The following is a 54,250-nucleotide window of genomic DNA, read 5'->3' as shown; positions in this document are numbered from 1 at the left end:
TCGATGGCGGTCTTGATCGCTTGGTCGAAGGCCACGGTGTCCTGCAGCGCTTTCTTGGCGGTGGTTTCATGCAGCGCGTGGTCGATGCGGCCGCCTTCCACCATCAGGAAGAAGCCTTGTTTGTCCTTGCGGTCCGCCAGCATGGAGATGGCCTTGGCGGTCATCTCGGCCAAGCTGGGTTCCTTGGAGGCGTCGCGGTCCAGGTCGTAGCTCATGTGGCTGCTGGTGAACAGGCCCACGGCGCGGGTGGTCTTGGCCGGGTCCAGCGCGTTGAAGCCGGTTTTGTCCGCGGCGTAGCCATAACCCTTGGCTTTCAGCTCCGCCACCAGGTCGCGGCCATCGGCGCGCTTGCCGCCGGCGGCCTTGGGCAGGAAGAACTGGCGGCCGCCGCCGAACACCACGTCCACGCCATCTTGCAGCTTGGCGTTGTACAGCGCGCCGCCCGGCACCAGTTGGGCGGCGATGTCGGATTCGGCGTCGCGGTGGCAGACATGGGAGTAAGTGGCGGCCGGGGTGGCGTGGGTGACGCGGGTGGTGGTGACCACGCCGGTGGCCTTGCCGCCGGCCTTGGCCAGTTCCAGCAGGGTGCTGACCGGCTGGCCGTTGCCAGTGCCGCAGTTGGAGGTGAAGTCCGCGGTGGGGGACTTGGCCTGGGTGTCGGTGGACATGGAGATGACTTCGTTGTTCATCTTCACGCCGGTCATGTAGGCGGACATGGACGGCGCGCTGTCGGTGACTTGGGCGTCGTTGGAGAAGGTCTTGACGAAGCCGCTTTCCGGCAGCGTGTCCATGGTCAGCTCGCCGTCCTCGCCCACGGAGTAGATGCGGGCGGCGGTGGTGGTGTTGATGCCCATGCCGTCGCCCAGGAAGAAGATCACGTTCTTGGCCACGGCGGGGCGGTTGCCTTGGTTGTTGTTGGCGGAGCCGCTGGCGGGACCGCCGTTGCTGCCGCAGGCGGCCAGGCCGATGGCGGCCGTCACGGCCAGGGTCAGGCTGAGGATGCGCATGGTGTATATGTTCCGGGCATGAAAAAAACCGGGCCAGCATAGTGCGCGCATGTTGCGGACAGGAGAGGTTTTGATGAAGCTTTTGTTGCGCGGTCAACCGGACGGGCGGCTCGGGCGTTGCCGGGCGCGCGGCCGGCTCGATGCCGCCGCTTGGAATAAAACCATATAAGCATAAGCAAACATGCCACTACAGCCGCGCCGGGTTTTGTATTAAAATACGGCTTCCGCGTTGTTTGCCGCCCTTCATCCGTCATTTCCAGCTTTCATGCTCCACGCCCGCTCGCCGTGTCTCGCGCCGCGCATCGGCGTCATTGACTGTTTCCGGGGGGCCGCGCCGCCATATTGAATGTTGCGTCCTGGAGTTATTGAATGAGTTTCGCCACCCTATTGCTGTACATCGTCGCGGTCAGCGCGGTGATGATCACCCCCGGCCCGTCCATGCTGTTGGCGCTGAACAACGGCGCCAGCCACGGCATGCGCATCGCCAGTTACGGCTTTGCCGGCGCGGTGTTGTCGGATCTGCTGCTGATCGCCGCCGTCGGTTGTGGCCTGGGCGCCTTGCTGCAGGCGTCGGAGCAATTGTTTTCCATCGTGAAATGGGGCGGCGCCGCCTATCTGGTTTACCTGGCCTGGATGATGTGGCGCGCGCCCACTCAGGCGCTGGCGGCCAGCGAGCAGGGCGGCGAGGCCAGCGGCCGCGGCGCTTTCTTGCGTTCCCTGGTGGTGGGCCTGTCCAATCCCAAGGGCCTGCTGTTCTTCACCGCCTTCTTGCCGCAGTTCATCCGCCAGGAGCAGCCGGTGGTCACGCAGTACATGATCCTGGCCGTGGTCACCGCCTGCGTGGATTGCACCATGATGTTCATCTACGCCTACGGCGGCCGCCACGCGATGCGCAGTTTTTCCGCCCGGGTGATGTCTTGGATCAACCGCAGCTGCGCCGGCATGCTGGCGGTGCTGGCCATCGGTCTCAGCCTGTACCGTCGCAGCGATATGAGTTGAGCCGCGCCGGCTCGCCATGAAAAATCCCGCCAAGCCTGGCGGGATTTTTTTTGGGGCCGCGCAAGGCGGCTTCACACTGGGAAGAATGGCGAGCCGGCGCTCAGGAGCACAGCGGCAGCAGGCGCTGATAGGCGGCGTTGATCTCCTTGCTCTTGCGTTCGGCCAGTTCGCGCAACTCCTGGCCCAGCGTGCTGACCTTGTCCGGGTGGTATTCCGCCATCCGCGCGCGGTAGGCGGCTTTCAAGGCTTCCGCCGAGCAGGGCAGCGTGATTTGCAGCACCCGGCAGGCTTGTTCCAGCTCGGAGACGGGCTCCGCCACCGGCTCGGCCTCGGGCGCGGGGCGGCGCGGCTGTTGCCGCGCGTTCTTGCGCGCGCTCAGCAGGTAATCCACCAGCCAGAAGCCCAGCAGGCCGAAAACGATTAGGGTGATGAGTTTCATGGTTGCGGCTCCGCTTGCCTGGCTTCCGCCAGCGTGATGATCTGGTGTAGATGCGCGCGGGCATCGGCCGGTTCCGTGACTTCCAGCTGTTCGCGCGCCAGCGCGGCGATGTGGGCGGCGCTGTCCGCGTCCAGCCCGGCCTCCGGCGCCAGCAGATCAATCAGCGGCAGCGGGGCGAAGCCGGCCAGGCCCAGCTTGCGCGGCAGCTGGCTGGCGTAGGGCAGGCAGAGCAGGGCTTCCAGCATCAGCCGCAGCTGCGCGCCGTTGGGGCCCAGCCGCGCGCGGCGCAGCGCCAGCATGCCCAGCAGCGCGGCCGCCAGGTAGGCGAGATAGCCGGCCAGCAGCAAGAGCAGCCAATCCGCCGCGCCGGGGCGTAGCCACAGCGCCAGCGGCGCCGCGGCCACCGCGCAGGCCCAGCTCAGCGCCAGCCAGGGCGCGGTCCAGCGGTAGAAGCGGCGGTAGCGCTCCGCCTCCGCGCGCCAGCGCGCCAGGCTGCCGGGGGTGCTGGGCGCCCACAGGCTGAGCTTGGCGCAGGGGGAGGCGAAGCGCCACGGCGCGGCCAGCAGCGCGAAGCGGCCGCCCAGCCGCGCCCGCCACGAGGGCAGCCGCGCCTGGCAGCCGTGTCCGGCCAGATAGGCGATGCCTTCTCCGGCCGGCAGCAGTAGCAGCAGGTCCAGCAGGAAGAAGGCGAGGATGGCCAGGCAGAGGATTAGGGAGTAATCCATGCGCTCACTGCGTTTTTTTGCGCGACAGCAGCGACTTCAGCCCGGCGAAGGCGGCCAGCGCCAGGCCGGCGATCACTTTCCAGCCGGCGGCCAGGATGCCGACAAACCATTTCCAGGCGCCGCTTTTCACCGCCGCGGCCGCCGCGCCGCCGACGATCAGGCCGGTCAGGCCGTATTCGGCCACTTTGTCGCCTTCCTTGAATTCCGAGTATTTTTCGCCCGGCTTGAACTGGAACTGGTTCAACTGGGTTTTCAGGTCCGCCACCGCGCCGTCCAGCCGCGCCGGTTCCGTCACCAGGGTGACGGAGGCCACGCCGGTGCGGGACAGCACCTTGGTGGTGTAGTTGACCACGCGCTGGCCGCCGCTTTCGCTGATGGTGGCCCAGGACAGGCGTTTGGTGTCGGTCTCGTAATGCGGCGGGGTTTGCCAGCCCACCAGGTGCAGTTCTTGCCAGCCGCGCTTGCGGCGCTCTTCATTGGAGGCTTCGGTGCCTTCCTGCAATTGCTTCAGGATGGCGTCCGCGTCCAGCTTCTCGCCGTCCATCACGTGGCCGGTGCTGTCGTAGGACACCACGGCGAACCACGGTTCCAGCGATTGCGGGCCGAACAGCCAGGAATCGGTGACATTGGGGTTTTGCATCGCCTCCATCAGCCGGGTGGTGTCGTCCTGGTCCAACGACAGGTATTTGGGCGGCACTTCCCAGTTGGCGACATTGGCGATGTTTTGGGTGTAAGGACCCAGGTGCGGGTTCTTGACCGGGGAGTCCTTGTCGGCGGCGGCCTGTTGCGCGCCCACGGCGGCGGACGCGCTCAGGCAGGCGGCCACCAGGATTGTCTTGTATTGTATTTTCATGTCAAACCATCCAGTCGTTTTTGGTATTTATGCTTTTTGCAAAACCAGCTAGTTTCCCAAAAACCGTCCGGGTTTGGCAAATCCATGGGCGTGGTAATTATGGCGCCGTCCATCCGGGTCTGGACGACAAAAAGCCGCCCCGGGGGGCGGCAAGCATGCAATCGACAGATACAAAGGAGTTGGAAGCGCGCTTGGCGCTTCCCGAGGACCAGGCTAGTGTAGCTGGCCGATGTGACGCGCGCGTGACGGCGCGCGGCCTCCCTCCGCCTGGCTTGGGATCTTGTCGCGGAAGGGGCGTCAGCGCAGCGGCGAGGCGGCCGATGCCGGCGCCCGACGGCGCGCGGCGGGTTCGCCGGCGTCGCGGTACACCCGCACATAGTCCACCACCATTTCCTGCGGCCAGCGCGTGGACGCGTCCGGCGCGCCGGCCCAGTCGCCGCCCACCGCCAGGTTCAGCACGATGAAGGCCGGTTCTTGCAAGGCGCTCCAGCCGTCGCCGCCGTCGGTTTTCATCGTCACCGTCTGGTAGAGCCGGCCGTCGACGAAATAGCGGATCGCCGCCGGCGACCATTCCACGGCGAAATCGTGGAAGCGATCGTTGAACCAGCCCAGGTCCGGCGTGACGTAGGAGGCCGACGCCGTTTGCACCGTGCCGGCCGGCGCGCCGGGCTTGGGCCGGTGCGCGCTGCCCCAGATGGTGGCGTTTTCCGCGCCGGCCTCGCTGCCCACCATTTCCAGGATGTCGATTTCGCCGTAATGCGCGGGCTGATCCCATTGTTGGTTCAACATCCAGAACGCCGGAAACATGCCTTGGCCGTAAGGCAGCTTGATGCGCGCCTCGATCCGGCCGTAGCGCCAGGCGGCCTGGCTGCGCAGGCGCGCCGAGGTGTAGTCGCGGCCACCGTAGGCCTGCCGCCGCGCGGTGATATGCAGCGCGCCCTCGCGCACGGCCACATTGTCTCCGGCGGTGTAGTACTGCAGCTCATGCAAGCCCCATGGGCCGGGGCCGGATTCCAGCCGCCATTTGGCGGTGTCCAGCGCCGCGCCGTTGAATTCGTCCTGCCACGCCAGTTGCCAATTGGCCGCGGCCGCGCCACCGCTCAGCAGCGCCGTGATTGCGGCGGCTGCCGCCATCTTGCTTTTCATCGCTCATCTCGCCTGAGTTTGTCGAGCGCCCAGCATAGCTGGACGCGACAGCGGCGCAGTGCAACCGCGCTTGGCAGTTTTACCAAGCGCGGTCAGGTGCGTGGCCTAGAACGTGTTTACGATCTCGCGCGCTAAGAACCTGTTCAAAGTCTCGCGAGCAAGAGCGAGACAAGGCGAAAACGAGCGAAAAAACGGAATGTACAGGTGGTACATGAGCATTTTGAACTCGTTTTCAACGCCGTATCGCCGACGCGCAGCAGATCGTGAACAGGTTTTTAGGAGCAATTCGAGTTCAGGCTGGGATAGGCGGTATTCAGGATCCACTTGCCCTTGCTGTTCTTGGCATAGCGGAAAGACAGGTAAATGGGCTCTCCCGCGGGAAACGGGGTGGATTGGGTGCAGGCTCCGGCCGCGTTCACCTGCTTGCAGGTGCTGGGCCGCGCGCCGGGCCAGCCGTTGGGATAGAGCGTGCCCTCCGGCACGCAATCGGATTCCGCCGCCCGGGTGCCGCATACGGCCGGTTTGGGGCCCTTGGGACCGGGGTAGCTCTGCCAAGTGGTGAAGGCGGCCTTGAATTGATCCCAACTGTCGAACTGCGATTTGCCCGCTTGGGTGGGCTGGCCGCGGATGTGGATGCTGACATGGCCTTCCATCGCGGTGTTGTCCGTCATGGATTTGACGCTGGCGTTCACGTCCGCGGTGACGCGGCATTCCGCCGCCAGCGACGGCGTGGCCGAGAATAGGCAGAAAGCCAGGGCGGACAGTGCAAGCGGGCGATAGGGATCAAGCATGGATGGCTCCTGAAAGCGGCGGGAAACAGTCCCGAACCGGGTTTTTAAAAGCGGGCGGCTGGAAGTTATCGCGCCAACAGGGCATGGCGCGGCTTATCGTTGAAGATTAATGCAAGGAGCATGATTGGAGCCTGCGCTTTGGGACAGGCGAGGAGCAGGCGGGAGGCTATTGCCGGTTGCGGGCCCAGGCGGCGGAGGTTTCCTGAAAGAACGCGTCCATATGGTGTTGGCGCCAGATGGCGGCGGTGTCCTTGGCGAACAGGCCGGTGCGCAGCGCCTGGCGCAGCTTGCTCAATACCGGCGGCGGGGTGTCGGGATTGCAGGCCAGCCAGCGTTCGGCCGGCGTCAGCAGCAAGACCTTGCGCGGCGGCGGGCCGGCGTCCGGTTGCGGCGGCGTGTCGCTGACGAAGACCTCCAGCCGCTTGGCCGCCAGCATCTTGAAGCCCAACGCCGGTTTGGCGATGGGGATGTAGGGCAGTTGGGCGCTGCTGAGCAGGTCGCGCGCTTCGGCAATATCCACCGTGCCCAGCGTCCGGCCCCGGAAATCGCGCAGGCTGCGGAATGGCGCGGCATTGCCGGCGGCGGCGTAAGCCTGCAGCACCACCGGCGCGATGGCGGCCACATAGCTGAGGGTTTCCGCCTTGCCCTGATCAAAATTCACGTCCAGCGCGCAGGTGTTCTTTTCCGCCGCCGCCAGCAACAGCGCCCGTTTGGCCGGCGCCGTTTTCAGCGCCACCTCCAGCCCGGCCTTGCCCGCCAGGTAATGGAATGCTTCCGCGTAGGGGCCGGCCAGGCCATCGCGGGCCGGCAGCAGAAACGGCGGATGCGCGTCCGCCACCACCGTCAGCGCGGGCTGGGCCGGTGTCCAGCCGCAGGGCAGCGCCATCACCGCCGCCAGGCATGCGCGAGCGAGCGCCATGGTCAGGACTTCACCAGGTCCACCGGCGTGCGCACGATGCTCTGCATCTCGCTCTGCGTCAGCCGTTTGTTGAAGGACTCCAGGCCCAGCCGGATTGCCTGCTCCGCCTGCAGCGCCGGGTGCTGGTCCGCGGTGGCGTAGATGCGTTTGGCCGCCAGCAGCGCGGCCATTTCCGGGATATTGTCGTAGCCGCCGATCAAGACCTTGCCGTCGCGCTTCAGCTCGCTCAGCGCCTGCGCCGCGCCTATCGCCATATTGTCGTTGCCGCACAAGAGCGCGGCCAGGTCCGGCGTTTGCCGCAGCAGCGCCGTGGCGGCGGCGTGGCCCTTGTCCCGCTCCCAGTCGCCCCAGGCGATGCCGGCCAGGCTCATGCCGGCGTTGGCGATCGCCTCGCGGTAGCCGTCGCTGCGCGCCTTGGCGTTGATGGAGCCGGGCAGGCCCTCGATCACGCCCACCTTGCTGCGCGGTTTCAGCGCGCGCAGCACATAATCTCCCACCGCGCGCGCGCCGTTGAAATTGCTGGGGCCGACGAAGGGAATGTTGACGCCGTGGCCGGCCAGCGCGCGGTCGTCCAGCTTGTTGTCCAGATTGATCACCAGCATGCCGCTCTGTATCGCCTTGATCAGCGCCGGGATGATGGCGCGGGAATCCGCCGGCGTGATGATCAGGATCTGATCGCGGCGCGCGATGCTGGTTTCGATGATCTTGACCTGCCCGGCCACGTCGGATTCTTCCGGCACGCCGTCCAGGGTCAGCCGGTATTCGGCGCGGTGCTGGGCGTAATGTTTGCGCGCGCCGGCGGTCATCAATTCGAAAAACGGATTCTTCAGCGATTTCAGCACCATGGTGACGGCCGGCTGCGCCGCGGCCGCCGCCCGCCAGGGGACGGCCAGCAGAGCCAGGGATGCCAGTAGAAGTTCGCGCCGCCGCATAAATCCCTCCGCCTGATCAAGGCTGAATGGAAACCAGGCTTCATTGTGCTTTGACCGCCACGGCGGGTTCGCCACGGCGCATGGCTTCTTTATAGCGCACCGCGCGGCGAGGGCGGGTGGCCCGCCGGCTAGTTGGGGTTCAGCGCGTCGTTTAGATGGATTCCGCCGCAGAAATCGATAAACGCCTTGTGACGGGCGGTTTCTCTTTTCCGGCGCGGCCAGAGCACGCTGAGCTGGATGTCCCGGCTATTGAATTGCGGCAGGATGGGGGTCAGTCTCCGTTCCCGCAATTCCATGGCGATGGAGATGTCGGGAAGATAGGCGATGCCCAGCCCCTTGAGCGCAAAGTGTTTCCTGGCCTCCAGGCTATTGCAGACCAGCGAGGCCGGCAGTTTCATCTCGTCCTCGTCGCCAAGATGCCAGGCCTCCACTTTGCCGGTATTGGGCGAGCGGTAATGCAGGCATTTATGCCGCGATAAATCATCGATGCCGCGTGGAATGCCGTGCCGAGCCAGATAGGCGTCGGAGGCGACCATGATCCTGCGGAAGCTGCCCAGCGGCAGCGATTGGATCGCCTTGATCGCGCCGTCGCCGGCCGCGCCGGTTCTCAGCGCGAAATCGAAATCATCGTTGATGATGTCGACCAGTGTGTCCGAGTAATCCAATTCCAGCTCTATTTCCGGATAGAGCGAGTTGAATTGGGCAAAGTAATCCAGGAACACATCGCTGATGGGCGGCAGGCTGATGCGTATCTTGCCCTTGGCCTGGGTCATGCCGGCGCCAAGTTCATCTTGGATGCTGTCCAACTCTTGCAGCAGGCCCAAGGCCCGCTCCAGCAAGTGCTGGCCCTCGGCGGTGAGGGTGATGCTGCGGGTGGTGCGCTTGAACAGCGATACTTGCAGCCTGGCTTCCAGCCGGCTGATGCGCTTGCCGACGGCGGAGGCGGAGATCCCCATCCGCTGCCCCGTCATGACAAAGCTGCGCAGCTCCGCCACTTGAACGAACAGGGCCAGGTCCTGAATGGAACTGAGCATTTCCACGCCTTTCCGGACAAATCTGTCCATGCAATCTGGAGCGCAGGCTTACTTTATCGAAAGATGGCGCTGGCATTAGAGTTTGGCCTCGGACTTTAACACAGCCAATCCGCCGGCCGCGCGCCGGGGGCGAGCTGGCATTTTTGCGAGGAGGAACGCATGGTTGCGCGCACATTGAAACGGCCTGGCCTAGCTTGTTTGTATCTTTCATTGTTTTTGATGGGCGTGGCCGCCGCCGCGCCGCAGTGGATGCCGGAGCCGCGATGAATACGGGCAAATTGATGACTATGCCGCTGTTCGCGCTGGCGATTGCCGCCTTCGCCATCGGCACCGCCGAATTCGTGGTGATGGGGCTGTTGCCGGAAATCGCCAGCGATATGGCCATTTCTATTCCAGCCAGCGGCCATCTGGTGTCCGGTTACGCGCTGGGGGTGGTGATAGGCGGGCCGGTCATCGGCATCGCGCTCCGCGCCATGCGCGAAAAAACCGCCTTACTGGCGTTGATGCTGATGTTCGTGGTGGGCAATGCCGGCTGCCTGCTGGCCCCCGGTTTTGGCTGGCTGATGCTGGCGCGGGTGTTCACCGCGTTCAGCCATGCTTCTTTCATCGGCACCGCCGCGGTGTTGGCCTCGCGGCTGGCTCCGCCGGGCAAGGAGGCCCAGGCCATGGTGCTGATGCTCAGCGGCATGACCTTGGCCAATGTGCTGGGCGTGCCCTTGGGCTCCTTGCTGGGACAGTTGCAGGGCTGGCGCGCCGCCTTCCTGGCGGTCATGCTGCTGGGCCTGCTGGCCGCGGCCTTGATCGCCGGCTTCGTTCCGGCCGGACGGGCCAGCCCGTCGGCGCCCGCCGGCCACGGTTCGGACCTGCGCCGGCCGGTGATCTGGCTGGGTCTGGCCACCAGCGTGATGGCGTCGGCCAGCATGTTCGCCTTCTTCACCTATATCGTGCCGGTGCTGTTGCAAGTGACCCATGTGGAGGCCAAGGTGGCCACGGCGGCGCTCTTCGTCTGCGGCGTCGGCATCACCATAGGCGGCTTGCTGGGCGGACGCCTGGCCGACTGGAATCTGCCGAGGGCGCTGACGCTGACCCTGCCTTGCCTGATTGCGGTGCTGGTCGCGTTTTACTGGGCCAGCGCCAGCCTGTATCCGGCGCTGGCGTGCATGGTGTTGTGGGGCGGGCTGTCCTTCGCGGTGGGCATGATGCTGCAAGCGCTGATCATCAAGGTGGCCGGCAATGCCGCCGCCTATGCGTCCACCTTGAATATCGGCGCCTTCAATCTGGGCAATGCCATCGGTGCCTGGCTGGGGGGCAGGGTGCTGGAGATGGGCTGGGCCTTCAACGCCATCACACTGCTGGCCGCCGCTTTGGCCGCCGTGACCCTGGCCATGGTCGTTGCGGTGTTGCGGACGGCGCGCCGGGCTCCGTGGCCGCTGTTGGCTTGAGGATGGGCTTGCCGGTATGGGAGTGGCTGGATGCGGCAAGGACTTGAGTGTTTACCCTAAACCTTGCAAAATCTAGCACCCACTCTCTAACAATTAATATATTCCGCCGATGAACGCTTCCCTCCCTCTCGCGCTGCGCGCCTGCGTCGCGCTGTGCTTGTCATGGCCCGCCGTCGCGCCGGCCAAATCCTTGCCGGCTCAGTCCGCATCCACCGTTGTCGCCGACTATTTGCAACAGGCCAAGGCCAGCCAGCAGCCGGCCGAGCTGCTCAGCTCGGTGGTGGAGGACGGGGTGGAGGTGCGCATGTACCGGATGGTGTCGCAGCAATGGCCGGGGGCCGGCAGTGGCATCAACAGCAATGCGCCGCTGTGGGAGCAGCAGTACAAGCTGGTCCTGCCCTTGCAGCGCAAGCCGGGCGCGCCGGTGCTGCTGTATGTGAACGGCGGCAGCAATCACGCGCAGCCGCCCAAGTTGCCGGATCGCTTGCCGGCGGAGGCGCTGGCGCGCGATCTGGGCGTGCCGGTGGCCGAGCTGTATTTCGTGCCGAACCAGGATTTGCAATTGGACGAGCAGCCGGCCGGCCGCGAGGACGCGCTGGTGGCCTATACCTGGCGTAAAACGGTGGATCAGCCGCAGGCGGAGCGCTTCAGTTCCCTGCACTTGCCGATGACGCAGGCGGTGAGCGCGACGATGGACGCCTTGCAGCGCAGCTTGCCGGGCAGCGAGCGTTTCGTGCTGGCCGGCGCGTCCAAGCGCGGCTGGGCCACTTGGCTGGCCGGTCTGAACGATAAGCGGGTGAGCGCCATCGTGCCGGTGGTGGCGGATTTCTGGAATGTGCGCGTCAACTTCACCCATGTTTACAACAGCTACGGCCAGCAATGGCCGGTGGCGCTGCGCGATTACCAGCGCAACGGCATCACCGAGGATGTGCTGCAGGGCGGGCCTGGCCTGGACGCCTTGTTGCGCTTCGAGGATGTGATCCATTACCGCGTCGGGATGGCGCGTTTGAGCAAGTATATGATTTCCGCCTCTGGCGACGATTTCGCGGTGCCGGATTCCGCCTGGAGTTATCTGCCGGACTTCGCCGGCCCCACCCAGCTGCGCTATCTGCCCAATCAGTCGCATTATGTGAAGGGCGATCAGATCGGCCAGGCCTTGCGGCAGTTCATGCGCCGCTGGCTGGCCGGCAAGCCGATGCCGCGGGCGCAGGTGGACGCGGACCCGGCCAGCGGCCGTCTGCGCGTCAAGGTGACGGCGCGGGAGGCGGGCAAGGCCACGCTGTGGCTGGCGAGCAATCCCAAGAGCCGGGATTTCCGCTTCAATTCCGGTATTCGTTATCAGCCCAAGGCGATCGAGGGCCAGTGCCGCCGCGGCAGTTGCAGCTTCGAGTTCCGGCCGGATGCCGCGCAGCCGGGCTGGCAGGCTTATTTCATCGCGTTCGAAGGCCAGGACTTCGCCTGGAGCACGCCGCCCTTGGTGTGGCCGCACGCCTATCCCAACGGCGAGTCGGTGCCGTTTGGCGCGCCGCGTTTGCAACTGGGGCGCTGATGACGTTGTGCCGCGTTTGGAGCCCGTGTTTGCATCTCTTGGCTCTGTCCTGATCCAGAAGCCGGCGATGCCGGCTTTTTCGTTCTTGGCTTTAGCTGTGGATTTTTAAGTCCATATTGGACTTTTTTATTTTAATTTTGGATTTTTGAGTCTAAACTGGATTTGTTGATCCAATTCGAGTGCCGCCATGCTGTCCCGTTACCAGTCCATCGCCGACGCCATCGCCACCTTGTTCTACCCCTATGCCGAGGTAGTGCTGCATGACCTGGCCACCCAGTCCGTGGCCTATATCGCCAACAATTTCTCCAAGCGCGAGCTGGGCGACGATTCCGGCCTGGAAGAGCTGGAAAACACGCCGGACGCGACGGTGATCGGCCCTTACGAAAAACTGAATTGGGATGGCCGCAAGCTGCGCTCCATCAGCGTGGTGCTGCGCGACGACGCCGGCGCCGCGCTCGGAATGATGTGCGTGAACCTGGACATCTCGGTGTTCGAGGGCGCGCGGGCGGCACTGGACCTGTTCTTGTCCGGCAGCAAGCTGGTGGCGCAGCCGGCCTTGTTGTTCGAGGACGACTGGCAGGAACGCATCAACCGTTTCATCCACGGCTGGCTGCAACAGCGTCAGCTGAGCCTGTCCATCCTCAGCCGCGAGCACAAGCGCGAGCTGGTGCAGGCGCTGCTGCGCGAGGGCGCGTTTCGCGGCAAGAACGCCGCCGACTACGTGGCCAATGTGTTGGGCATGGGTCGCGCCACGGTTTTCAAGCATTTGAAAGAGCTGAAGGAGCAAGCATGACACTGGATTCCCTGTTCGAAGCCATCGCCGCCGCCCACCAGGCCATCCGCCCGCAGGCGCGGGTCACGCCGCTGGAGCACAGCTCGGCCTTGTCCGCCCTGACTGGCTGCGAGGTGTATCTGAAGTGCGAGCATCTGCAGCGCACCGGCTCTTTTAAATTCCGCGGCGCCAGCAACAAGCTGCGGCTGCTGGACCCGGCGGCGCGGCGGGGCGGGGTGATCGCCGCGTCCACCGGCAACCACGGCCAGGCGGTGGCCTTGGCCGGCGGGCTGCTGCAAGTGCCGGTGACGGTGTACGCGCCGGCGTCCGCCGCCGCGGTGAAGCTGGATGCGATCCGCGCGCTGGGCGCGGAGTTGAAGCTGGTGGATGGCGACGCGCTGGCGGCGGAACTGAGCGCCGGCGCGGCGGCGCGGCGGGCGGGATTGCCCTTCGTGTCGCCGTATAACGATCTGGAGGTGGTGTCCGGTCAGGGCACAGTGGGCATGGAGCTGGCCGAGCAGTGTCCGGAGCTGGACGCGGTCTTTGTCTCCGTGGGCGGCGGCGGCCTGATATCCGGCATCGGAACGGCCTTGCGGCGCCTGGCGCCCGGCGCGGAAATGGTGGGCTGCTGGCCATCGGCGGCGGCCACCATGCACGCCAGCCTGCAGGCCGGCCGCATCGTCGAGGTGGATGAGGGCGACACCCTGTCCGATGGCACCGCCGGCGGGGTGGAGCCCGGCGCGGTGACTTTCGAGCTGTGCCAGGCCCTGATCCGCCATTGCGCACTGGTCAGCGAGGCGGAGATCCGCGCGGCGCTGCGCTTGCTGGCCCAAAGCGAGCGCTGGATGCTGGAGGGCGCGGCGGGCGTGGCGCTGGCCGGCCTGTTGCAGCAGGCGCCGCGCTACCACGGCAAGAAGGTGGCGGTGGTGCTGTGTGGCCGCAACATCGTGCTGGATAAGTTTTTGAAGGCGGTGTCATGAAAATCTTCAACAAGGATGAAATCCTGGCGCGGCTGGATCTGGAGCGGGCGGAAGCGCTGCTGCGCCAGGGCTTCATCGCCTATTCCGCCGGGCGCGCGCAACTGCCGCCGGTGCAGCATTTCGCCTTTGCGGCGGCCAACGGCGATTGCTGCGTGAAATCCGGCCATGTGGAAGGCGACAGCCTGTTCGCGGTCAAGGTGTCCTCCGGTTTCTACGACAACCCCAAGCGCGGCCTGCCCAGCAATCAGGGCCTGGTGCTTTGCTTCTGCGCCCGAACCGGCGCGCCGCTGGCGCTGCTGCGGGACGAGGGCTGGCTCACCGCCTGGCGCACCGCGCTGGCCGGGCGGCTGGCGGCGCGGATTTTGGCGCCCAGCCGGGTGGAGGCGATAGGCATCGTCGGCACCGGCTTGCAGGCGCGGCTGCAATTGCGCGCCTTGCAGGCGGTGACGCCGTGCCGCGATGCATGGGTGTGGGGGCGTTCCGAGACCGAGCTGGCGGCCTTCGCCGCCGAGTTCGAGGCCGAGGGCTACCGTGTGCGGACCACGCTGGACGCGGAAGCGCTGGCGCGCGCCTGCCGGCTGATCGTCACCTGCACGCCGTCCAGCCGGCCCATTCTGCAAGCCGGCTGGCTGCGGCCCGGCAGCCATGTCACCGCGGTGGGCGCGGACGCCGCCGGCAAGCAGGAGCTGGCGCTGGAACTGGTGGCCGGCGCGGACCGCATCGTGGTGGATTCCGTCGCGCAGTGCGCGGCTTACGACGAGGTGTCGCATGCGTTGGCCGCCGGATTGCTGGAGCGCGAACGGCTGGCGGAACTGGGGCGGCTGCTGGCCGGCGAGCAGCCGGGCCGGCAAAGCGAGGACGAGATCACGCTGGCGGATCTGACCGGGCTGGCGGTGCAGGACGCGCAGATCGCCAAGTGCGTGCTGGAGGCCCAGGCCTGAAACGCTATTGACCGTCAATGGGTTCTCAGAACCTGTTCAAAGTCTGCTGCGCTTCAGCGATACGGCGTTAAAAACGAGCTCAAAATGCTCATGTACCACTTGTACATTCCGCTTTTTCGCTCGTTTTCGCCTTGTCTCGCCCTTGCTCGCGAGACTTTGAACAGGTTCTCAGGCCGCGTGTGGGAAGCCATGCACCGGCCGCAAGGGCGGCCGGGCGTGGCCGCCCTGTTTTTGCGCCGCCATCAGGAAGCGGGTGTAGTTTTCCTTGCCTACCTGACGGAAGTTGAATTTGACGGTGTCGGCGCTCAGCACGACGCCGTCCTTGGCCTGCAAGCGCGCGACGATGTCGGCGATCACATTGTCCGCCTGCTGACGCAGCGCGGAGCCGGCTTCTTTTTTCAGCATTTCGTTGAGGGTGACGATGGCGGGCGCGTCCGCCAGCCCCATGGCGGACAGGACGGCGGCGTGTTGGCCGAAGTGCCGCCAGACGATGGCTTGCGAGCCCAGCCGCAACACGAATTTGAACGGAAAGCCGGTGCGGATGGAGAGCAGCACCGGGTCGATGCACACCAATTGTTCGATGGAGTTGACGCCCTCGGCCGCCAGCGCGGCGGAAATATTGGCGGTCACGCCTTCCAGTTGGATCAACTGGTCGTTTTCCTGCGGCTGTTCCTTGGCGTTCAGGTTCAGCGCCACCAGCCGGCGCAGCAGTTTGAACAGGGTGTCCATCGGAAAGGCGCCTACTGCGAAGGCGGACACGGTTTGCGCGGCGGAGACGGTTTCGGCGGCGCCGGCGGCGCTGACGGCCGCGCCGATGGGGATGGCCAGCATCATGCGCAGCGCGTACCAGTACACGTCCGCCACATTGAGGCTGCGCTTGCGCACGCTCAGCACCATGTCGCTGACCACGAACAGATAGGCGCCGGCAATGGCGGCGCAGACGATCTGCGCGTCGAACGGCAGCGTCAGTTGGTCGTTGACGGCGAGCAGGTAGAGCACGCTCATGCACAGAGTGGCGATCAGCATCAGCAGCATCGGGGTGAGGAAGGCGGCGCGGCCGTAGTGCTCGCGGTAGATCTGCTCGAACAATTGCTCGGCGGCGGCTTCCACTTCTTCGTTCTCAGGCAACGGCCAGGTGCTCAGTTGCGGGTGCTTGTCGGTGCGCGGCTGCCAGAACTGGCGCAGGTAATAGACCAGCGCGCCGTTGTTGAGCCGGTTGCGGAATTCCTCGTAGCGGGCGCCCCAGCCTATGACCAGGAAGCGGATCATCGGCGCGGCCGCCAGCGCGGTGACCAGCAGGCCCAGCGCGAAATGACTGGTGTGCAGGGAGCGGGAGAAAGGCCGTTCCGTCAGCCACGGCAGCATCGCCAGCGCGGTGATGTCCAAGAGCAGCAGGCCCAGCCACAAGCCGTGATAGTTCAGGTTTCTCATGATGGCCTCGCTGATTGGCGGCGTGGCTACCATGTTAGTTCTCCAGCGTAAAATCGCACTCCGTACGAATAACTAGCCGCTTGGGCAGCGTCAACCTTATCGAAAGTCGTGTTGAATCATTGATGGCCGGCCCCTAGCATTTGCTTCGCATTTGATTGGCATGCCAATAGCGCGGCGGCTGTCCTCGCCCGAGGTTTTCCTTGCCGCCGCTTGCCATCCTCCAGCCGACGTTCACCAACGGGACCAGACATGCCGGACATCATCGATTTGAGAAGCGACACTCTGACGCGGGTCAGCAAGCGCGATGTGGAAGCGCTGGATTTCGCCAAGATCGGCGACGACTGTTACGGCGAAGACCGCTATGTGCGTGAACTGGAAGCCTACTGCGCCGAGCTGTTCGGCAAGGAGGCGGCCTTGTTCATGCCCTCCGGCACCATGAGCAATCAGGTGGGCCTGCGCTGTCTGGCGGCGCCCGGCGATGAGATCGTCACCGAGGTGGGCTATCACATCAGCTTCTTCGAATCCTCGGCGGTCAGCGCCAACAGCGGCCTGGTGCTGAATGCCTACCATAGCCGGAACGGCGTGCTCACCGCCGACGAAGCGCGCATCGCCATCCACGCCAAGGCGCGCTGGTCCAGCCTGTACGCGGTGCCCAAGGTGGTGGCGATAGAGAGCAGCATCAACAGCTACGGCGGCATCGCCTATCCGGTGGACGAGATGCTGCGCGTGCGCGCGCTGTGCGACGAAATGGGCCTCAGCCTGTATCTGGACGGCGCGCGAGTGCTCAATGCCTGCAGTCATCTGGATCTGTCGCCGGCGCGTTATGCGCGGCCGGCGGACATGTTGAACTTTTGCTTTTCCAAAGGCGTGGGCGCGCCGTTCGGCTCCATCCTGGCCGGGCCGGCCCACAAGATCGAGGCGGCCAAGGTCTTCCGCAAGTGGCAGGGCGGCAGCCTGCACCAGTCCGGGCTGATGGCCGGCGTGGCGCTGGACAAGATGCGGCACTGGCAGCAAGTGACGCAGCAAGACAATGACAATGCGGCCTGGCTGGGGCGCAGGCTGGGGGAGGCGGCGCGGCTCAAATACCCGGTGGAGACCAATATGGTGTTCATCGAGGCGGCGGACGCCAAGGCCGCGGCGGCGCGGCTGGCGGAGCGGGGCGTGTTGGCGCTGGCCTGGAAGCCGGACTTGCTGCGCTTCACTTGCAGCAGCCTGGTGACGCGGCGCGAGCTGGAGCGGGCAGCGGACATCATACGCGCCAGCCTGTGAGCGCCGGCCAGCCATTCCGGACAATTTCTCACGACAGAGCGGAGCGCCGCCCGCTTTTTCCCGGCGCGGCGGTCGCTTATCGTTGTGGGCTGTTTTGCAGCCAAAGGAAGCGATATGTCGAATGTGGAATGCAGCGTGCGGCCTGAGCGTGGTGGCCTTCACCAATACCTTGTATGAAGGCATGTCCGGGCGCTTCATTTCCGATCTGCGCGACGCGGTGTACGGCGTGGAGCCGCGCTTGCAATAATTCAACCAAAAATGTAAATTTCAACTTAATGTTGAAATATTGTGGCCGGACCGTGCGGTGACAGCCGTGATCCGGCCGCTGGTTTTTGGAAGGAAGCGCAGATGAGCGAACAACACCTTGCCGGCGGCGCCGATGCCGCCGCGCGCAAATACGTGGCGGTGATCCACAAGCGGCTGGAGCCGGGCCGGGCGATGAATGTGCTGGGCCATCTGGCGTTGGCGCTGGCCTGCCGGCTGCGGCGCGCGGACGCGGCGGCAAACCACGTGGATTATGTGGACGCCGACGGCGGCGTGCATCCGGCGATCTCGGCCGATCCCTTCATCGTGCTGCGCGCCGACAACTCCGCCAAGCTGGAACGGCTGCGCCAGGCCGCCGCCGAAGCCGGCGTGGCCTGCGTCGATTTCACCGACACCATGGCCGAGGGCGGCAGCGCCGAACAACTGCGCCGCACCGCGGCCACCCCGGCCGCCGCCTTGGAGTATTGGGGCGTGGCCTTGTGCGGCGACGAGGCCGAACTGGGCGCGCTGACGCGCAAGTTCAGCCTTTACCGTTGACGGGCGGGCGCATGGACGATCCGAAGCAGGCGGAAAAGCAGGCGGTGCTGCGCGCCTTGAGCGCCACGGTCAAGCTGGTGGGCGCCATGGTGGATGCGCACACCGAGGTGGTGCTGCATGATCTGGGCCGGCCGGAGCGCTCCATCATCGCCATCGAGAACGGCCATGTGTCCGGCCGTCAGGCCGGTGACGCCATCCTCGGCGGCCCGGCTGGCGACCGCGGCTTCGCCGCCATCGAACAGGCGATGCGTCAGGGCGGCGCGGAACCGGCGCTGGTGTCCGGCTACCATACCCTGAGCCGCGACGGCCGGCGGCTGCTGTCCGCCAGCGCCGTCTTCAAGACCGCCGCCGGCGAACCCTTCGCCGCGCTGTGCCTGAACAGCGACCGCAGCCAACTGGAAGCGGCGCTGGCCTGCCTGCAGGCGCTGGTGGGCCGCGCGCCGCCGCCGCAACGGACGGCGCCGGAGCCGCCGGCGATGGACGAAGCGATGCAGGACATCATCGCCCAGGCGCTGGAGCGCGGCGGCAAGCCGCTGGCGCGCATGAAAAAGGCGGACAAGAAACAGGCTGTGGCGCAGATGCTGGAGCAGGGCCTGTTCATCGTCAAAGGCGGGGTGGAGCGCGCGGCCGAGGCGCTGGGCGTCAGCCGCTACACCGTCTACAACTATCTGGACGAAATCCGCGGCGATGCGCGGGAGGACAAGGCATGAACATCCCTATCTATCAGGTGGACGCGTTCTGTGACGCGGTGTTCCACGGCAATCCGGCGGCGGTGTGCCCGTTGTCGGCCTGGCTGCCGGACGCCGCGCTGCAAGCCATCGCGATGGAAAACAATCTGTCCGAGACCGCCTTCCTGGTGGCGGATGGCGAGCGGATGGCGCTGCGCTGGTTCACCCCGACCACCGAGGTGGATTTGTGCGGCCACGCCACGCTGGCCAGTGCCTGGGTGTTGTTCCATCAGTTGGGCTGGCGCGGCGAGCGCATCGTCTTCCAGACCCGCAGCGGCGAATTGACGGCGCGGCGCGACGGCGAGCGCATCGAGCTGCGCTTCCCCGCGGTGACGCCGCGGCCCTGCGCCGAGCCGCCCGGCCTGCTGGCGGCGCTGGGCCTGGACACCGGCCAGGTGCTGGCCGCCGACGACTACATCGTGGTATTGGACGACGCTGCGCGGCTGGCGGCGCTGCGGCCGGACTTCCAGCGGCTGCGCGGCTTGCCCAAGCGCGGGGTGGCGGTGACCGCGCGCGGCGCGGATTGCGATTTCGTCAGCCGCTGGTTCGGCCCCGGCGTCGGCGTCGACGAAGACCCGGTCACCGGCTCGGCTCACTGCTGGCTGGCGCCGTACTGGGCCGGCGTACTGGGCAAGACCCGTTTGCAGGCGCGCCAGGGCGGCGCGCGCCGCGGCAGTCTGGAGTGCCGGCTGGAAGGCGGGGAAGTGGCTTTGCTGGGGCAGGCGCGGCTGTATCTGAAGGGCGAGATTTACGTTTAGAACGTGTTTACGATCTCGCGAGCTAAGGCGAGACAAGGCGAAAACGAGCGAAAAAGCGGAATGTACACGTGGTACATGAGCATTTTGAGCTTGTACTCACCGTGTAACGCTCCACGACGCGCAGCAGATCGTAAACAGGTTCTTAGGCGTGGAGCGGCGCTTCACACGGCGCTTTCCGCCGCCAATTGCTCATCGCACACCGCCTTGACGCAGGTGCGCAGCCATTGCTGCGCCGGGTCCGCGTCCAGCCGTGGATGCCAGATCATGGAAACGGTGATTTCCGCCACCGTCAGCGGCAGCGCGAAGCTGTGCAGTCCGGCGCGCAACTGGCCGGTGTGACGCTCCGGCACGGTGGCGATCAGATCGCTGGCGCGCGCCAGCGCCAGCGCGGTGGCGAAGCCGCCCACGGTGACCGCGACATTCCGTTGCCGCCCCTGGGCGCTCAGCGCCTCGTCCACCGGGCCGACCAATCCGCCGCGGCGGGCCACCATCACATGGCGGCCGGCGGCGTAGCGTTCGACGTCGATGGCGCCGGACATCAGCGGATGGCCGGCGCGCACCACGCCGACGAAGCGGTCGCGGAACAGCATGCGCACTCGCAACTCCGGCCCGGCTTCGTGGCCCACCACTCCGGTGTCCAGGTCCACCGCGCCGTCGCGCAGCGGCGCATTGTCCTTGTCGCGCTTGGGCAGAAAATGCAGATGCACGCCCGGCGCCTCGCCTTGCAGCCGCGCCAGCAGCCGTGGGCCGAAGTTCTCGGCGAAACCGTCGCTGCAGCGCAGGGTGAAGCTGCGCTGCAAACTGTCCAGCCGCAGCGTCCCGGCCGGGCGCAGCGCGTTTTCCGCGTCCAGCACCAGCGCGTGCACCCGCTCGCGCAGCTCCAGCGCGCGCGGCGTCGGCGCCAGGCCGCGGCCGGCGCGCACCAGCAGCGGGTCGCCGGTGAGCTCGCGCAGCCGCGCCAGCGCGCGGCTCATCGCCGAGGGGCTGAGCTGCAGGCGGCGCGCGGCGCGGACGACGCTGCCTTCGCTCAGCAGCGCGTCCAGGGTGATCAGCAGATTGAGGTCGGGCATGGGCATGGCCTCACCTTAGCACAACGATATATGGCGTCAAACGCAACTATTCAGTGCAAACCATGCGTCTTCCGCCTGCCATGGCGGCGGCGTAGCCTGTATCGGGTCCGCGTTGGCGGCTCCGGCGTTCGGGGCCGGACGCGGCGGGGAGTCGTCCTCATGCCTGTTCCCGCATCCTCTTCGTTTTCTTCCGCCGCCGCGCTGGCCAGCCTGGCCTTGGCTATCCTGCTGGCCTCGCTGGGCACCAGCATCGCCAATGTCGGCCTGCCCACCCTGGCCACGGCCTTCCAGGTGTCTTTCCGGCAAGCGCAATGGGTGGTGCTGGCCTATCTGCTGTTGATCACCCTGGCCAGCGTCAACGCTGGCCGGCTGGGCGATCAGTTCGGCCGCCGCCGCGCGCTGCTGGCCGGCATCGCCCTATTCACCGTGGCCTCGGTGGGCTGCGGCACGGCCGAGGCCTTCTGGGCATTGCTCGCCGGACGAGCGTTGCAAGGCGTCGGCGCCGCGCTGATGCTGGCCCTGGGCATGGCCTTTGTCGCGGATATCGCGCCGCGCGAGCAGGTGGGCCGGGCGATGGGGCTGTTGGGTTCCATGTCCGCCGTCGGCACCGCGCTGGGACCGTCGCTGGGCGGCGCGCTGATCGAGGCCCATGGTTGGCGCGCCATTTTCTGGGTCAAGCTGCCGCTGGGCGCGCTGGCTTTCGCGTTGGCCTGGCGCGCATTGCCGGCGGAGCGCGGCCCCAGGGCCGAGCGCGCCGGTTTCGACGCCGCCGGCAGCGCTTGGCTGGCGCTGACCCTGGCCGCCTACGCCTTGGCGCTGACCCTGAAGCAAGACCATTCGTCGGGGCATTTCGGCGCGCTCAACGCCGCCTTGTTGCTGGCGGCCGCCGTTGGCTGCTGGTTCTTTGTCCGGGCCGAATCCAAGGCCGCCGCGCCCTTGCTTGATCTAGCCCTGCTGCGTGATCCCGCGTTGGCCGTCGGTCTGCTCGGCAACGTCCTGGTGTCCACGGTGATGATGGCCACCCTGGTGGTGGGGCCGTTCTATCTGGCGCGGGGTTTAGGGCTGGACGCCGCCGGCGTCGGCCTGGCGATGTCGGCGGGGCCGCTGGTGGCGGCCTTGAGCGGGGTGCCGGCCGGGTGGCTGGTGGACCGCTGCGGCGCGGTTGCTGCGGCGCTGGCAGGTCTGGCCGGGATAGCGGCCGGCGCCTTGGCGCTCGCATTGCTGCCGGCGCGCCTGGGGCTGGCGGGCTATTTGCTGCCGCTGATCGCGATCACCGCCGCTTACGCCTTGTTCCAGGCCGCCAACAACACCCTGGTCCTGGGCGGCGCCGCGCCGCGCCAGCGCGGCCTGGTGTCCGGCCTGCTCAATCTGTCGCGCAATCTGGGCCTGATCAGCGGCGCGTCCTTGATGGGCGTGGTGTTCGTCGCGGCCAGCGGGGCCGCGGACATCGCCGCCGCCGCGCCGCCGCAAGTGGCCGCCGGCATGCGCGCCGCCTTTGGCCTGGCGGCGGCGCTGATGCTGTTCGCGCTGCTGCTGTCGGCGCGGGGACGCGGAAAAGCCGCGCCCTGCTGACGCCACGCTGTCAGCAGAGGGGGCGTAGCCTGTCCGTCATCCGCGGCGCAGCCCGCATTTCATGAAGAGAAGATAGCGATGACCTTGGCTCCCAAACCCAATCTGCAACTGCTGTATGTGACGGATATCCAGCGTTCCACCGCGCTGTATCGCCGTTTGTTCACCACAGATCCGGTATTCGCCAGCCCGCGCTATGTCGCCTTCAGCGCCGGCGGCGAGGCGCTGTTCGCCTTGTGGAGCGGCGGCGACGCGCCGCATGCCGATGTCCCGAGATTTGTCGAAACCGGTATCATGCTGGCATCCGACGCCGAGGTGGACCAGTTCTATCAGGCCTGGCGCGCCGACCCCGATCTGCGCATCGCGCAGCCGCCGAGCACCGAAGTCTACGGCCGCACCTTCCTGGCGCTGGACCCGGATGGGCATCGGATCCGGGTGTGCCAGCGGGACTGAGCGTTTGCGCCCCGCCTGCCGCGTGTTGGCGCTACGGCACTATCGCCGCGCGGTGGGCATGGAATGACACAAGGACAAGCATGCGAATACACATCATGGTCGCCGCACTGGCGGCGCTAAGCCTGCCCGCCGCGAGTTGGGCCAAGGCGCAGGTATACAAGGATTGGGCGGTGGCCTGCGACAACACCCGTCATTGCGAGGCCAACGGCACCCAGGGCGATGAGGGCGGCAATCCGGTCAGCCTGCTGCTCAAGCGCGATGGCGGCCCGAATGCGCCGCTGAGCGGAGAGTTGCTGGCGAATTCGGAGGAGGGCGGAATCGGCCCGCTGAGCCTGAGTGTGGGCGGTTTCAGTCTGCCGGGTCTGAAAGACGAGCAGACACTGTCCGCCGCGCAGATGGCCAAGTTGCTGCCGCGCATGCTGGACGCGGACGCGGCGGAGTTGAGCGATGGCAAGCAGCAATGGCGGCTGTCGCTGGCCGGCCTCAAGGCCGCGCTGCTGCGCATGGACGAAGCCCAGGGCCGGCTGGGCACGCCCGGCGCGCTGGTGAAGAAGGGGACGAAGCCGGAAGCCTCGGTGCCGCCGGCCTTGCCGGCGCCGCTGTTGCGGCCGGTGCCGACGGCGGCGCGGCCCGGCGATGATGCTCTGGCGGCGCCCATCCTGAAGGCGGTGCGCGAGCGTGACTGTTGGGAGCAGATGCCGGACGAGGAGCATCCGGCGGTGAGCGTGCACCGCTTGAGCGCCAAGCAAGTGCTGGTGCTGCGCGAATGTGGTCGCGGCGCTTACCAGAGCGGTTCCAGCGTGTGGATCGCCCAGGACAAGCCGCCGTATCAGCCGCGGCTGGCCCAACTGCCTGGCGGCGAGCCCGAATACCAGATGAACGCCGAGTTCGATCAAGGCGTGCTCAGCAGTTTTTCCAAGGGCCGCGGCTTCAACGATTGCAATGCCAGCAGCGCCTGGGCCTGGACCGGCAGCCGTTTCGAGCTGATGCATGACGCCGAGGCGCCGCAATGCAGCGGCATCCCCGGCGGCATCTCGCTGCGCAGCTGGGTGACGCGGCAGCAATAAGCGGGCGCGGTCCGCCCGCGCTTTGCAGCGAAGGCGGACCTGAGGTCCCGTCGTTGGCGTGGAGCCTGCTCGCTTATGTCGACTCGGGCTGATGCAGGCCAAAGCTCAGGCCGCCAGGCGCATGGCATTGCGCGAATTTGCCGAAGCCCGGCTCCTCCGCGATGCCGCCGTCGATTTGGCCGCCCAGGGCCCGCACGCGCTCAACGGCGGCCGCCAGGTCCGGCACCTGGAAGAAGAGATCGATCCGGGGCGCGGCATCCCCCCCGTGCAGGCCGGCTTTAATCGATCCGGCCTGAAACCAGCCGCCGCCGTCCGTGCCCATCGGGTGGAAGCTCCAGCCGAATAGCTCGGCGAAGAAAGCTCCGACAGGGGCCGCGTCTCCGGCGCCGATCTCGATATAGGAAACAGTTGATGCCATGGGAATCTCCTTAGGAGTTAAAAAGCCAATTGGCCTATTTCAACAGCCTAGGTGATTATAGGTCGGCTCAGGCCGGATCGATGGTTTCCAGTTCCACCCGCCACAGCGGCAGCGGGCGCTCGGCCTGCAGCCGCAGCGTCTCGCCGCGCCGGATCAGGGCAGCGTCCCAGGCCGCCAGCGGCAGCGGCCGTCCGTCCTGCCACAGCCGCGCGCCGTCTTCCAGCGTTAACAGCAGGGTCAGTTCAGCGCTGGAGCCCAATTCCAGCGCGCCATCCAGCATCAGCTTGTCCAGCCGCGAGCGGTAGCGGCCGCGCCGCGTCATCACGTTGAAATCGGTCAGCGGGCCGTCCAGCAGCCGGCTTTGCGCCGGGGTCTCGCCGGCGAAGGCCAGCGGCGCGCCGCCCGGCGTCAGCCGCAGCCTGTCCCTGCCTTCCAGTTGCAACTCCAGTCCCGCGCCTTGCAGGATCAGCAATTGCCGGTCCACGCCGTCGAAGCGCGAGAACGGCCCGTCGCTGGCGACGCTGGCCAGGCTGACGCGGTAGTCGAAATCGTCCAGGCCGGCGTCGGCCGGGGCGATCAATAGCTGGCGGGTGCTGCCGCCGCCATTTTTCCATGGGCTGGGCGGGCAGTCTTGCAGGCGGATGAGCGTCATGGCGGGCCTTAGTGCAGGTAGTTGATGATCCAGGCGTGGAAGGGAATCGCCACCAAGTCTATCAGCACCGCGCCGCACAGCGGGATGATCAGGAAGGCCTTGTACGAGGTGGCGCCGTGTTTCTGGCACACCGCGCTCATATTGGCCACCGCGTTGGGCGTGGCGCCCAGGCCGTGGCCCATCAGGCCGGCGCACATCACCGCCGCGTCGTAGTTCTTGCCCAGCAGGCGGAAGGCGATGAAGACGCTGATCGCCGTCAGCGCGATCACCTGCAAGGACAGCACGCCCAAGAGCGGCAGCGCCAGATCGTATAGCTCCCAGATCTTCAAGCTCATCATCGCCATGGTCAGGAACACGCCCAGCGAGATGTCGGCGATGGCGTCGATGGCGGCGCTATTGAGCCGGATCAGTCGCGCGCGGTCGTTCAGATTGCGGAACACGATGGCGGCGAACATGGCGCCGACATAGTCGGGCAGCACGAAGTCCCAATGTTGTTGCACCTGGCCGGCGATCAGCATGCCGGCGGTCATCAAGGCCAGCACCAGGCCCATGGACGCGATCAGCGAATCGCTGTTCACGGTGACGCTGGCCTCGTGATCGTGATAGGCGGGCGCCGGCGTTGTGCCGGCTTCGGCCTGGATCGGCAGCTGGTGACGGCGGATCAGCCAACTGGCCAGCGGCCCGCCCAGCACGCCGCCGGCGATCAGGCCGAAGGTGGCGGAGGCCAGCGCCACCGCGGTGGCGCCGCGGGTGCCCAGTTGCTCCGCCATCGGGCCGAAGGCCGCCGCCGCGCCGTGGCCGCCTTCCAGCGACACACCGCCCGCCATCACGCCCAGCGTAGGATCCAGTCCGAACATGGCCGCCGCGCCGGCGCCGAACACGTTCTGGAATACCGCCAGCGCCCAACAGATGCCCAGGTAGATCAACAGGGTGCTGCCGCCGGTGCGCAGCAGCGCCAGGCTGCCGCCTATGCCCACGGTGGTGAAGAAGGCCACCATGAACGGGGTTTGCAGCGTGGTGTCGAAGCTGATCGCGGCGACGCCGCTCTCGCGCAGCAGCAGGACGGCGATGGAGACGGCGAAGCCGCCTATCACTGGCGCGGGGATGCAGAAGCGCTCGAAGAAGCGCACATGACGCTTGAGCCGGTAGCCGGCCAGCAGGGCCAGCACCGCCAGCGCGGTGGTGGCGATCAAATCCAGTTTCCATTGCTGCATGGTTTCTCCTTTGCAAAAGTACGGCTTGCCGCTGTGTCGCGGCTTGTTCCGTTTGGCCTCGAGCCAGCGCGAGGCCTTGAACAGGTTCTCAGAGTGGTCGTGTCAGCCGGTGTATCAGCCGCGCCGCGGTCCGCGCGGTCAGTTGGTCCTGATCCAGCTCCGGGTTCAGTTCCGCGATATCGGCCAGCCGCAGCTTGCCGCTGGCGCGGAGGATGTCGATCAACGCTTCCAGCGTCGCCAGCGGCACGCCCAGCGCCGCCGGCGCGCTGACGCCGGGCGCTTGCGACGCCGGCAGCGCGTCCAGGTCCATGGTCAGGTACAGGCAATCGCAGGGTTCGATGAAGTCGCGCAGCCGCTGCAAGGGCTGTTCCAGCCGCCAGGGTTGCAGTTCCTCGTCGAACAGCATCTGCACGTCCAGTTGTCTGGCGGTGGCGAACAGCGCGGCGGTATTGGCGGTTTCCGCCACGCCGGCGCACAGATAGTGGAACGGCCAGCCGCGCCGCTTGCAGTCGGCGGCGATCTGGGCGAAGGGGGTGCCGGAGGAGGCGAGCGGACTTTGGCGCAGGTCCAGGTGGGCGTCGATATTGATGATGCCGACGCGCGGCGCGCGGCCGGCGGTTTCCAGGTGTCGGGCCAGGCCGAGGAAGCTGCCGTAAGCCACTTCGTGGCCGCCGCCGAGCACGATGGGAAACTGACCGTCGTCCAGCAGGCCGGCCACTTGCCGGCCCAGTTCGGCCTGGGCGGCTTCCAGTTCGTCGTCGCGGCAATGCACGTCGCCGGCGTCGTAGGCGGCTTGCGGCTGATGCCAGGCCAGATTGGCCAGCGCGCGGCGGATGGCGCGCGGCGCGGCCGCCGCGCCCGGGCGGCCCTGGTTGCGGCGCACGCCGGCGTCGCAGGCAAAGCCCAGCAGGGCGACGCCGGCGGCGACGCCGGGCTGCCATGGGCGGATGCGTTGATGCCAGCGACGTGCCAGTTCGCCCTCGGCGTCGATGCGGCCGCTCCAGGCCGCGGGAGGTGTGTGTAGCGTCATGCTTGGTCTTTCAGTTCGGGGCCGCTCAATCGCAGCCCAGGTAAGCGCTGATATTGCGCGCGGCCTGGCGGGTTTGCTCCACCAGCTGGGCGCGGCGTTGGGCGCGGCCGGAAGGCGCCATCAAGGTCAAGGCGCCCAGCAGTTTGCGCCGCCCCTGCAGCAGGGGGGCGCTGACGCCCCAGATGCCGGGATCGATGGCGCTGTCGCTGGTGGCGTAGCCCTGGCGGCGAACCTCGGCCAGGGTCTGGCGCAGGGCCTCGTGTTCCTGCGGCGGCAGCATGCTGTCCAGGGTGGCCTGGCTGTGCGCGGCCGGCATGAAGGCCAGCAAGGCCAGCGCCGACGCGCCGCGCGCCAGCGGCTGGCCCTTGCCGGCGGCGAAGGCGCAGCGCAGCGCCTGCTGGCTTTCCATCATCTCGATGCAGATCACCTGCTGACGGGTGGCCACCATCAAGGCCACGGTTTCATTGCTCAGCCGCGCCAGCCGCTGCATTTCCGGGCGCGCCTGCGCCGCCAGCGTGTTGTGCCGCTGAAAGCCCATCGCCAGTTGCAGGCCCAGCGGGCCGGCGTGGTAGGCGCCGTCCGCGCCCGCTTGCAGCAGGCCCCACTGGCTCAAGTGAGTCAGCTGGCGGTACAGCGTGGACGGCGGCAAGGCCAGCTGCTGCGCCATGTCCTTGGCGCTCAGCGGCTGAGGCGAGGCCGCCACCAGCTGCAGGGTTTGCAACAGGCGATCGGAAGAAGAGCTGAGAATGGGCATGTCCGGTCCTTATTAGGATTTTCTAACCTTATCTATTGCGACCGCCGCTAAAAAGCCCGGTTTCCCACCTGGCGGTAATTCATTGCCTATTTTTGTTTGCCATTCCCGCATTGCGGGAAAACGGGGCGCGGACACAGAAGGGCGGCTGGCGCGCGGCGGCGCGCATGGTTTACACTGCCAGCCTGCATCCACCATGGATAAAGAGAGGCCGTCTCCTCTTGGCGAGGCGGCGACGACGCGGAACACGCCGGCTTTGATACGGGTTCAAGGCCTACCCGCAAAACGAGAGAAAGGAGGTTATATGGTTCAGTTTGCGCGCCCAGAAATGTTGGCTCGCTTGTATGGCACATTTGCCGGCTCTTGCCCGAGTTCCATCGCGCTGCGATAACCGGGTCGGAGCAAAGCCACTCTTCACTTCGAGTTTCACTCGCCGAGTCTTTCCCGACTCCCACGTTGTCGCCAGCGCTCCTGTTGACAGGGACGATCACGTCCCGAAAAAACGAGAGCAAGAGCATGACAACCCTGATTTCCGCGCAATCCCTGCAACTGGACGCCGGCCACGGCCCGCTGTTCCAGGACCTTTCCTTTACCGTAAAACTAGGCGATCGCATCGGCCTGCTGGGCCATAACGGCTGCGGCAAGAGCAGCCTGCTCGACGTGCTGGCCGGCCAGCGCGAAGCCAATGCCGGCGCGGTGCAATACGCCGGCCTGTGCCGGCTGCAATATGTGGAGCAGCATCTGCCGCCGCAATTGGCCGCGGTGAGCGCGCGCGCGGCGCTGCTGGAGGCGGTGGACCGTCAGCCCGAGCAGCACTGGCGGGTGGACAGCCTGCTGGACGAACTGGAACTGTCGGCCGCGGCCGATACCCCGGTGGCCAGTCTCAGCGGCGGCCAGCACACCCGGCTGCTGCTGGGCCGCGCGGTGCTGCGCCAGCCCAATCTGCTGCTGCTGGACGAGCCCAGCAACCATCTGGACCTGCCGTCGCTGCTGTGGCTGGAGGATTTCCTGCGCCGCTGGCAGGGCGGTTTCATCCTGGTGTCTCATGATGCGCGGTTGCTGGACGCGGTGACCGCGCACAGCTGGATCCTGCGCGATCAGCGCCTGTACCGCTTCGAGCAGCCGTGCAGCCAGGCGCGGGCCGCGTTGGCGGAGGCCGATGCCGCCGCCCGCGCGCGCCATGCCGGCGAGCAGAAGGAGATAGACCGCCTGAACGCCAGCAGCAAGCGGCTGGCGATCTGGGGCCGCGAGCATGACAATGAAAAACTGCTGCGCCAGGCCAAGTCCATGCAAAGGCGGGTGGAGCGGCTGAAGGAGGAGCAAGCCTTCGTCAGCCGTGGCAGCCCGTGGCGCTTGCGGCTGCAAGGCCAGCCGCTGGCGGCGGACCGGCTGCAGGCTTTCGAAGGCTTGCAGGTACGCGCCGCGCCCGGCCTGCCGGCCTTGTTCGTGGCCGACGAGCTGAGCCTGCGCAGCGGCGACAAGGTGGCCTTGCTCGGCGCCAACGGCGCCGGCAAGTCCTCCTTGCTGCGCCAGTGCTGGCAGGACTGGCTGCAAGGCGAGGCCGGCGTGGGCTGGCGGCCGCACCCGGCGGCGCGCGTCGCGTATTACGATCAGTCGCTGCGCCGGCTGGACGACGCGGCCACGCTGCCGGACGCGCTGTATCCGTTCGCGCCGCTGAGCGATGTGGAGCGGCGCCAGGCGTTGATTTCCGCCGGCTTCGCCTATGCGCGCCACGGTCAGACCGTGGTCACCCTCAGCGGCGGCGAACGCGCGCGGCTGCTATTCCTGGCGCTGTCGCTGGCCAGCTACCACCTGCTGTGGCTGGACGAACCGACCAACCACCTGGACCTGGACGGCAAGCGCGAACTGGCCGAGGAACTGGCCGGCTTTGCCGGCGGCTTCCTGCTGGTGTCGCACGACCGCGAGCTGATCGAGCAATCGTGCAACCGCTTCTGGGTGGTCAGCGACGGCCGGCTGCGTGAGTGGCCGGACGCCGCCAGCGCCTACGCCCAGCTGTTCATTCCGCCAGCCGTCGCGGCGGTGGCCGATCAGCCGCCGGCGGCCGACGGCGCGTCCGCTCCAAGCGGCGCGGAGCGGCAGCTGGAGCGCTTGTACCAGCTGGAGGCGCTGCTGAGCGCCGACCTGGCGCGCAAACCCAAGCATCAAAAGCCGCAATTGCAGCGGGAATGGCGGCGTGAGATGGGGATGCTGGAGCAAGCGCTGGGCTTGTAAACCGGATGGGCGGCGGTTAAACGCCGCCCGTTCGTCGCGTGTTTCGCCGCTTTGTCCATCGCCTTGCGCGCTTCGTCGCAAGTCGCTGTCGGTGGTGTTTGGCGCTGACTACAGTGAGCAGCGTCAAGCACGACACATCACGAGGAGTTAGACATGGACCGGAAAAAACACGCGGAAGCCCTGGACGGACTGAACGGCGCCAAACACAAGATCGCCATTTACTGGCGGCTTTATGTAGACTGGCTGGCCGGCCTCGGCTGGGGGCGGCTGGCGCTGATCTCGCTGCTGGCCTTGGTTTTGAGCGGTGTGCTGGCCTTGAGCGGCGCGGTGGTTTTTTTGATACTGATGTCCTTCCTGGTGAAGGCTTGCGTCGCGTCGAAGCCGTCGCGGCCGGCGGCGCTGACCGAGCGGACCGAGGAAGAGATGAAGCAAGACCGGGGGGCGTATCATGGATAGGCAAAAACATGCGGAGGCGCTGGCGGGCATTGACCTCGTCAGCCACAAGGCTTCCATCTACTGGTGGTTGTTTTTCGACTGGCTGGCCGTCGTCGGCTGGGGGCGGCTGCTGCTGATCTGCTTCCTGGGCCTGATCATGGGCGGCATCATCGGGGTGCCGGTGCTGGCCTTCTTCCTGGGCGTGGCCGTCTGCATCGTCAAGATAGTGGCCGGCGGCAAGCGTCGGGCGGAACAGCGCGCCGACGCGGCGGTGGAGCGCAGCCAGCAGGCGGAGGAACTGGCCGAGGTGGAGGCCTTGCAACGCCAGCTGGCGGAGGCGCGGATGGGGGCGCTGCAAGCGCAGATCGAGCCGCACTTCCTGTTCAACACCTTGTCCTCGGTGTGCCAGTTGATGGAAACCGCGCCGGAGCGCGCCTTGCTGATGCAAAAGGCGCTGATCCGCTACCTGCGTTCCTCGCTGCCGGAGTGGCGGGAGTCCCCGGCGGAAACCAGCCTGGGCCAGCAGCTGGAGTTGTCGCGCGCTTATCTCGACATCATGCAACTGCGGATGGAAGACCGGCTGCGGGTGCGGCTGGAGGTGCCGGAGTCGCTGTTGGACGCGCGCTTTCCGGTGATGATGCTGCAAACCCTGGTGGAAAACGCGATCAAGCACGGCCTGGAGCCCAAGGCCGAGGGCGGCGAGATCCTCATCGACGCCAAGGTGCTGGCCGGCGAGCTTAGGGTGGCGGTCAGCGACAGCGGCGTCGGCTTTCCCGAGCAGCCGGGGCAGGGCATGGGCCTGAGCAATATCCGCGAGCGCCTGGCCATGCTGCATGGCGAACGCGCGCAACTGCTGCTGGAAGTGTTGCCGGCAGGCGGCACCCGCGCCACCATAGGCCTGCCGTTCGCGCTGGAGTGAGCGGCCGGCCTGGAAGAGGACTGCATTAATGAGCAAACTGAGCGCGGTGATCGCCGACGACGAGCGCCTGATGCGCGAGCAACTGCGCATGGCCTTGCAGCGGGTATGGCCGGAGTTGAGGATAGTGGCCGAGGCCCACGACGGCGCCGAGGCGGTGGAATTGGTGCGCGAACACCGGCCGGACCTGGCTTTCCTGGACATCACCATGCCGGTGCAGAACGGCATCGCCGCGGCGATGGAGATAGACGGCCTGTGCCCGGTGGTGTTCGTCACCGCTTACGATCAATACGCGATCAAGGCCTTCGAGGAAGGCGCGGTGGACTATCTGCTCAAGCCGGTGGAGGACGAGCGGCTGCTGCGTACGCGCCAGCGCTGGGAGCAGCGGCAGCTGACGCTGCCGTCGCATTGGCAGGCATCCTTGCAACAACTGAGCCGCCAATTGGCGCGGCCGGATTATCTGCGCTGGATCAAGGCCTCGGTAGGCAACAGCCTGCGCATGATCAGCACCGGTGAGGTGCTGTTCTTCCAGTCCGATGAAAAATACACCCGGGTGCAGACCGCCGCTTGCGAAGCCTTGATCCGCATGCCGATCAAGGAACTGTTGCAGACGCTGGACCCGGACGAATTCTGGCAGATCCACCGCTCCACCCTGGTGCGGGTGGACGCCATCGAACAGATCAAGCGCGATGACGGCCAGCGCGGCCTCATGCTGCAATTGCGCGGCTACCCCGAGCCGCTGGAAGTCAGCCGCAGCTACGCCCATCTGTTTCAGCGCATGTGAGCCAGCCGCCGCGGCCGGCATGAAAACTGCTTGATCCTGTCCCATGATCCATGGGGAGAACAAGATGATGCGCATCAGACTCGCGCCGGCGCTGGCGGCCGGCGATTATTCGCGCTTGAGCGCGCTGTTGGCCGATAGTGTGGCCGGCGGCGCCTCGGTGGGCTTTCTCGCGCCCTTGCCGATGGCGGAGGCCGCCGCCTACTGGGCGCAGGTGGACGCGCTGTTGGGGCCGGGATTGCAACTATGGCTGGCGGAAGAGGGCGAGGAACTGCTGGGCTGCGTGCAGCTGGCGCCTTGCCAGCGAGGCAACGGCCGCCACCGCGCCGAGGTGCAGAAGCTCTTGGTGCATTCCGCCCGCCGCGGCCGCGGCGTGGCGCGCCAATTGATGGCGGCGCTGGAAGATCATGCACATAAACAGGGCATCCGCCTGCTGGTGTTGGACACCGAGGCCGGTTCCGGCGCGGAGGAGGTTTACCGCAAGCTGGGTTGGCGCAAAAGCGGCGAGATTCCGGATTACGCCGCCAGCCCGGACGGCCGCCTGCATCCCACCGCCTATTACTTCAAACAGCTGTGATGTGTCCGACTTTATGAAACCTCTCTCGAGCGCCGCCGCGAGATAGTGATGCGGCACTCGCGATGCGTTTGCGCCTAGTCATGCTTTTGCTCGCGAGGTTTTGAACTGGCTTTTAGCGCGGGCTTATCGCCGCCAGCGCGTCGCGCACCGCGGCGAGCGCCAGCTCCGGCTCGGATAATTGGGGGAAATGGCCGCTGCCGGCGGTGACGACGCGGCAGCCGCGCGGCGACAGCGCCGCCAGCCGACGTTGGCCGGCGACGCGAGCGTCCAACTCCGCTTGGGACGTCAGCCAGGACAGCATCGGCGGCGCGGCGCACAGCAGGGTCAGCGGGATGTCCGGAAACGGCGGCGCCTCGGCGATCTGCTCCACGCTGCGGCTCAGCTGGCCGGTTTCGTTCAGGGTGTCCCTGTCCTGGGCCAGATCCAAGGCCCGACGAAGCCATTGGCTCAGTCGGCCTTGCCGCGCCTGGCGCGCGTCCATCTCCTCCGGCGCGCTGGCGTCCAGCCACACCACGGCGGCCACTTCGCCGGCGTAGCTGCGGGCGAACAGATTGGCGATCAAGCCGCCCAGCGCGTGGGCCACCAGCACATAGGGCGGAGCCAGGTCCGCCTTGAACAGCAGCGCGCGCAGGGTTTCCATCATCGCCGCGCCGGTCTGCGCCTCGCGCGCGCTACCGCTATTGCCTATGCCGCAGCGGTTGTAGGCGAACACGGTGCCGAGCGCGGCGAGCGCGGGCAGCATCTTGTACCAGCCTTCCAGCGGAGCGCCGGCATCGTTGATCAGCACGATGGGCGGCGCGCCGCTGCCGGCGAGCAGGTATTCCATCGGCACGCCGTCTATGGCGGCGCTGAGTTTGGGCGGCAGGGTGCTCATGGCGCAAGCGGGAGGCCGAAGGGCCTGAAAGTGGTCTATCTCCATGTTTTTGTAAGTAAAAAATTAATTCAGTTCCTGAATATCATGATGATGGTGCATTTTCTTGCGCAAACAACGGCCGGCTCAGGCTTGGTCCCAGCTCCTGCGCCAGGTAGTCCACCCAGGCGCTGACACGCGGCGCCAGCGCGCCTTGCTTGTAGAACACCGCCCAGATGGTCTGGCTCCACGGCAGGCTGACGGCGTCCAGCACCGGCAGCAAGCGGCCGCTCAGCAGATCTTCTGCGGTGAGCAGGTCGTTGAGACAGGCGATGCCGGCGCCGTGCAAGGCCAGGTGCAGCAGGGTTTCGCCGCTGGAGGCGGTCAGCGTCGGCTGGATCGCCAGCCCATTGCCGCCGCGGTGGCGCAGCGGCCATAGATTGAGCGTTTCCGGCGCGGTGAAGCCCAGCAGCCGGTGCCGCGCCAGCGCGTCCACGCTATCCGGCGCGCCGTGGCGGCTCAGATAGTCCGGCGCGGCCACCAGGCGGACGCGGCTGTCGCCCAGGCGGCGGGCATTGAGGCTGGAGTCCGCCAGCGCGCCCATGCCGACGCGGATGGCGACGTCGGCGCGTTCTTCTATCAGGTCGACGATGCCTTCCGCGCCGGTCAGCTCCAGCCGCACCTGTGGGTAGCGTTCCAGAAAGCCGGCCGTCAGCGGCGCGATCAGCCGGGTGAGGATGGGGGTGGCGGCGTTGACGCGCAGCAGGCCGCTGGGTTGGGCCAGGCTGGCGGCGAGTTGGGTCTCGGTGTCCCGTAGCTCGGCCAGGATATGGCGCGCGCGCTCCAGCAGCCAGCGGCCTTCGGCGGTCAGGTCCAGCCGGCGGGTGGTGCGGGTGATCAGCGCCACGCCCAGCTGTTTTTCCAGCCGGCTGACACTGCGGCTGATGCCGGACGGGGTCTGACCCAGGCGTTCCGCGGCGGCGGAGAAGGAGCCGGCGTCTATGACTGAGACAAACGCAATCAGCGCTTCCATTGGCAGCATTGTTGATTCCAAGTCAAAAGTTATTGTCAGTGAAGCGGATTTTTCCGCGGCTGGCAAGCGCGCAGAATGCGGCCCTATTCGCTGGGTCCGCGTGAGCGGGCCGATCCGGCTTTTCTTTGGGAGAACACCATGCCGCTTGCCTTATGGGCGCTGACCTTGAGCGCCTTCGCCATTGGCACCACCGAATTCGTCATCGTGGGCCTGATTCCCACCGTCGCCGCCAGCCTGGGGGTGTCGCTACCGTCCGCCGGTCTGCTGGTCAGTCTTTACGCCTTGGGCGTGGCGGTGGGCGCGCCGCTGTTGACCGCGCTGACCGGCCGCGTGCCGCGCAAGCCCCTGCTGCTGGGGCTGATGGCCTTGTTCACGCTGGGCAATCTGGTGGCCTGGCAGGCACCGGGCTACCAGGCGCTGATGGCGGCGCGGGTGCTGACCGGCCTGGCGCACGGGGTGTTCTTTTCCATAGGCTCCACCATCGCCACCGGCCTGGTCAGCAAGGACAAGGCGGCCAGCGCCATCGCGCTGATGTTCAGCGGTCTGACGGTGGCCTTGGTGACCGGGGTGCCACTGGGCACCTTCATCGGCCAGACCCTGGGCTGGCAGGCCACCTTCCTGGCGGTGTCGCTGCTGGGCGTGCTGGCCTTCATCGGCAGCCTGTTGTTGGTACCCAGGGATATTCCGCAGCCGCCGCCGGCCTCGCTGGCCGCGCAGCTGGCGGTGCTGAAGCGGCCGCGGCTATTGCTGGTCTACGCGATGACGGCCTTGGGCTACGGCGGTTCTTTCATCGCCTTCACCTATCTGGCGCCCATTCTGGAACAAGTCAGCGGTTTCGCGCCGTCGCGGGTGGGGCTGGTGATGCTGGTGTACGGCGTGTCGGTGGCGGTGGGCAATATCTGGGGCGGCCGGCTGGCGGACCGCAAGGGGCCGGTGCGCGCCTTGCAACTGATCTTCGGCTTGTTGGCGCTGGTATTGCTGGCGCTGAGCTTCACCGCGCCGTCGCCGGCGTGGGTGCTGGTCACGGTGCTGGCCTGGGGCGCGGTGGCTTTCGGCAATGTGGCCGGTCTGCAGCTCTATGTGGTGCGGCAGGCGGAACGCGACGCGCCGCAGGCGGTGAACGTGGCCTCCGGCCTGAACATCGCCGCCTTCAATGTCGGCATCGCCGGCGGCGCTTGGGCCGGCGGCTGGGTGGTGGCGGAGCTGGGTCTGTTGGCCACGCCGTGGATAGGCGCCTTGGTGGTGCTGGCGGCCCTGGGCTTGACCACCTGGTCCGGCGTGTTGGACCGCCGCGCGGCGCGCGCGCCGACCATGTGTTCGCAAGCGGTTTGACCGCCGGCGCAGGATGATGGCAATAAAGCGCCGCAGGGCGCGTAACTGAAAGGATGTTTAATCATGGATATGCCAAAAATAGGTTTGGGAACCTTCCGCCTGCAAGGGCAACAAGTGGTGGACTCGGTTTTGACCGGGCTGGAGTTGGGCTACCGCCACATCGACACCGCGCAGATTTACGGCAACGAGGCCGAGGTGGGGCAGGCGCTGCGCCAGAGCGGGTTGCCACGCGAGCAGGTGTTTCTCACCACCAAGATCTGGACCGAGAACCTGGGGCGGGAAAAATTGGCCGACAGCCTGCGCCGCAGCCTGGATCTGCTGGGCGTGGAGCAGGTGGACATGACGCTGATCCATTGGCCGTCGCCCGGCGACGAACTGCCGGTGGCGGAATATATGGAAGCGCTGGCCCTGGCCAAGCAGCAGGGGCTGACGCGGCGGATAGGCGTGTCCAATTTCACCATCGCCCATCTGCGCCAGGCGCTGGCGGCGGTGGGGCCGGGCGAGATCGCCAATCAGCAGGTGGAAGTGCATCCCTTTTTGCAGAACCGCAAGCTGCTGGCCTTCTGCCGCGAGCAGGGCGTGCCGGTCACCGCCTATATGCCTCTGGCCTACGGCAAGGTGATGGACGAGCCGCTATTGCGCGAAATCGCCGCGCGGCATCGGGCCAGTCCGGCGCAGCTGGCCTTGGCCTGGCTGTTGCAGCAGGAGGTGGCGGTGATCCCGTCGTCCACCCGGCGCGCCAATCTGGCAGCCAATCTGCAGGCGGCGGCGTTGCGCTTGAGCGAGGCGGAGATGGACGCCATCGCCGGCCTGGAGCGCGGCGAGCGGCTGGCCGCTCCGGAGTTCAGTCCGCGCTGGGATTAAGAGCCTGTTCAAAGTCTCGCGAGCAAGGGCGAGACAAGGCGAAAACGAGCGAAAAAGCGGAATGTACAAGTGGTACATGAGCATTTTGAGCTTGGTTTCAACGCCGTATCGCCGAAGCGCAGCAGACTTTGAACAGGTTCTAAGAGGCGGCAGGCGGCGGCCTGTAGCGCGGCGGCAACTTGCAGCGGGGTTTGCCGCCGGTCAAGGAAATCGGGTTTGAGCGGCACCTGTGGCTTGAGGGGGCTTTTCGGCCAGTGGTATGTTTGTGGTATTCCCGGCTCGGCCGCGCGCCGCGCCGTTTGATTCTCCATTTCTCCAGGTGGCGATGATGTCCAAACCCCGTGCCGTATATTTGCAGTCGGGCGGCCCGACTGCGGTGTTGAACGCTTCCGCGCAGGGCGCGATAGAAACCGCGCGCCAGCGCGGTCTGTCGATGTACGGCGCTTTCGACGGCCTCGCCGGCCTGCTGGACGGCCGGCTATGCGATATCGACGCGGTGTCGGATGAGGCCATCGCCCAGCTCGCCTTCATGCCGGGCGGCAGCTTTGGCGTCAGCCGGCGCATGATAGGCAGCTTCGCCGAGGCCGGCGATGACTGGCGGCGGTTGCGCGAGGTGCTGGCCCGGCACGACATCCATTATCTGCTGGTCAACGGCGGCAACGGTTCGCTGGGCTGCGCCGAGCGCTTGGCGGAGTTCGAGCGCCACATGGGTTATCCGCTCAAGGTGGTGGGCATTCCCAAGACCATAGACAACGATCTGGTGGGCACCGACAACAGCCCCGGCTACGGTTCTTCCGCCAAGTTCCTGGCCAGCGCGATGCGCGAGGTGGGCCTGGACATGACCAGCATGGGCTGGGGCCGGGTCTTCATCATGGAAACCATGGGCCGCCATACCGGCTGGCTGGCTGCGGCCTGCGCGGCGGCGGCGCGCAATGAGCGCGAAGCGCCGCATTTGTTGCTGCTGCCGGAGGTGGCATTCGACGCCGAGCGTTTCCTCGCCGCGGTGGACGACAGGCTGGCGCGTTTCGGCCAGTGCGCGATCGCGGTGGCGGAGGGCATCACTGACGCCGATGGCCGCTTCGTCGCCGAGGCCAAGAAGTCCGAGGTCTACGGCCATGAGCAACTGGGCGGCGCCGGCCACTGGATCGCTCAACTGCTGCTGCGCGAGCGCGGCATTTCCGCGCACGTGGCGCAGGTGGATTATCTGCAGCGCGCCGGCGGCCATCTGGGTTCCAGCATGGATGTGCGCCAGGCCTACATCATGGGCGAGCGGGCGGTGGAATGGCTGCTGGCCGGCAAGAGCGGCGTGATGGCCGGCATCAAGCGCATTCAGGACCATCCCTATTGCTGGGACGTGGTGGAGGTGCCGCTATCGGAGGTGGGCGATCAGGAGAAGCGCTTGCCGCCGGAATTCATCGGCGCGGACGGCTTCAGCGTGACGCCGGCCTTCCTCGACTATGTGCGCCCCTTGATGGAGGGCGAGCGGATTCCGCCGTTCAAGGATGGATTGCCGGATTATCGGCCCATCGCCTGGCCCAAGGTTTGAGGGCGGGAGACACTGGATGGAACAACCCGGCTGGCGCCGGGTTTTTTATTGCCCAGTTGCGTGGCGTTTTCAAACCCGGATTGAAAGAGTCTGCGCGCGGTCGGTCTGTTTGGTCTTGCGCGGCGTCTTCAGACTGACGGTTGGAGGCGTAGGCCAGCGCGCCGCCGCCGCATCATCATCCCAAGAGCCTGTTCAAAGTCTCGCGAGCCAGAGCGAGACAAGGCGAAAACGAGCGAGAAAGCGGAATGATCAAGCGGTACATGAGCATTTCGAAGCGGGTTTCAACGCCCATTTCCATCCATCCCGCCGAAGCGCAGCAGACTTTGAACGGGCTCTAAGAACGGAGAACCACATCATGACGACATTACCCCTGACCAGCATCGCCGTGCTCAAGGCCAAGCCCGGCCAGCGCGACGCCTTGCGCGAGGCCTTGACCGCCTTGGTCGAGCCCACGCGCCGCGAGGCGGGCAACCTCGATTACACCTTGTTCGAACTCACGGACGAGCCGGGCAGCTTTTACATGCGGGAAGCCTTCGTCAGCCGCTCCGCGCTGGACGAGCACTTGGCCACGCCTTATTTCCAGGCTTTCGAAAAGCGCTTCGATGAATTGCTGGCTGAGCCGATCAAGCTGATTTTCCTCGACAAGGTGGCTTGAGGCGGGAAATGAAACAGGCCCGGCATGGGCCGGGCCTGTTGGAGGAGGGGGCTGGCTTACAGCACCAAACCGCCGATCAGCGCCGACAGAATGCTGACCAGGGTGGAGCCGTACACCAGTTTCAGGCCGAAGCGGGACACCATATTGCCACGTTCCTCGTCCAGGCCCTTGACCGCGCCGGCGATGATGCCGATGGAACTGAAGTTGGCGAAGGACACCAGGAAGATGGAGATCACGCCTATGGTGTATTCCGACAGCTGGGCGGTGAGCTTTTTCAGTTCCATCATCGCCACGAATTCATTGGTCACCAGTTTGGTGGCCATGATGCTGCTGGCCGGCATGATGTCGGCGGCCGGGATGCCCATCAGCCAGGCGAAGGGGTAGAACACATAGCCCAGCACATACTGGAAGTTGACGCCGAAGATGGCGTCGAAGATGTGGTTGACGGTGGTGATCAGCGCGATGAAGCCGATCAGCATCGCGCCGACGATCACGGCGATCTTGAAGCCGGCCATGATGTAATCGCCCAGCATTTCGAAGAAGGACATGCGGTGGGCGGCTTCGGCGCTGATCAATTCATCGTCGTCGCGGCTGGCGTCGTAGGGGTTGATCAGCGACAGGATGATGAAGGTGCTGAACAGATTGAGGATCAGCGCGGTGACCACGAAACGTGGCTGGATGATCTGCATATAAGAGCCGACGATGGACATCGACACCGTGGACATCGCGGTGGCGGCCAGCGTGTACATGCGCTTTTCCGAGAAGCTGCCGATGATGTTCTTGTAGGCGATGAAGTTCTCGGACTGGCCGACGATCATGGAGCCGACGGCGTTGAAGGACTCGATCTTGCCCATGCCGCTGATCTTGGCCAGCACCCAGCCTATGCCGCGTATCACCCAGGGCAGCACGCGGATGTGCTGCAGGATGCCGATCAACACCGAGATGTAGACGATGGGCATCAGCACCTTGAGGAAGAAGCTGAACTCGCCCTGATTGAGCAGGCCGCCGAACACGAAGTTGGTGCCTTCGCCGGCATAGCTCATCAATTTGTCGAACACGCCGGCCACGCCGCCGACCAGGGTCAGGCCGTAGCTGGAGTGCAGCAGGAAGTAGGCCAGCGCCATCTCCACCACGATCAGTTGCAGCACGTAGCGGATCTTGATGTTCTTGCGGTCGCGCGCCACCAATTGGGTCAGCAGGAAGACCACCAGCAGTCCGAAGACGAATTGAAGTATGTGCATATCTATTGCCTTGATGGGCCGTCCTTCAGGCAGGAGCGGCGATGTTGGCGGGCGGGCCCGCTGTGTGTGCTTGCGATCTCGTTATCGGTTTAACCGGTGAATTTTGACATGAAGAGATGCGCTATTCCATGTAAAAAGCATTAGCGCCTCACTGTGCGCCAATCCGTCGTTGCCGACTACCCGTTTTGGTCAAACAAGCTGCATTGCCCGCCGGCAAAAATAAAGCCCCCGGCCGCGGCCGGAGGCTTATCGCATGCGGGTTTATTGCGCTTGCTGTTCCGCTTCGCGGCGGGCTTGCTCGGCGAAATAATAATCGCGGCGCGCTTGCTTGGCGGCTGCCTTTTCCGCCAGTTCCTGCTCCTTCTTGGCGGCTTCCGCCGCCGCCTCGGCGCGCTGGGCGGCCTTGATCGCTTCGCGCTCGGCTTCCTCGGCGGCTTCGATCGCGGCGATTTCGCTGCGGCTCTTGCACGGACCGGTCTTTTCGAACCAGGCCACCGATTCCACGTGGGCGGTGTGCGGGAACATATTGATGATGCCGGCCGTTTTCAGCGTGTAGCCCTTGGTGTGCACCAGCACATTGGCGTCGCGCGCCAGCGTGGCCGGGTTACAGGACACGTAGACGATGCGCTTGGGCGCGGTGTCCTCGGTGATGGCTTTCAGCAGCTGCACCGCACCGTCGCGCGGCGGGTCCACCAGCATCTTGTCGAAGCGACCGAGCGCGGCGAAGGATTCCTCGGTGACTTCGAACAGATTGGCCATTTCATAGCTGACCTTGTCCTGCAGGCCGTTGTGGGTGGCGTTTTCCACCGCGCGCTTGACCAGGGCCTGGCTGCCTTCCATGCCGTGAACCTTGGCGCCGGAGCGGGCGATGGGCAGGGTGAAGTTGCCGATGCCGCAGAACATGTCGGCGATGCGCTCGCCCGGCTGCGGGTCCAGGAATTTCAGCGCGCGCGACACCATCACCGCGTTGATTTCAGGGTTCACCTGGGTGAACTCGGTGGGGTAGTAGGGCATCTCCACGCGGTATTCCGGCAGGCTGTAAGTCAGCTTGGGCGCGTCCAGCGGATAGATCGGATAACAGGTGTCCGGACCCTTGGGTTGCAGCCAGATCTGCAGCGGCCGCGCCTGGCTGCCATGGGTGTCGGAGAAGGCGCGCAGCACGGCGTGGTCGGCATCGTTGATGGCTTCCATATTGCGGAACACCAGGATGTCCACCTTATCGCCCACCGCCAGCTCCACCTGGGGCATGCGATTGTTGATCGACAGCTTGTAGATCATCTCGCGCAGCGGCACGATCAGGTCCGAGATATGGCGCGGCAGGATATGGCATTCGCTCATATCGGTGATGTAGGTGGAGCGCTTCTCGTGGAAGCCCACCAGCACGCCGCCTTTTTTCTCCACCAGCCGCGCCGACATCCGCGCGCGATGGCGGTAATGCCAGGCCGGGCCGGCGATCGGGGTCAGCACTTGCTGCGGCTTGACCCGGCCGATGCGGGCCAGATTGTCTTCCAGCACTCTTTGCTTGACCGCCACCTGGGCGCTGAACTCCACATGCTGCATCGAACAGCCGCCGCAGGTGCCGTAATGCGGACAGCGCGGCTGTGTGCGCAGGAAGCTTTCCTTCAGCACCTGGCTGGTGTTGGCGTTTTCGTAGGACGACTTCTTGCGGTAGGCGCTATAGACCACGGTTTCGTACGGCAGTGCGCCATCGATGAAGATGGTCTTGCCGTCTACGTGGGCGACCCCCCGGCCTTCGTGATCCAGCGATTCGACCTGGGCGATAGTCTGTTTGTGCGTCATGGTGTTGCGTGGAAAATCAATCGGAAAGCGGTAATTTTCTCAAATTATCCGGCGGCGCGCAGGGGTTTTTTGCCGACGACGGCGGCGGCGCCGACTTCAACCTCCAGCCCGGCCGCCTTCCATTGCGGAAAGCCGCTGTCCAGCCGCCTGGCGTTCAGGCCGCGCGCGCGCAGCGCCGCCACCGCCTGGGTGGACAGCACGCAATAGGGGCCGCGGCAATAGGCGATGATCTCGGCGCCGGCGCGCAGCTGCTCCAGACCGTGTTCCAGCAGCTCCGGCGGCAGATTGAGCGCGCCGGGCAAATGGCCGGCCGCGTACTCATCCGCCGGGCGCACGTCCAGCAAGATGAGGTCGCCGTCGTTCAGCCGCCGCAGCAGTTCGTCCAGCGTCACGCCGTCCAGCGCCTCGGGCCGCGCCGCGGCATCGTTCAGCAGCGCGCGGATGGCGCCGCGTTGGTGCTCGGCCTGACGGCGCAGCGCGTCCAGCACGGCCAGAATGGGGCCGTCGCCCAGCCGGTACAACACATGCTTGCCGTCGCGGCGCGACAACACCAGTCCGGATCGTTTCAGGTGTTGCAGGTGTTGCGAGGCATTGGCGATGGACAGGCCGGCCAACTCGGCCAGCCGCTCAACCGGGCGTTCGCCCTGGGCGATGTGTTCCAGCAACAGCAGGCGGTGGGCATGACTCAGGGTGCGGGCCAGTTCGGCCAGATCGGCGAAGCGTTCCGGAGCGGGCGGGGCGGCGGTGGGCATGAGCGGCTTTCAAAATATCATTCAATCAATCTATTTAATGATAGTCTATTGACTGGATTTTGTCTGCGCCTGCTCGTGCTCAGCGGCTTGCTGCGGACATTGAATGGTTCTGCGAGGAGAAGGCATGGATGCGGTAGCGGAATGGCTGGCGCGCGGCGCGCTGGTGGGTGTCGGCGCCACGGCGGTGATGGATGCGTGGGCATGGTTGCTGCGACGGGGCTTTGGCGAGCCGTCGCTGGATTATGCGCTGGTGGGGCGCTGGATAGGGCATTGGCGGCGGGGCCGCTTCCGTCACGCTGGCATCGTCCGCGCCGAGCCGGTGCGCGGCGAACGGGCGCTGGGTTGGCTCGCGCATTATCTGATTGGCGTGGTGTTCGCTTTGTTATTGTTGGCGGCGTGCGGCGCGGCCTGGTGGCGGGAGCCGACGCCGGGACCGGCGCTATTGTTCGGCCTTGCCAGCGTGGCGGCGCCGTTTTTGCTGATGCAGCCGGCGATGGGAGCGGGCTTCTTCGCCGCGAAGACGCCACAACCCTGGGTGACGCGTCGGCGCAGCCTGATGGCGCACGCTAGCTTTGGCGTCGGCCTGTACGCGGCGGCCTGGGTCTTGGCGCCTTGGCCGGCGCTTTGAGGCGAGGCCGGCCATGCTGACGTAAAACCGACAATATTGTCGGACAATATTGCTTGGGCCGAGGTTTGGTAATAGTCAGAATCTTGCTTTTCCACGCTTTCTGTTAGAATCGAACAATAGTGATTTCAAATATGGTGCGGTATGTTGAAGCGATGTATTGGGCTGTTTGGGGTGCTGGGATTGGGCGCGGCGACGGTTGCCGGCGCGGCGGTGATTCCCGAGCCCGATGTGCAAGTCAGCCCCACTGGCCTGCATCTGGTGCTCAATCTGCCGCAAGCCAGGTTGTTCCAGTACCAGGATGGCCACTTGTCCAAGATCTACCCGGTGGCGGTGGGCAAGATGTTGACCCAGACGCCTATCGGCAGCTTCGACATCACCGGCATCTACAAGGCGCCGGCCTGGCATGTGCCGCGCTCCATCCAGGAAGAAATGCGCCGCAGCGGCAAGGAAGTGCAGACCGTGGTGCCGCCGGGGCCCAATAACCCGCTGGGGCCGGTGTTCATCCGTTTCGGCGAGGCCAAGCTGGGCCTGGGCTTCCATGGCACCAATGCGCCGGGTTCGGTGCCGGGCTTCCGTAGTCATGGCTGCGTGCGCATGAAAAACGATGACGCCTTGCTGCTGTCCAAGACCGTCACCCGCGGCGACGCGGTGACGGTGGCCTATCAGACCGTGTTGCTGAACCAGGACGCGGCCGGCAATCTGTGGCTGACCGCTTACCGCAATCATTACAAGCAGGATGATCCTTCTTTCCCGATGCTGGCGGAAACGCTGCTGGCCTGGCAGAAGCAGAAGTCCGCGGTGGTGTACGGCGCGCGGGTGGATCAGGCCTTGAAGGCGCGCAAGGGCGTGCCGGTGTGCCTGACCTGCAAGGACGTGGCCAAGGCCAAGGTGGACGGTGATCTGGCGGTGGTGCGTTGGCTATCGCCCGGTCAGACCGGCGACACCCAGTTCGCGCGCGAGCCGGCTGGCCGCGAGCCGGGCGGCCCGCTGCCCACCCTGGCCGCGCCGCCGGCATCTGCGCCGCAACACGCTCCGGCGGCGGCGCCGTCGTCGGCTCCGTCTTCCTCGCGCGCCGCGGTGCGCGCCCAGCCGCGCGGCAACGGCCGCCCGGCCTGATTCAGTCGGCCATCTCTCCCGCCAATTCCCCAACGCGCCGCAAGGCGCGTTCGTACGCCGGGTTCCACGGATAGCAGCAGGACAGCCGCACGCAGTTGCGGTAGCGGCCCTTGGCCGAGTACAGCGCGCCGGGCGCCACGGTGATGCGTTCGGCCAGCGCGGCCTGGAACAGCTCCATGGTGTCCACGCCGCTGGGCAGCTCCACCCACAGCAGGCAGCCGCCGGACGGCGAGGTGGCGCGCGTCTGCGCCGGGAAGCAACTGGCGACGGTGCCGCGCAACCGTTCCATCTGGCTCATGAAGTGGCGGCGTATCAGCCGCAGGTGATGATCGTAGCCGCCGGTTTCCAGGTATTCCGCCAGTGTTTCCTCCAAGAGCCGCGGCTGGGCCAGCGAACTGGCGAACTTCAGCCGCGTCACCTCGCGCAGAAAGCGTCCCGGCGCGATCCAGCCGATGCGGAAGCCCGGCGCCAGCGTCTTGCTGTAGCTGGAGCACAGCAGCACCCAGCCGTCGCGGTCATAGGCCTTGACCGCGTCCGGGGTGGCGCCGTCGTAATGCAGATCGGCATGCGGCACGTCCTCGATCAGCGGCACCTGGTATTCATTGACCAAGGCCGCCAGCCGCTGCTTGGCCTCGGCCGGCATGGTGCAGCCCAGCGGATTGTGCACCGTGGGCATGGCGACGATGGCGTTGAGCCGCTTTTCCGACAGCAATAGTTCCAGCGCGTCCAGCGACAGGCCGTTGGCCGGGTGGGTGGGAATCTCGATCACGCTCAGGCCCAGGTTCTTCAAGGTGGGCAGCAGCGCGAAATAAGTGGGCGACTCCAGTCCCACGGTGTCGCCCGGCTTGCAGCAGGCGCGCAAGGCCAGTTGCAGCGCCTCGGTGCAGCCATTGGTGATCACCAGGTCCTCGGCCGCCAGCACGCAGCCCCAACTGACCGCGCGCTGGGCGATCTGGCGGCGCAGCCGTTCCGAGCCGGGCGGGAACGGATAATCGGTGGTCAGTTCCGGATGCTGGCGCAGCAGCCGCCCCATGATGTGCTTGAAGCGGGTGGTGGGGTAGAAATCGCTGCCGCGCGGGCTGGCCAGCGACAGGTCGATGTAGTCGGCGCGGGTCTGCGCCGTCATCACCGCCTCGATCTGATCCACCACTTCGCCGGTGTGATGGGCGGCGCTTTGCCGGCGCATGCGCGGCAAGGGCAGGGTGGCGGCGGATTTGACGTAGAAGCCGGACTGCGGCCGCGCTTCTATCAGGCCGCGGTCTTCCAGCGTGCGATAAGTCATCAGGATGGTGGACGGGCTGACCTTGTGCATTTCGCAGGCTTTGCGCACCGAGGGCAGCCGTTCGCCGGGCTGCACCACCCCGGTCTGGATCAGGGTGATCCATTCGTTCACCAGTTGCTGATACAGGGGTTCATCGCTCATGCCCGGGCCTCGCTCACAGAATTCGTGGATTCCATCGGTACAGTTTCCTTGGAAAATGACCGTAACAGTTTGTCGATTGTAAAACTGTTATGGTTCCAATTCAATTTTTCTGAATCTGTATTCGTCACTGCCGCGGCGTTATCATTTCCGCCATTGGAAACCAAGGCGTCCGGATTCTTCCGGCGTCTGCAATGGGCTGGAACGGTAATGAATTTTGTTGCATTGGTGACTTATTTGCTGGTGATGTCGATCACGCCGGGGCCGAACAATCTGGTGCTGGCGTCTTCCGGGGTCAATCACGGGTTTTCGCGCACGGTGCCGTCGCTACTCGGCATGTCGCTGGGCTTGTCGGTTCAGGTGGGGCTGCTGACCGTGTTCCTGGGCGGGCTGATGTCGGTGATCGCCTCGGTGCAGGTCTACCTGGCGGTGGCCGGCTGCCTGTATCTGCTGTGGTTGTCCTGGGGCATGGCGCGCTCGGCGCCGGCCGCGGGCGAATCCGGCGGCGCGCCGATGGGGTTTTGGGGCGGGGTGTTGTTCAACTGGCTCAACCCGAAAGTCTGGTTGATGGGCTTCAATATCGCGATGGTGTTTCTGCCGGCCAAGATGAACGCCTGGCATGCCGGCCTGCTGTTCGCCGCGCTGACCTTCGTCATCGGCCTGCCGTGCATCGCCTTGTGGGCGGGCTCCGGAGTGGCCGCGCGCCGTTTGCTGGCGTCGCCGCGCCGGCTGCGGGCATTCAATTGCGGCATGGCGGCGATGCTGGCGCTGACCGCGGTCTGGCTGTTGCTGGAAATGCTGCCGGCGCAGTCGATGCAGGCCTTGCCGCAAATGATTTGATGAATAGCTGAATCGATTGTGATGTCCTTGCGATGCTCATCGCCTATTCTGTCCAAAAGGATGGGTGGCCTATCGGACAGGTAATCCGGACGAAGGGTCCGGGCCGAGATGGGCCGGTCAGGCGCAAAGCCGATATCGGGGGCATCATCAATGACAGCAGCGGGATTCGACGGCGTGTACCGTTCGAGCACGTCGTTCTACGGGGATCAACCATCGCCGTCTCTGGTCCAGTATCTGGACAAATATCATGTATCGGCCGGCGGCGCCGGCCTGGATTTGGGCTGCGGCCAGGGGCGAAACGCCTTGTTCCTGGCGCGGCTGGGCTTTGCGATGACAGCGGTGGATGGCTCGTCCGAGGCGATTGCGCGCCTGGGCGAAACGGCGGACGAACGCCGCCTGAACGTGGCCGGCAAGGTGGCGGACCTGGCCGGCTTGCAACTGGAAGCGGAGCATTACCGGCTGATCGTCGCCAACACCTCGCTTGACCATCTGGATGCGGCCGCCGGGGCGGCGCTGGCGCGGCGGATGGAGGAGGCGCTGGAGCCGGGCGGTTATCTGTTCGTGTCGGTATTCATGGTCAACGATCCCGGCTGCGATGCCCAGGGGCGGGTGGCGAGCGAGACGGCGTCCTATGTCCGGCACTACTATCAGCCGGACGAATTGCGCCGCCAGTTCGCCGCGCTGACGCTATTGGCCTACCAGGAGGAGTTCGCGCTGGATGTCGGCCACGGTCAGCCGCATTATCACGGCATCGCCCGATTGTTTGCGCGGCGCGATCATTGAGCGCGCGGCGTAGCCGAGATTAAATGGGGTCTTGGGATTCCCGCGCCCGGCGTATCACCCCCTCCTTGTCGGCCGGCCGCCAGCCGGCCGGCTTCAGCACCTTGCCGTCCTCGCGACGCACAATCTTGCCGTCCACGCATTTGCGCATATTGGCGGCGTGGATTTCGCGCGCCATCTCCTCCAGCGGCAGGCCTTGCGACATCAGCAGTCCGCTGAGCACATTGAGCACGTCCACGCCTTCGGCCAGCAGTTCCGCCATCCGTCGCGAGCGTTCCGCCTCGTCGCCGTCCTGGCGTTTATAGTCGGCCAGCGCGTGCTGGAATTCGGCCAGTTCTTCCTCCAGCATGGTTTCCCACATTGCCAGCTGCTGCGGCTGCCACTGCGGCCGCGCCGGGCTGGGGATGTCGAACTGCTGCATGAATTGGCGGCGCAAGGCAAAGAAATTTTCCATGATGTAGATTTTTTTGTTTTTAATAATCTATATATTGTGTTTTATTGCGGTGCAGGGCGCAAGGCTTGGCCAAGAAAAAACCCCGCCGGAGCGGGGTTGTCGAGCGGGGCGGCTGGCTCAGGCCTGCGCTTGCAGCGCCGCCAGCGCGTCGAAATAATCGGGGAAGGTCTTGGCCACGCACTTGGGGTCGTTGATGGTGACCGGCGCGCCCAGCAGCGAGACCAGGGAGAAGCACATCGCCATGCGGTGATCGTCATAGGTGTCGATTTCGGCATCGGGGGTCAGCGCCGACGGCGGGGTGATGCGGATATAGTCCTGGCCTTCTTCCACCACGGCGCCGACCTTGCGCAGCTCCGCGGCCATCGCGCTCAGGCGGTCGGTTTCCTTGACGCGCCAGCTTTCGATATTGCGCAGCGTGCTGGTGCCGTCGGCGGCCAGCGCCGCCACCGCCAGGGTCATCGCCGCGTCCGGGATGTGGTTGAAGTCGGCGTCTATCGCCTTGAGCGGGAGCGTGGCGCTGGCTTCTATCCAATTGGGGCCCATGCGGACTTCGGCGCCCATCAGCCGCAGCGCGTCGGCGAATTTGACATCGCCCTGGATGCTGTCCGTGCCCACGCCTTCCACCCGCACCGGGCCGCCGGCCAGCGCGCCGGCGGCGAGGAAATAGGACGCGCTGGAAGCGTCGCCTTCCACGTGCACTTCGCCAGGGGAGATATAGCTCTGGCCGCCGGGGATGGTGAAGCGCCGCCAGCCGTCGCGTTCAACCCGCACCCCGAAGCGCGCCATCAGGTTGAGGGTGATTTCGATATAAGGCTTGGAGATCAGCTCGCCGCTGACTTCGATGACCGCGGTTTCGCCGGTCAGCGGCAGCGCCATCAAGAGGGCGGTGAGGAACTGGCTGGACACATTGCCCTTCACCGGAATGGGGCGGCCGGCTTCCAGTTGCGCCGGCATGATGGTCAGCGGCGGAAAGCCGGTATTGCCCTGGTACTGGATTTGCGCGCCGGCCACACGCAGCGCGTCCACCAGGTCGCCGATCGGACGTTCATGCATGCGCGGCACGCCGCTGAGCTGGTAATGGCCCTGCATCAGCGCCAGCGCCGCGGTCAGCGGACGGAAGGCGGTGCCGGCGTTGCCCAGGAACAGGTCGGCGTTCTTGACCGGGAATTCACCGCCGACGCCTTGCACGCGGAAGTCGCGGCTGTCGCCGATCTGCTCGATCTCCACGCCCAGCAGCTTCAGCGCCGCCAGCATGTGGCGGATGTCGTCCGAATCCAGCAGCTCGCGCACCAGGGTGCTGCCATTGCCCAGCGCGGCCAGCAGCAAGGTGCGGTTGGAGATGCTTTTCGAGCCGGGAAGCTTGATGGCGCCGGATAGATGGCGGACGGGGGCGAGATGCAGTTGTTCCATGGCGGTTCTGAGTCTTGTGTGCTTGATTGGCGGATGGCGCCGCGGCGCCCGTCGGACAATGTAACCGCCATCGCCGCATTTGCGCAAACCCGGCGCCGGGTTTCGCCGCGCGGAGAATCTTGCTGTGCCGGCCGGCGGCTTGCGATAAAATCGCCGGTTTGGCCGGCTGGCCACGCATGTGGCCGCCAGCGCGAATTTTTGCAAGGATTTATCAGCACATGACCGCACCTGTCATCGCCATCGACGGCCCGTCCGCCTCCGGCAAGGGCACTGTCGCCGCCCTGGTCGCCGCGCGGCTGGGTTTTCATTATCTGGATTCGGGCTCGCTCTACCGGCTGCTGGCGCTGTTCGCGCAGCGCCGCGACATCGCTTGGGACGATGAGGCGGAGTTGGCCGCCGCCGCCGCCGGCCTGCCGGTGGAGTTCGCCGATGGCGCGGTGTGGCTGGCCGGCGAGGATGCCAGCGCGGCGATCCGGGCCGAGGAGATCGGCATCGGCGCGTCCAAGGTGGGCGCGCTGCCGGCGGTGCGCGCGGCGTTGTTGCAGCGGCAGCGCGATTTTTGCCGGGCGCCGGGCCTGGTGACCGACGGCCGCGACATGGGTTCGGTGGTGTTTCCCGCCGCGGCCTTGAAGGTGTTTTTGACCGCCAGCGCCGAGGAGCGCGCGGAGCGTCGCTATAAGCAGTTGATCGGCAAGGGAGATTCTGCTAATCTCCCACAGATTCTGCAGGACATTATCGATCGGGACGCGCGCGATGCCGCCCGGACGGTAGCGCCGCTGCGCCAGGAGCCGGACGCCTTTTTGCTCGATACCACGGAGCTGACCATAGACCAGGCGGTCGCACAGGTCCTACGCTGGTTCGAGGAAAGACAGGTCTCCGGCCTATGATTTTTTTGTCGGGTGAAAATGCTGCAAAGCAATAAACCCGTTGTGCAACCCTAACCCCGCACGCCGCAAGGCGCGCACCGAGAGTACGCTTGATGACTACCCTCTCCATGGAAAACTTCGCTCAGCTGTTTGAAGAGAGCCTGACCCTTCACGACATGCGCGTGGGCGAGGTGATCACTGCCGAAGTCGTAGCAGTTGATTCCAACTTTGTTACCGTAAACGCCGGCCTCAAGTCCGAGTCCCTGATCCCGGCCGAAGAATTCAAGAACGACCAAGGCGTGGTCGAAGTTGCCATCGGCGACTTCGTGACCGTAGCCATCGACGCGCTGGAAAACGGCTTTGGCGAGACCAAGCTGTCCCGCGAAAAAGCCAAGCGCCTGGCCGCTTGGGTTGAGCTGGAAGAAGCGCTGGAAACCGGCAAGATCCTGTCCGGTCTGATCAGCGGCAAAGTGAAGGGCGGCCTGACCGTTATGGTCAATGGCATTCGCGCCTTCCTGCCGGGTTCCCTGGTTGACGTGCGTCCGGTGAAAGACACCACCCCGTACGAAAACAAGCAGATCGAATTCAAGGTCATCAAGCTGGATCGCAAGCGCAACAACGTGGTTGTGTCCCGTCGTTCCGTGCTGGAAGAAACCCTGGGCGAAGAGCGCAAAGCTCTGCTGGAAACCCTGAAAGAGGGCGCCATCATCAAGGGTATCGTCAAGAACATCACCGACTACGGTGCGTTCGTTGACCTGGGCGGCATCGATGGCCTGCTGCACATCACCGACCTGGCATGGCGCCGCGTGAAGCACCCGTCCGAAGTTCTGGCCGTGGGCGACGAAGTGGAAGCCAAGGTACTGAAGTTCGACCAAGAGAAGAACCGCGTATCCCTGGGTCTGAAGCAACTGGGCGAAGATCCGTGGGTGGGCCTGTCCCGCCGCTACCCGTCCGGCACCCGTCTGTTCGGCAAGGTGACCAACCTGACCGACTACGGCGCGTTCGTGGAAATCGAACAGGGCATCGAAGGCCTGGTGCACGTGTCCGAAATGGACTGGACCAACAAGAACGTACACCCGTCCAAGGTTGTTCAGGTTGGCGACGAAGTGGAAGTCATGATCCTGGAAATCGACGAAGACCGTCGTCGTATCTCCCTGGGCATGAAGCAGTGCCTGGCCAACCCGTGGAACGAGTTTGCCGACAACTTCCACAAAGGCGACAAGCTGAAGGGCGCGATCAAGTCCATCACCGACTTCGGCGTGTTCGTTGGCCTGCCGGGCGGCATCGACGGCCTGGTTCACCTGTCCGACCTGTCCTGGAACGAAGCTGGCGAAGAAGCCGTGCGCAAGTTCAAGAAGGGCGACGAGGTTGAAGCCGTTGTTCTGTCCATCGACGTTGAGAAAGAGCGCATCTCCCTCGGCATCAAGCAGATGGAAGGCGATCCGTTCAACAACTTCGTTGCAATGAACGACAAGGGCGCCCTGGTTAAGGGTACCGTGAAGTCTGTTGACGCCAAGGGCGCCGTTGTGGCCCTGGACACCGATGTTGAAGGTTACCTGCGTGCTTCCGAACTGTCCCGCGACCGCGTGGAAGACGCTCGTTCCGTGCTGAAGGACGGCGAAGAAGTCGAAGCCGTGATCATCGCCGTGGACCGCAAGTCCCGCAACATCAGCCTGTCCATCAAGGCTAAAGACGCTCAGGAAGACAACGTTGCTCTGAAGAGCCTGTCCGTAGACAGCGCTTCCGCTGGCACCACCAACCTGGGTGCCCTGCTGAAGGCAAAACTGTCCGGCTCTAACGAGTAATTGAGACATGACCAAATCTGAGCTGATCGCTAGGCTGTCGGAACGACTTGCCGAGCGCAATTCTCAGTTGGTCTACAAAGACGCTGAATTGGCCGTCAAAACCATTTTGGATGCGATGGCCAATAACCTGGCGCAAGGGAATCGGATTGAAATCCGCGGTTTCGGTAGTTTTGATTTGAACTACCGTCCGCCGCGGATTGGCCGCAACCCCAAGTCGGGCACCAGCGTCTCGGTTCCTGAGAAATATGTGCCGCATTTCAAGGCTGGCAAGGAATTGCGCGAACGCGTCGACCTGTCCCTGATGGAGCAGAGCGAGGCCTGAGCGCCAATCTCCGGCTTAGCGAATCCGAAGCGCCGCTTTTGCGGCGCTTTTTCTTTGCGTCGCGGAAATTCCAGCTTGGGTTGCGCCGGGCTATCGTTTAAACTTGCACTCCGGCAAACAAATCGAGCGAGATCATGCGTTACCTGCTTCGTATCGTTGAATTGGCCCTGTTGGTATTCCTGATCGCGGTCACCGTGCAAAATAGCCACCCCGTCGAATTCAAACTGTTCTTCGGCGAGTCCTGGTCCGCGCCGTTGATCGTGTTTCTGCTGTTGTTCTTCGTCGCCGGCGCGCTGGTGGGCCTGTTGGCCACGCTGGGCTATTATCTGCGCAGCCGGAAAGAGCTTTCCCAATTGAAAAAAGAATTGCGCAACAGGCCTCCCGCCAGCAAGGTGATCAGCGATCCCAGCGACGCGATCGCGGACTGAGGAGGCCGGCGAGAGCGGCTGACAAAACCGGGTCTTGAAGCCCGCGTCGCCCGATGGGGCGCGCCGGGCGTTCGGGCGGCCGGGTTTTATCAGCCGTTCTTTTGTGATGCCGCTAGCAGCGGCTGTTGTTGTTTGTCCGGAAAGGATTGCTGTTGGAACTGGATTTGTGGTGGTTGCTATTGTTTCCGGCCTTTTTTGGCCTGGGTTGGTTTGCCGCGCGCGTGGACATGCGCACCGTGCTGAAACAGGCCAAGGCGGTGCCCACCGGCTTTTTCCGCGGCCTGGACGCCTTGGTGGAAGACAAGACCGACGTCGCCGCCTCGGCCTTGGCCGAAGTGGCGCGCCAGCAGGGCTCGGCGCTGGAATTGCAGCACACCTTGGGCAAGCTGTACCGCAAGCGCGGCGAGAACGACCGCGCCATCCGTCTGCATCAGCGCATGCTGGACGCGCCGGACCTGCCGGCCGAGCACCGCGACGCGGTGCGTTTCGAATTGGCCCAGGATTTTCGCAAGGCTGGTCTGGTGGACCGGGCCGAGGAAATTCTGCTCAAGCTGCAGGACGGCAATATGGGCCTGGCGGCGCGGCGCCAGTTGCTGGACATCTATCAGCAGGACCGCGACTGGCACAAGGCCATCGCCACCGCCAAGGAGTTGCGCAGCGACGCGCATTCCTTCCAGCACGAAGTGGCGCAGTTTTACTGCGAGCTGGCTCAGGGCGAGCTGTATAAATCCAATAGCGAGCAGGCGCGCCATTATGTGGGCGAGGCGTTTGCCGCCAACCGCAAATGCGTGCGCGCCAGCCTGATTCTCGGCGATATCGAATTCACCGAAGGTCGCATCGACGCGGCGATCGCCGCCTGGCAGAACATCGAAAAGCAGAACTACGAGTATCTGTCGATGGCGGCCGAGCGCATGTTCGACGCTTACGAGCGCATGGACAAGCCGCTGGAAGGCATCGCGCTGCTGCGCGGCTACCAAAAAACCTTCCCGCAGCTGGAGTTGACCGATCTGCTGTACCAGAAGATCGCCACTTACGAGGGCGAGGAAAAGGCGCTGGAAGTGGCGCGCGAGGGCGTGCACGCGCGCCCCAGTCTGTCCGGCGTGTATCGGCTGATCGAGGCGCAGATGGACGAATTGAGCCCGGAAGGGCGGATGGACGCGGAAGTGGCGCGCGCGCTGGTGCTCAAGCACGCGCAGCGCCTGAGCGTGCATCGTTGCAAATGCTGCAACTTCCGCTCGCGCGCCTTTTTCTGGCATTGCCCGGCCTGCGGCGAGTGGGAAGGCTTCACCGCCAACCGCTCGGAATCGCAGTAACAAGACATGGCTTAAGATTAAGCAGCCGCCCTGAGAACCTGTTTACGATCTGCTGCGCGTCGGCGGGATGGATGGAAATGGGCGTTGAAACCAAGCTCAGTGCTCATGTACCAC

56 protein-coding genes (1 of these 56 cut by a window edge) are annotated in these 54,250 nt (G+C 65.5%); 32 read left to right on the top strand and 24 right to left on the bottom strand.

Features of this window, described 5'->3' with window-relative positions:
* Positions 1-1,007 carry the 5' portion of an alkaline phosphatase gene (locus tag VI26_RS20885; RefSeq protein ID WP_048411696.1) on the bottom strand. The gene continues 445 nt to the left of window position 1, outside the view, so only the first 1,007 of its 1,452 coding nucleotides appear in the window; the start codon lies at positions 1,005-1,007; the stop codon falls past the left edge of the window.
* A 369-nt stretch (positions 1,008-1,376) separates the two neighbouring features.
* On the opposite strand from VI26_RS20885, the gene VI26_RS20880 reads away from it, so the two are divergent.
* Positions 1,377-2,006: a LysE family translocator gene (locus VI26_RS20880; RefSeq protein WP_048411695.1), complete on the top strand. Its 630-nt coding sequence runs from the start codon at positions 1,377-1,379 to the stop codon at positions 2,004-2,006.
* A gap of 100 nt (positions 2,007-2,106) precedes the next feature.
* Here VI26_RS20880 and VI26_RS20875 read toward each other — a convergent pair whose 3' ends face one another.
* From VI26_RS20875 to VI26_RS20840, 8 genes are all read right to left on the bottom strand, one after another.
* Positions 2,107-2,445, bottom strand: a complete 339-nt coding sequence (locus VI26_RS20875) for a DnaJ family molecular chaperone (RefSeq protein WP_048411694.1) — start codon at positions 2,443-2,445, stop codon at positions 2,107-2,109.
* On the bottom strand, positions 2,442-3,170 hold the full coding sequence (locus VI26_RS20870) for a hypothetical protein (RefSeq protein ID WP_048411693.1): 729 nt from the start codon (positions 3,168-3,170) through the stop codon (positions 2,442-2,444). The genes VI26_RS20875 and VI26_RS20870 overlap by 4 nt, the downstream gene beginning before the upstream one ends.
* 4 nt (positions 3,171-3,174) lie before the next feature.
* Entirely contained in the window at positions 3,175-4,023 is an 849-nt protein-coding gene (locus VI26_RS20865; RefSeq protein WP_048411692.1) for a DUF2167 domain-containing protein, read from the bottom strand.
* A gap of 297 nt (positions 4,024-4,320) precedes the next feature.
* Entirely contained in the window at positions 4,321-5,169 is an 849-nt protein-coding gene (locus tag VI26_RS20860) for a family 16 glycosylhydrolase (RefSeq protein ID WP_053074565.1), read from the bottom strand.
* Positions 5,170-5,444: 275 nt separating this feature from the next.
* Positions 5,445-5,960 (bottom strand): hypothetical protein, encoded by a 516-nt coding sequence (locus tag VI26_RS20855; RefSeq protein ID WP_048411691.1) that lies wholly within the window; start codon positions 5,958-5,960, stop codon positions 5,445-5,447.
* A 166-nt stretch (positions 5,961-6,126) separates the two neighbouring features.
* A complete protein-coding gene (locus VI26_RS20850) occupies positions 6,127-6,879 on the bottom strand; it encodes a hypothetical protein (protein ID WP_048411690.1) in 753 nt (250 codons plus the stop codon).
* A gap of 2 nt (positions 6,880-6,881) precedes the next feature.
* On the bottom strand, positions 6,882-7,811 hold the full coding sequence (locus tag VI26_RS20845; RefSeq protein ID WP_048411689.1) for a substrate-binding domain-containing protein: 930 nt from the start codon (positions 7,809-7,811) through the stop codon (positions 6,882-6,884).
* A 128-nt stretch (positions 7,812-7,939) separates the two neighbouring features.
* Positions 7,940-8,845: a LysR family transcriptional regulator gene (locus VI26_RS20840; RefSeq protein WP_048411688.1), complete on the bottom strand. Its 906-nt coding sequence runs from the start codon at positions 8,843-8,845 to the stop codon at positions 7,940-7,942.
* Positions 8,846-9,108: 263 nt separating this feature from the next.
* Between VI26_RS20840 and VI26_RS20835 the strand changes: the two genes are divergently transcribed.
* From VI26_RS20835 to VI26_RS20815, 5 genes are all read left to right on the top strand, one after another.
* The gene (locus VI26_RS20835) at positions 9,109-10,287 is read left to right on the top strand and encodes an MFS transporter (protein WP_197081556.1); all 1,179 of its coding nucleotides are present in this window, start codon (positions 9,109-9,111) and stop codon (positions 10,285-10,287) included.
* Positions 10,288-10,396: 109 nt separating this feature from the next.
* The gene (locus tag VI26_RS20830) at positions 10,397-11,836 is read left to right on the top strand and encodes a PhoPQ-activated protein PqaA family protein (protein ID WP_048411687.1); all 1,440 of its coding nucleotides are present in this window, start codon (positions 10,397-10,399) and stop codon (positions 11,834-11,836) included.
* Between the two features lie 187 nt (positions 11,837-12,023).
* The gene (locus VI26_RS20825; RefSeq protein ID WP_048411686.1) at positions 12,024-12,629 is read left to right on the top strand and encodes a transcriptional regulator; all 606 of its coding nucleotides are present in this window, start codon (positions 12,024-12,026) and stop codon (positions 12,627-12,629) included.
* On the top strand, positions 12,626-13,588 hold the full coding sequence (locus VI26_RS20820; protein ID WP_231581076.1) for a threonine/serine dehydratase: 963 nt from the start codon (positions 12,626-12,628) through the stop codon (positions 13,586-13,588). Before VI26_RS20825 ends, VI26_RS20820 begins: the two co-directional genes overlap by 4 nt.
* Positions 13,585-14,529, top strand: a complete 945-nt coding sequence (locus VI26_RS20815; RefSeq protein WP_048411685.1) for an ornithine cyclodeaminase family protein — start codon at positions 13,585-13,587, stop codon at positions 14,527-14,529. The genes VI26_RS20820 and VI26_RS20815 overlap by 4 nt, the downstream gene beginning before the upstream one ends.
* Before the next feature lie 168 nt (positions 14,530-14,697).
* Here VI26_RS20815 and VI26_RS20810 read toward each other — a convergent pair whose 3' ends face one another.
* The gene (locus VI26_RS20810) at positions 14,698-15,960 is read right to left on the bottom strand and encodes a hypothetical protein (RefSeq protein WP_156183984.1); all 1,263 of its coding nucleotides are present in this window, start codon (positions 15,958-15,960) and stop codon (positions 14,698-14,700) included.
* A 249-nt stretch (positions 15,961-16,209) separates the two neighbouring features.
* Between VI26_RS20810 and VI26_RS20805 the strand changes: the two genes are divergently transcribed.
* From VI26_RS20805 to VI26_RS20790, 5 genes are all read left to right on the top strand, one after another.
* On the top strand, positions 16,210-17,229 hold the full coding sequence (locus VI26_RS20805) for a low specificity L-threonine aldolase (protein WP_048411684.1): 1,020 nt from the start codon (positions 16,210-16,212) through the stop codon (positions 17,227-17,229).
* A 121-nt stretch (positions 17,230-17,350) separates the two neighbouring features.
* The gene (locus VI26_RS25210; RefSeq protein ID WP_255360829.1) at positions 17,351-17,476 is read left to right on the top strand and encodes a hypothetical protein; all 126 of its coding nucleotides are present in this window, start codon (positions 17,351-17,353) and stop codon (positions 17,474-17,476) included.
* A 101-nt stretch (positions 17,477-17,577) separates the two neighbouring features.
* A complete protein-coding gene (locus VI26_RS20800) occupies positions 17,578-18,030 on the top strand; it encodes a DUF2000 domain-containing protein (protein WP_048411683.1) in 453 nt (150 codons plus the stop codon).
* An 11-nt stretch (positions 18,031-18,041) separates the two neighbouring features.
* Positions 18,042-18,740, top strand: coding sequence for a transcriptional regulator (locus tag VI26_RS20795; protein ID WP_048411682.1), 699 nt, complete (start codon positions 18,042-18,044; stop codon positions 18,738-18,740).
* Positions 18,737-19,516 carry a PhzF family phenazine biosynthesis protein gene (locus VI26_RS20790; RefSeq protein WP_048411681.1) on the top strand — a complete coding sequence of 260 codons (780 nt, stop codon included), beginning with the start codon at positions 18,737-18,739 and terminating at the stop codon, positions 19,514-19,516. The genes VI26_RS20795 and VI26_RS20790 overlap by 4 nt, the downstream gene beginning before the upstream one ends.
* 161 nt (positions 19,517-19,677) lie before the next feature.
* On the opposite strand, the gene VI26_RS20785 is transcribed toward VI26_RS20790, so the two are convergent.
* Entirely contained in the window at positions 19,678-20,592 is a 915-nt protein-coding gene (locus VI26_RS20785; protein WP_048411680.1) for a LysR family transcriptional regulator, read from the bottom strand.
* A 153-nt stretch (positions 20,593-20,745) separates the two neighbouring features.
* Here VI26_RS20785 and VI26_RS20780 point away from each other — a divergent pair, with 153 nt between their 5' ends.
* From VI26_RS20780 to VI26_RS20770, 3 genes are all read left to right on the top strand, one after another.
* On the top strand, positions 20,746-22,158 hold the full coding sequence (locus tag VI26_RS20780; protein WP_048411679.1) for an MFS transporter: 1,413 nt from the start codon (positions 20,746-20,748) through the stop codon (positions 22,156-22,158).
* Between the two features lie 78 nt (positions 22,159-22,236).
* Entirely contained in the window at positions 22,237-22,608 is a 372-nt protein-coding gene (locus VI26_RS20775; RefSeq protein WP_048411678.1) for a VOC family protein, read from the top strand.
* Positions 22,609-22,688: 80 nt separating this feature from the next.
* Positions 22,689-23,675, top strand: a complete 987-nt coding sequence (locus VI26_RS20770; protein WP_197081555.1) for a DUF1176 domain-containing protein — start codon at positions 22,689-22,691, stop codon at positions 23,673-23,675.
* A gap of 73 nt (positions 23,676-23,748) precedes the next feature.
* Here the strand turns inward: VI26_RS20770 and VI26_RS20765 are convergent, their stop codons facing one another.
* From VI26_RS20765 to VI26_RS20745, 5 genes are all read right to left on the bottom strand, one after another.
* Positions 23,749-24,093, bottom strand: a complete 345-nt coding sequence (locus VI26_RS20765) for a VOC family protein (protein WP_048411676.1) — start codon at positions 24,091-24,093, stop codon at positions 23,749-23,751.
* 67 nt (positions 24,094-24,160) lie between these two features.
* Positions 24,161-24,745, bottom strand: a complete 585-nt coding sequence (locus VI26_RS20760) for a HutD family protein (protein ID WP_048411675.1) — start codon at positions 24,743-24,745, stop codon at positions 24,161-24,163.
* Positions 24,746-24,753: 8 nt separating this feature from the next.
* The gene (gltS, locus tag VI26_RS20755; RefSeq protein ID WP_048411674.1) at positions 24,754-25,959 is read right to left on the bottom strand and encodes a sodium/glutamate symporter; all 1,206 of its coding nucleotides are present in this window, start codon (positions 25,957-25,959) and stop codon (positions 24,754-24,756) included.
* Positions 25,960-26,047: 88 nt separating this feature from the next.
* Complete coding sequence (hutG, locus tag VI26_RS20750; protein ID WP_048411673.1) at positions 26,048-26,989, bottom strand: formimidoylglutamase; 942 nt, start codon at positions 26,987-26,989, stop codon at positions 26,048-26,050.
* Positions 26,990-27,014: 25 nt separating this feature from the next.
* Positions 27,015-27,743 (bottom strand): IclR family transcriptional regulator, encoded by a 729-nt coding sequence (locus VI26_RS20745; protein ID WP_048411672.1) that lies wholly within the window; start codon positions 27,741-27,743, stop codon positions 27,015-27,017.
* A gap of 513 nt (positions 27,744-28,256) precedes the next feature.
* Here VI26_RS20745 and VI26_RS20740 point away from each other — a divergent pair.
* From VI26_RS20740 to VI26_RS20720, 5 genes are all read left to right on the top strand, one after another.
* Positions 28,257-29,972 carry an ABC-F family ATP-binding cassette domain-containing protein gene (locus VI26_RS20740; RefSeq protein ID WP_048411671.1) on the top strand — a complete coding sequence of 572 codons (1,716 nt, stop codon included), beginning with the start codon at positions 28,257-28,259 and terminating at the stop codon, positions 29,970-29,972.
* A gap of 153 nt (positions 29,973-30,125) precedes the next feature.
* Positions 30,126-30,428 carry a hypothetical protein gene (locus tag VI26_RS20735; RefSeq protein ID WP_048411670.1) on the top strand — a complete coding sequence of 101 codons (303 nt, stop codon included), beginning with the start codon at positions 30,126-30,128 and terminating at the stop codon, positions 30,426-30,428.
* Positions 30,421-31,326 (top strand): sensor histidine kinase, encoded by a 906-nt coding sequence (locus tag VI26_RS20730; protein ID WP_048411669.1) that lies wholly within the window; start codon positions 30,421-30,423, stop codon positions 31,324-31,326. The genes VI26_RS20735 and VI26_RS20730 overlap by 8 nt, the downstream gene beginning before the upstream one ends.
* A gap of 28 nt (positions 31,327-31,354) precedes the next feature.
* Entirely contained in the window at positions 31,355-32,107 is a 753-nt protein-coding gene (locus tag VI26_RS20725) for a LytTR family DNA-binding domain-containing protein (RefSeq protein WP_048411668.1), read from the top strand.
* A gap of 64 nt (positions 32,108-32,171) precedes the next feature.
* A complete protein-coding gene (locus tag VI26_RS20720) occupies positions 32,172-32,681 on the top strand; it encodes a GNAT family N-acetyltransferase (protein ID WP_048411702.1) in 510 nt (169 codons plus the stop codon).
* Positions 32,682-32,793: 112 nt separating this feature from the next.
* On the opposite strand, the gene VI26_RS20715 is transcribed toward VI26_RS20720, so the two are convergent.
* A complete protein-coding gene (locus VI26_RS20715) occupies positions 32,794-33,555 on the bottom strand; it encodes an alpha/beta fold hydrolase (RefSeq protein WP_048411667.1) in 762 nt (253 codons plus the stop codon).
* Positions 33,556-33,637: 82 nt separating this feature from the next.
* A complete protein-coding gene (locus VI26_RS20710) occupies positions 33,638-34,573 on the bottom strand; it encodes a LysR family transcriptional regulator (protein ID WP_048411666.1) in 936 nt (311 codons plus the stop codon).
* 129 nt (positions 34,574-34,702) lie between these two features.
* Between VI26_RS20710 and VI26_RS20705 the strand changes: the two genes are divergently transcribed.
* The 4 genes from VI26_RS20705 (at position 34,703) to VI26_RS20690 (ending at position 38,961) form a co-directional block, all read left to right on the top strand.
* Positions 34,703-35,896, top strand: a complete 1,194-nt coding sequence (locus VI26_RS20705; RefSeq protein ID WP_048411665.1) for an MFS transporter — start codon at positions 34,703-34,705, stop codon at positions 35,894-35,896.
* Between the two features lie 63 nt (positions 35,897-35,959).
* Positions 35,960-36,760: a 2,5-didehydrogluconate reductase DkgB gene (gene dkgB / locus VI26_RS20700; protein WP_048411664.1), complete on the top strand. Its 801-nt coding sequence runs from the start codon at positions 35,960-35,962 to the stop codon at positions 36,758-36,760.
* 328 nt (positions 36,761-37,088) lie between these two features.
* Positions 37,089-38,306: a 6-phosphofructokinase gene (locus tag VI26_RS20695; protein ID WP_082151188.1), complete on the top strand. Its 1,218-nt coding sequence runs from the start codon at positions 37,089-37,091 to the stop codon at positions 38,304-38,306.
* Between the two features lie 355 nt (positions 38,307-38,661).
* Complete coding sequence (locus VI26_RS20690) at positions 38,662-38,961, top strand: putative quinol monooxygenase (protein WP_048411663.1); 300 nt, start codon at positions 38,662-38,664, stop codon at positions 38,959-38,961.
* 56 nt (positions 38,962-39,017) lie between these two features.
* On the opposite strand, the gene VI26_RS20685 is transcribed toward VI26_RS20690, so the two are convergent.
* The 3 genes from VI26_RS20685 to VI26_RS20675 all read right to left on the bottom strand — a co-directional run bounded on the left by VI26_RS20685 (position 39,018) and on the right by VI26_RS20675 (position 42,754).
* Positions 39,018-40,202, bottom strand: coding sequence for a NupC/NupG family nucleoside CNT transporter (locus tag VI26_RS20685; protein WP_048411662.1), 1,185 nt, complete (start codon positions 40,200-40,202; stop codon positions 39,018-39,020).
* Positions 40,203-40,463: 261 nt separating this feature from the next.
* Positions 40,464-42,002, bottom strand: coding sequence for a 23S rRNA (uracil(1939)-C(5))-methyltransferase RlmD (gene rlmD / locus VI26_RS20680; RefSeq protein WP_048411661.1), 1,539 nt, complete (start codon positions 42,000-42,002; stop codon positions 40,464-40,466).
* A gap of 44 nt (positions 42,003-42,046) precedes the next feature.
* Complete coding sequence (locus VI26_RS20675; RefSeq protein WP_048411660.1) at positions 42,047-42,754, bottom strand: metalloregulator ArsR/SmtB family transcription factor; 708 nt, start codon at positions 42,752-42,754, stop codon at positions 42,047-42,049.
* Between the two features lie 124 nt (positions 42,755-42,878).
* Here VI26_RS20675 and VI26_RS20670 point away from each other — a divergent pair, with 124 nt between their 5' ends.
* Complete coding sequence (locus VI26_RS20670) at positions 42,879-43,382, top strand: DUF2938 domain-containing protein (RefSeq protein WP_048411659.1); 504 nt, start codon at positions 42,879-42,881, stop codon at positions 43,380-43,382.
* A gap of 141 nt (positions 43,383-43,523) precedes the next feature.
* Positions 43,524-44,498, top strand: coding sequence for a L,D-transpeptidase (locus tag VI26_RS20665; RefSeq protein ID WP_082151185.1), 975 nt, complete (start codon positions 43,524-43,526; stop codon positions 44,496-44,498).
* Position 44,499: 1 nt separating this feature from the next.
* Here VI26_RS20665 and VI26_RS20660 read toward each other — a convergent pair whose 3' ends face one another.
* Entirely contained in the window at positions 44,500-45,921 is a 1,422-nt protein-coding gene (locus VI26_RS20660) for a PLP-dependent aminotransferase family protein (protein ID WP_048411658.1), read from the bottom strand.
* 207 nt (positions 45,922-46,128) lie between these two features.
* On the opposite strand from VI26_RS20660, the gene VI26_RS20655 reads away from it, so the two are divergent.
* Both VI26_RS20655 and VI26_RS23430 read left to right on the top strand, forming a co-directional pair.
* On the top strand, positions 46,129-46,758 hold the full coding sequence (locus tag VI26_RS20655; protein WP_048411657.1) for a LysE family translocator: 630 nt from the start codon (positions 46,129-46,131) through the stop codon (positions 46,756-46,758).
* 150 nt (positions 46,759-46,908) lie between these two features.
* Entirely contained in the window at positions 46,909-47,541 is a 633-nt protein-coding gene (locus VI26_RS23430) for a bifunctional 2-polyprenyl-6-hydroxyphenol methylase/3-demethylubiquinol 3-O-methyltransferase UbiG (RefSeq protein ID WP_231581075.1), read from the top strand.
* A gap of 19 nt (positions 47,542-47,560) precedes the next feature.
* Here the strand turns inward: VI26_RS23430 and VI26_RS20645 are convergent, their stop codons facing one another.
* A complete protein-coding gene (locus tag VI26_RS20645) occupies positions 47,561-47,992 on the bottom strand; it encodes a nucleoside triphosphate pyrophosphohydrolase family protein (RefSeq protein WP_048411656.1) in 432 nt (143 codons plus the stop codon).
* A 117-nt stretch (positions 47,993-48,109) separates the two neighbouring features.
* A complete protein-coding gene (gene aroA, locus VI26_RS20640; RefSeq protein WP_048411655.1) occupies positions 48,110-49,402 on the bottom strand; it encodes a 3-phosphoshikimate 1-carboxyvinyltransferase in 1,293 nt (430 codons plus the stop codon).
* Between the two features lie 218 nt (positions 49,403-49,620).
* On the opposite strand from aroA, the gene cmk reads away from it, so the two are divergent.
* The 5 genes from cmk (at position 49,621) to lapB (ending at position 54,136) form a co-directional block, all read left to right on the top strand.
* On the top strand, positions 49,621-50,289 hold the full coding sequence (cmk, locus tag VI26_RS20635; protein ID WP_048411654.1) for a (d)CMP kinase: 669 nt from the start codon (positions 49,621-49,623) through the stop codon (positions 50,287-50,289).
* A gap of 92 nt (positions 50,290-50,381) precedes the next feature.
* A complete protein-coding gene (rpsA, locus tag VI26_RS20630; protein WP_156183983.1) occupies positions 50,382-52,073 on the top strand; it encodes a 30S ribosomal protein S1 in 1,692 nt (563 codons plus the stop codon).
* 7 nt (positions 52,074-52,080) lie between these two features.
* The gene (locus VI26_RS20625) at positions 52,081-52,395 is read left to right on the top strand and encodes an integration host factor subunit beta (protein ID WP_048411652.1); all 315 of its coding nucleotides are present in this window, start codon (positions 52,081-52,083) and stop codon (positions 52,393-52,395) included.
* Between the two features lie 134 nt (positions 52,396-52,529).
* Entirely contained in the window at positions 52,530-52,823 is a 294-nt protein-coding gene (locus VI26_RS20620; RefSeq protein WP_048411651.1) for a lipopolysaccharide assembly LapA domain-containing protein, read from the top strand.
* 152 nt (positions 52,824-52,975) lie between these two features.
* Positions 52,976-54,136 carry a lipopolysaccharide assembly protein LapB gene (gene lapB, locus VI26_RS20615; protein ID WP_048411698.1) on the top strand — a complete coding sequence of 387 codons (1,161 nt, stop codon included), beginning with the start codon at positions 52,976-52,978 and terminating at the stop codon, positions 54,134-54,136.
* The last annotated feature ends 114 nt before the right edge of the window (positions 54,137-54,250 follow it).

Source organism: Chromobacterium sp. LK1 (assembly GCF_001043555.1).
In the GTDB taxonomy this organism is placed as follows: Bacteria; Pseudomonadota; Gammaproteobacteria; order Burkholderiales; family Chromobacteriaceae; genus Chromobacterium; species Chromobacterium aquaticum.
Note: the sequence above shows the minus strand (reverse complement) of the source record. Positions and strands in the feature narration are given on the sequence as shown.

Excerpts from the sequence above, each read along its gene's own strand:
- VI26_RS20810 (WP_156183984.1), bottom strand. The coding sequence starts at position 15,960 with ATGAGAAACCTGAACTATCACGGCTTGTGGCTGGGCCTGCTGCTCTTG.
- VI26_RS20840 (WP_048411688.1), bottom strand. The coding sequence starts at position 8,845 with ATGCTCAGTTCCATTCAGGACCTGGCCCTGTTCGTTCAAGTGGCGGAG.
- VI26_RS20880 (WP_048411695.1), top strand. The coding sequence starts at position 1,377 with ATGAGTTTCGCCACCCTATTGCTGTACATCGTCGCGGTCAGCGCGGTG.
- VI26_RS20780 (WP_048411679.1), top strand. The coding sequence starts at position 20,746 with ATGCCTGTTCCCGCATCCTCTTCGTTTTCTTCCGCCGCCGCGCTGGCC.
- VI26_RS20875 (WP_048411694.1), bottom strand. The coding sequence starts at position 2,445 with ATGAAACTCATCACCCTAATCGTTTTCGGCCTGCTGGGCTTCTGGCTG.
- VI26_RS20685 (WP_048411662.1), bottom strand. The coding sequence starts at position 40,202 with ATGCACATACTTCAATTCGTCTTCGGACTGCTGGTGGTCTTCCTGCTG.
- VI26_RS20825 (WP_048411686.1), top strand. The coding sequence starts at position 12,024 with ATGCTGTCCCGTTACCAGTCCATCGCCGACGCCATCGCCACCTTGTTC.
- rpsA (WP_156183983.1), top strand. The coding sequence starts at position 50,382 with ATGACTACCCTCTCCATGGAAAACTTCGCTCAGCTGTTTGAAGAGAGC.
- VI26_RS20655 (WP_048411657.1), top strand. The coding sequence starts at position 46,129 with ATGAATTTTGTTGCATTGGTGACTTATTTGCTGGTGATGTCGATCACG.
- cmk (WP_048411654.1), top strand. The coding sequence starts at position 49,621 with ATGACCGCACCTGTCATCGCCATCGACGGCCCGTCCGCCTCCGGCAAG.
- VI26_RS20745 (WP_048411672.1), bottom strand. The coding sequence starts at position 27,743 with ATGCCCATTCTCAGCTCTTCTTCCGATCGCCTGTTGCAAACCCTGCAG.
- VI26_RS20715 (WP_048411667.1), bottom strand. The coding sequence starts at position 33,555 with ATGAGCACCCTGCCGCCCAAACTCAGCGCCGCCATAGACGGCGTGCCG.
- VI26_RS20660 (WP_048411658.1), bottom strand. The coding sequence starts at position 45,921 with ATGAGCGATGAACCCCTGTATCAGCAACTGGTGAACGAATGGATCACC.
- VI26_RS20625 (WP_048411652.1), top strand. The coding sequence starts at position 52,081 with ATGACCAAATCTGAGCTGATCGCTAGGCTGTCGGAACGACTTGCCGAG.
- hutG (WP_048411673.1), bottom strand. The coding sequence starts at position 26,989 with ATGACGCTACACACACCTCCCGCGGCCTGGAGCGGCCGCATCGACGCC.
- VI26_RS20815 (WP_048411685.1), top strand. The coding sequence starts at position 13,585 with ATGAAAATCTTCAACAAGGATGAAATCCTGGCGCGGCTGGATCTGGAG.
- VI26_RS20775 (WP_048411678.1), top strand. The coding sequence starts at position 22,237 with ATGACCTTGGCTCCCAAACCCAATCTGCAACTGCTGTATGTGACGGAT.
- VI26_RS20805 (WP_048411684.1), top strand. The coding sequence starts at position 16,210 with ATGCCGGACATCATCGATTTGAGAAGCGACACTCTGACGCGGGTCAGC.
- VI26_RS20725 (WP_048411668.1), top strand. The coding sequence starts at position 31,355 with ATGAGCAAACTGAGCGCGGTGATCGCCGACGACGAGCGCCTGATGCGC.
- VI26_RS20710 (WP_048411666.1), bottom strand. The coding sequence starts at position 34,573 with ATGCTGCCAATGGAAGCGCTGATTGCGTTTGTCTCAGTCATAGACGCC.
- VI26_RS20845 (WP_048411689.1), bottom strand. The coding sequence starts at position 7,811 with ATGCGGCGGCGCGAACTTCTACTGGCATCCCTGGCTCTGCTGGCCGTC.
- VI26_RS20670 (WP_048411659.1), top strand. The coding sequence starts at position 42,879 with ATGGATGCGGTAGCGGAATGGCTGGCGCGCGGCGCGCTGGTGGGTGTC.
- VI26_RS20835 (WP_197081556.1), top strand. The coding sequence starts at position 9,109 with ATGAATACGGGCAAATTGATGACTATGCCGCTGTTCGCGCTGGCGATT.
- VI26_RS20830 (WP_048411687.1), top strand. The coding sequence starts at position 10,397 with ATGAACGCTTCCCTCCCTCTCGCGCTGCGCGCCTGCGTCGCGCTGTGC.
- VI26_RS20765 (WP_048411676.1), bottom strand. The coding sequence starts at position 24,093 with ATGGCATCAACTGTTTCCTATATCGAGATCGGCGCCGGAGACGCGGCC.
- aroA (WP_048411655.1), bottom strand. The coding sequence starts at position 49,402 with ATGGAACAACTGCATCTCGCCCCCGTCCGCCATCTATCCGGCGCCATC.
- VI26_RS20860 (WP_053074565.1), bottom strand. The coding sequence starts at position 5,169 with ATGAAAAGCAAGATGGCGGCAGCCGCCGCAATCACGGCGCTGCTGAGC.
- VI26_RS20735 (WP_048411670.1), top strand. The coding sequence starts at position 30,126 with ATGGACCGGAAAAAACACGCGGAAGCCCTGGACGGACTGAACGGCGCC.
- VI26_RS20720 (WP_048411702.1), top strand. The coding sequence starts at position 32,172 with ATGATGCGCATCAGACTCGCGCCGGCGCTGGCGGCCGGCGATTATTCG.
- gltS (WP_048411674.1), bottom strand. The coding sequence starts at position 25,959 with ATGCAGCAATGGAAACTGGATTTGATCGCCACCACCGCGCTGGCGGTG.
- VI26_RS20695 (WP_082151188.1), top strand. The coding sequence starts at position 37,089 with ATGTCCAAACCCCGTGCCGTATATTTGCAGTCGGGCGGCCCGACTGCG.
- VI26_RS20690 (WP_048411663.1), top strand. The coding sequence starts at position 38,662 with ATGACGACATTACCCCTGACCAGCATCGCCGTGCTCAAGGCCAAGCCC.
- rlmD (WP_048411661.1), bottom strand. The coding sequence starts at position 42,002 with ATGACGCACAAACAGACTATCGCCCAGGTCGAATCGCTGGATCACGAA.
- VI26_RS20785 (WP_048411680.1), bottom strand. The coding sequence starts at position 20,592 with ATGCCCATGCCCGACCTCAATCTGCTGATCACCCTGGACGCGCTGCTG.
- VI26_RS20675 (WP_048411660.1), bottom strand. The coding sequence starts at position 42,754 with ATGCCCACCGCCGCCCCGCCCGCTCCGGAACGCTTCGCCGATCTGGCC.
- dkgB (WP_048411664.1), top strand. The coding sequence starts at position 35,960 with ATGGATATGCCAAAAATAGGTTTGGGAACCTTCCGCCTGCAAGGGCAA.
- VI26_RS20730 (WP_048411669.1), top strand. The coding sequence starts at position 30,421 with ATGGATAGGCAAAAACATGCGGAGGCGCTGGCGGGCATTGACCTCGTC.
- VI26_RS20870 (WP_048411693.1), bottom strand. The coding sequence starts at position 3,170 with ATGGATTACTCCCTAATCCTCTGCCTGGCCATCCTCGCCTTCTTCCTG.
- VI26_RS20855 (WP_048411691.1), bottom strand. The coding sequence starts at position 5,960 with ATGCTTGATCCCTATCGCCCGCTTGCACTGTCCGCCCTGGCTTTCTGC.
- VI26_RS20740 (WP_048411671.1), top strand. The coding sequence starts at position 28,257 with ATGACAACCCTGATTTCCGCGCAATCCCTGCAACTGGACGCCGGCCAC.
- VI26_RS20850 (WP_048411690.1), bottom strand. The coding sequence starts at position 6,879 with ATGGCGCTCGCTCGCGCATGCCTGGCGGCGGTGATGGCGCTGCCCTGC.
- VI26_RS20800 (WP_048411683.1), top strand. The coding sequence starts at position 17,578 with ATGAGCGAACAACACCTTGCCGGCGGCGCCGATGCCGCCGCGCGCAAA.
- VI26_RS20645 (WP_048411656.1), bottom strand. The coding sequence starts at position 47,992 with ATGGAAAATTTCTTTGCCTTGCGCCGCCAATTCATGCAGCAGTTCGAC.
- VI26_RS20865 (WP_048411692.1), bottom strand. The coding sequence starts at position 4,023 with ATGAAAATACAATACAAGACAATCCTGGTGGCCGCCTGCCTGAGCGCG.
- VI26_RS20770 (WP_197081555.1), top strand. The coding sequence starts at position 22,689 with ATGCGAATACACATCATGGTCGCCGCACTGGCGGCGCTAAGCCTGCCC.
- VI26_RS20705 (WP_048411665.1), top strand. The coding sequence starts at position 34,703 with ATGCCGCTTGCCTTATGGGCGCTGACCTTGAGCGCCTTCGCCATTGGC.
- VI26_RS20665 (WP_082151185.1), top strand. The coding sequence starts at position 43,524 with ATGTTGAAGCGATGTATTGGGCTGTTTGGGGTGCTGGGATTGGGCGCG.
- VI26_RS23430 (WP_231581075.1), top strand. The coding sequence starts at position 46,909 with ATGACAGCAGCGGGATTCGACGGCGTGTACCGTTCGAGCACGTCGTTC.
- VI26_RS20790 (WP_048411681.1), top strand. The coding sequence starts at position 18,737 with ATGAACATCCCTATCTATCAGGTGGACGCGTTCTGTGACGCGGTGTTC.
- VI26_RS20620 (WP_048411651.1), top strand. The coding sequence starts at position 52,530 with ATGCGTTACCTGCTTCGTATCGTTGAATTGGCCCTGTTGGTATTCCTG.
- VI26_RS20795 (WP_048411682.1), top strand. The coding sequence starts at position 18,042 with ATGGACGATCCGAAGCAGGCGGAAAAGCAGGCGGTGCTGCGCGCCTTG.
- VI26_RS20820 (WP_231581076.1), top strand. The coding sequence starts at position 12,626 with ATGACACTGGATTCCCTGTTCGAAGCCATCGCCGCCGCCCACCAGGCC.
- VI26_RS25210 (WP_255360829.1), top strand. The coding sequence starts at position 17,351 with ATGTGGAATGCAGCGTGCGGCCTGAGCGTGGTGGCCTTCACCAATACC.
- VI26_RS20760 (WP_048411675.1), bottom strand. The coding sequence starts at position 24,745 with ATGACGCTCATCCGCCTGCAAGACTGCCCGCCCAGCCCATGGAAAAAT.